The organism is uncultured Planococcus sp. (assembly GCF_947501725.1).
Lineage (GTDB): Bacteria > Bacillota > Bacilli > Bacillales_A > Planococcaceae > Planococcus > Planococcus donghaensis_C.
Window position 1 is genome coordinate 1 of the sequence record NZ_CANMXD010000015.1, and the last position, 56,899, is coordinate 56,899.

Below are 56,899 nucleotides of genomic sequence, written 5' to 3' on the forward strand. Positions count from 1 at the left end.
ATGGTAGTTGGGGGTCTCCCCCTGTGAGAGTAAGACGTCGCTGGGCAGTTGAAAGAAGTCGTTACCGATTCCGGTAATGGCTTTTTTGTTTGGAGAAAAATAGAGACATAAACAATATAAGTTTAGGTGAAAATAAGGATTGAATATATATTGGAATGGGAAAAGCAAGAATGAGGTGAAAATTATGAAGCCAGGTATATATAAAGTAGAAGCTATTGATAAAAGAACAGTATTACTGAAGGCAGTAGGAGAAAGTGAAGAACAGTATACGTTTCCTTTAGTTGACTTTACCCACAATGTCTCTGTAGGGGATGTAGTGGAAATTTGGCAAGAGGGAATTAAGTGGAAAACTAAATATATAGAAGAAAAAACAGAGTCACTATCCAGCCATGCAAAGGATTTTGTGAAAAGAATATTAGATCAAGAATAAGGTTGAAAAGTCTTTTAGCATCTTAGCTTAAAGGCTTTTTTAATTGATCCATGCTTTCGATACGTACTATTTGATATCTGCAAAAACCTTGGTGTATAATTAAGTCAAATATAGTCAAAGTCAACTTTGGCATATTATGTATCGAAGAGGTGAAGGCGATGCGGAATATTTCAGACGTAATTGAAGGTTATTTGAAGCAGGTTATCGAATTAAGCGAGAGAGACCATATTGAAATTAAGCGCAGTGAAGTAGCAGAAAAATTTCAATGTGTTCCATCTCAAATAAATTATGTCATTAATACTCGATTTACTGTTGACCGTGGATATTTGGTAGAGAGTAAACGCGGGGGTGGCGGGTATATTCGTATCAAAAGAATTAGGCTGCATCAAAAATCAGATGTCATCGCAGAAGTCATTCAACGTTTGGAACATGGTGCCACTCAAGTAATGGCGGAAGATATCGTTTTCAGACTATTGGATGAAGAGATTATCTCTAGGCGAGAAGCAAAGCTGATTCTAAGTGCTGTTGATCGCACCACACTGCTTTTGCCTCTTCCGACCCGTGATGAAGTCCGAGCTCGCATTCTTATAGCGATGCTTTTTACAATCAAATATCAATCGAACACATAAAGGGGTGAAAAGATGATTTGCGATCAGTGCGGAGAACGTTCTGCATCAGTAATAGTTAAACAACAGCAACAAGGACAGATAATAGAGCTTCATTTATGCCATATCTGTGCTGCTGAAAACCATAGCATTAATATTGCTTTTGAACAGGATCCACTGGCTATTCATCAGCTATTATCAAATTGGTTCCCTAATTCGCAGGCATCCATTAACCCAGTTAGAAAGGAAATAGCTACATGCCCTTCCTGTGGTTTCTCTTTCGCTAAATTTTTACAGTTAGGAAAGTTCGGATGCGCTTCTTGCTACGATGCGTTTTCACCACAGCTCAATGAAATATTCAAACGTTTCCATAATGGGAATACAGAACACACCGGTAAAATACCTGCTTCCTATGGTACTACCTTAAAAATAAAAAAAGAAATTGAAGAACTTCGTAAACAAATGCAGGTATCAATTCAAGGAGAACACTTTGAAGAAGCTGCAAGATTAAGAGATGAAGTAAAAGTATTGAGTTCTAAGCTCGAGGGAGGTGCTCCAGATGGCAGTTGAACGGTTTCTCCAACCTCGAGCAAGCAGCTGGATGGCAAACGACGGAGAGAATGTCGACATAGCGATGAGTACAAGAATCCGGCTGGCGAGAAATTTGAATGATTTTAAGTTCCCATATTCTTTTACAGAAGACGAAGCGCTTAAAGTCGATAAAGAGATTTCATCTGTATTACTGGATAAAGGCAATGAATTGAACTATACTTTCAGCCATATCAGTATAGAAGAACTTGCTAAATTGCAAAAGGAAGTACTGGTGGAAAAGCATCTAATCAGTCCTTATCTCGCCAATAGCCAACATTCCAGTTCTGTTTTATTGTCTGAGAACGAAGAGCTGAGTATTATGGTAAATGAAGAGGATCATTTGCGGATTCAAAGTCTGCAATCAGGGTTTCATCTTCAAAACGCCTATAAGCTAGCCAACGAGTTAGACTCGCTATTAGAAAAGAATTTGTCGTATGCATTTCATGAAAAATACGGCTACTTAACCAGTTGTCCCACTAATGTAGGTACCGGGATGAGAGCATCGGTCATGCTCCATTTGCCTGCTTTGACGATGTCACATCAAATTCAGCGGATTATACCTGCAATTTCAAGGCTCGGTATGGTGTTTCGCGGTATCTATGGCGAGGGCAGCGAGGCATTGGGGAATGTTTATCAAATATCAAATCAATTGACGCTTGGTAAATCCGAGTACGAAATTCTTCAAGACCTAGAGAATATGACGGAACAGATTATCCAGCAGGAACGCAAGGCGCGGGAGGCAATTGTTCTGAATTCGCCGTTGGTGTTGGAAGATCGTGTCTACCGTTCTCTTGGTACTCTTACCCATTCGAGACTGCTGACGACGGAAGAAGCTGCTACTTGTTTGTCAGATGTTCGATTGGGTATTGATTTAAAGATGATCCAAGATGTAGACATGTCGATTTTGAATGAATTGATGATTTTTATGCAGCCGGCATTCCTGCAGCAATATGCAGACAAGCCGCTGCAGCCGAAAGAACGCGATTTTGCCCGGGCGAAGCTGTTCCGGGAGCGATTGAATAAAGAAGGTATAAATTGTGAAGGAGAGGATCTTGCATGATGTTTAATCGATTTACACAACGCGCACAAAAAGTTCTTCAGTTAGCTCAAGAAGAGGCCATTCGTATGAAACATGAGTCAATCGGAACAGAGCATATTCTTCTTGGTTTAATTCGCGAAGGTGGCGGTATTGCCGCTAAAGCTCTGGAAGCGATTGAAGTGAATACACAATTAATCGAAGAAGGCGTTAAGGAGCTTGTCGGAGTCGGCGAAAAAGATGTTGGCCCGATTGTCCATTACACGCCGAGAGCGAAAAAAGTGATTGAGTTGTCAGTTGATGAGTCCCGTAAATTGGGCCATTCTTATATTGGTACAGAGCATCTGCTGCTGGCGTTGATCCGTGAAGGTGAAGGCGTTGCAGCGCGTGTGTTAGGAAATGCAGGCGTCAGCTTGAATAAGGCGCGCCAGCAGGTATTGCAGCTTCTGGGCAACAATGAGCAGGCATCTACAGGCACAAGCCCGAATGCTTCGGCAAATACGCCGACATTGGATGGTTTGGCACGTGATTTGACACAAGTAGCACGTGAAGGCGGATTGGATCCGGTCATCGGCCGTAGTGATGAAATTACGCGTGTTATTGAAGTATTGAGCCGCAGAACAAAAAACAATCCCGTCTTGATCGGGGAACCTGGTGTGGGTAAAACAGCGATTGCTGAAGGATTGGCTCAACAAATCGTCAACAATGAAATTCCTGAAACACTGCGCGACAAACGCGTCATGGTACTGGATATGGGTACAGTGGTTGCTGGAACTAAATACCGCGGTGAGTTCGAAGATCGCTTGAAAAAAGTGATGGACGAAATTCGCCAAGCGGGCAATGTTATCTTATTCATTGATGAGCTTCATACATTAATTGGGGCAGGTGGAGCAGAAGGTGCGATCGATGCATCCAATATCCTGAAACCGTCGTTGTCTCGCGGTGAGCTTCAATGTATCGGTGCTACAACTTTGGATGAGTACCGCAAGTATATTGAAAAAGACGCGGCACTTGAACGCCGTTTCCAACCGATTCAAGTGGACGAGCCTACTGTGGACGAGTCGATTCAGATTATCCGTGGACTGCGTGATCGCTATGAAGCGCATCACCGCGTGAAAATCACGGATGAAGCAATTGAAGCGGCAGCTAAAATGTCGGACCGCTATATTTCGGACCGTTTCCTTCCGGATAAAGCGATTGACTTGATTGATGAGGCCGGCTCTAAAGTAAGACTTCGTTCGTACACGACTCCACCGGATTTGAAAGAGTTGGAAGAGCGCCTGGAAGCTGCGCGCTCAGAGAAGAATGAAGCAGTACAAAGCCAGGAATTTGAAAAAGCAGCGTCGCTTCGGGATGCAGAACAGAAGCTGCAGAACCAATTAGACAAAACGAAGAAAGAATGGAAAGAAAAACAAGGAAAAGAAGAGTCTGAAGTGACAGTGGAAGATATCGCGAAAGTCGTTTCCATGTGGACCGGCATTCCGGTTTCGAAACTGGCTCAAACAGAATCCGATAAATTGTTGAACTTGGAGTCCATTCTCCATAACCGTGTCATCGGCCAGAATGAGGCTGTCACATCCATTTCAAAAGCCATTCGTCGTGCACGTGCAGGATTGAAAGATCCAAAACGCCCAATCGGATCATTCATTTTCCTTGGTCCAACTGGTGTTGGTAAAACTGAGTTGGCTCGAGCGCTGGCTGAATCCATGTTCGGGGATGAAGAAGCGATGATCCGTATCGATATGTCCGAGTATATGGAAAGACATTCGACTTCACGTCTGGTCGGATCACCACCAGGATATGTCGGCTATGAAGAAGGCGGACAGCTGACAGAGAAAGTTCGCAGAAAACCATACTCAGTTGTGCTGCTTGATGAAATTGAAAAAGCCCACCCTGACGTATTCAATATTCTTCTGCAGGTTCTTGAAGACGGGCGATTAACGGATTCAAAAGGCCGCAGAGTCGATTTCCGCAACACTGTCATCATCATGACTTCAAACGTGGGTGCAGAAGAGTTGAAATACAATAAATATGTTGGTTTCAATTTAGATGATGCAAAATCGGATTATAAAGACATGAAGGGCAAAATGCTTGCTGAATTGAAAAAAGCATTCCGTCCAGAATTCTTGAACCGTGTAGATGACATGATCGTCTTCCATTCTCTTGAAAAAGAGAACTTAAGAGAGATTGTGAACTTGATGACGAAACAATTGGTTGATCGCTTGAAAGAGCAGGATATTGATTTGGAGTTGACTGATGCAGCGCTTGAAAAAGTGGCTAAAGAGGGATATGACCCAGAATACGGGGCACGCCCACTTCGTCGTTCTCTTCAAAAAAATGTTGAAGACCGTTTGTCAGAAGAGCTGTTAAAAGGTACAGCATTATCTGGCCAACGTATTATCTTCGATGTAAAGGACGATGACTTCATTGTTCGCACAAAAGAGACAGAAGAAGCGAAAGAAGCGGTAGTGGAAAAACAATAAGAACATTCCGCTCGCCGGGGTTGCTCTCCGGCGAGCGGTTTTTCTATTTAAGGAGAGGTACACTTGGCTAAGAAGAAGACAAAGTTTATTTGTCAGTCGTGTGGCTATGAATCGGCTAGATGGATGGGGAAATGTCCAGGTTGTGCAGCGTGGAATACAATGACTGAAGAAGTCGAAATGGCTGCTCCTAAAGGAACACGCGGTGCTTTTCAGCATAGTGCATCAGTTCCTCAAAAAGCGACGCCGATCAATGCGATTGAAACACAGGATGAACCACGCGTAGAAACAGAACTGAGTGAATTGAACCGGGTGCTTGGCGGCGGTATTGTGCCGGGGTCACTGGTTCTGATCGGAGGGGACCCAGGAATCGGGAAATCCACTTTGCTTTTGCAAGTTTCTGCAATGCTTGCAAATAGTGGGAACCGGGTATTATATATTTCCGGGGAAGAATCCATCCGCCAGACCAAGTTGCGGGCGGAACGTCTGGATGCTTCATCTTCAGAGCTGTTCATCTATGCAGAAACGAATCTTGAGTTGATTCATCACACGATTGAGGATGTAGCACCTGATTTTGTGATTGTCGATTCGATTCAGACGGTTCATCATCCTGAAGTGACTTCTGCACCCGGCAGTGTGACACAAGTCAGGGAAAGTACGGCAGAACTGATGCGGATTGCGAAAACAAAAAATATTGCGATCTTCCTCGTAGGGCATGTTACGAAAGAAGGCCAAATTGCGGGACCTCGTATTTTGGAGCATATGGTGGATACGGTGCTGTATTTCGAAGGCGAACGCCATCACACTTACCGGATTTTACGCAGCGTTAAAAACCGTTTCGGCTCAACCAATGAAATTGCAATTTTTGAGATGCTTCAAGGTGGACTAAAAGAAGTGTTGAATCCGTCCGAACTCTTCCTGCAGGAACGGTCAAGCGGTTCAGCGGGCTCGACTGTTGTAGCGTCAATGGAAGGGACGCGTCCAATCCTGGTTGAAATCCAGGCTTTGGTGACACCATCAAGTTTCAACTATCCAAAGCGCATGGCAACAGGCATCGATGTCAATCGGGTGTCGCTGCTGATGGCAGTGTTGGAAAAACGAGTGGGCATGCTGTTGCAGGCGCAGGACGCCTATATTAAAGTTGCGGGCGGGGTTAAGCTCGACGAACCTGCAATCGATTTGGCAGTGCTTGCAAGCATTGTCTCCAGTTTCCGGGACAAGGCGCCGAATGTCTATGACTGCATCATCGGAGAAGTGGGATTGACCGGGGAAGTCAGACGCGTATCGCGTATCGAGCAGCGTGTTCAGGAAGCAGCGAAGCTTGGATTCAAACGGGCTATTGTTCCCGCATCGAATTTGGGTGGCTGGGATTATCCGGAAGGGATTCGCGTAGTCGGTGTAGAAAGTGTTAATGATGCATTAAAAGAAATTTTCCCACAGTAAGGAGGCGATATGCCTCCTTTTCTTTCTAAATAAGGGTCATTAAAGCGTTATAGATTTAAAATGTGTATAATTATAAAAAGGAGGTGGAGCGCGTGTTAAGACCTATTATTCAAATTATGTTTTTGCTTATTGGTGCGACAGTCGGAATTTTATTATTGCCATCTGCATTTGAACTTATTCCCCTTCTCGACAATCCATGGATCAGTAATCCTTACGTAGCAGCAATTGTTGGTGCTCTTGTCTTTTTCCTGTTATCTTTATTATTTGTAGATTCGTTGATCAACTTCATGAAGTGGATGGAAGAGAAATTGCTTCATGCACCAACGCCCGATTTGTTGTTTGGTACAGTGGGAATGATCATTGGTCTTGTAGTGGCGTTCCTGATTGGATTTGCTTTAAGTACGGTTGATATTCCATTGGTAGCGACAATAGCTCCCTTGGTACTTTCAGTAATGCTTGGCTATTTGGGGTTCCAGGTAGGATTCCAAAAACGCGAAGAGATGTTGACCATGTTGACACCTTCCAAATTCACACCGGTGAAAAAGCTGGAAGTTGAAGAACCAGTTGAAAAAGTTTCTTATAAATTACTTGATACCAGTGTCATTATTGATGGGCGGATTGCCGATATCTCGGCAACAGGTTTTATGGAAGGCACATTCGTGGTGCCGCAATTTGTTTTGTCTGAGCTACAGCATATTGCGGATTCTTCAGATACACTGAAACGGACACGCGGCAGGCGGGGCTTGGATATTCTAAAGCGTCTTCAAAGTGAACGGGTGGATGCCATTATGATCACCGAAGAAAATTTTGATGAAGTCAGCGAGGTCGATTTGAAATTGATGCGTGCTGCGAAAAAAATGGGCGGTCAAGTTGTGACTAATGATTTTAACTTAAATAAGGTATGTGAACTTCATAATGTTCCAGTATTGAATATTAATGACTTAGCGAATGCAGTGAAACCAGTTGTAATCCCAGGAGAAGACATGCATGTAGTGGTCATCAAAGACGGCAAAGAACAAAATCAGGGTGTGGCCTATTTGGATGATGGGACAATGATTGTGATTGAAGACGGCAAAGGGTTTATCGGCCAGGCGATCAATGTCACTGTTACCAGTGTTTTGCAGACTTCTGCAGGCCGGATGATTTTCGCGAAGCCGCGCGACGGCAAACAAATTGCAACAAATTGATAAAGGATGTTATCCAATGAATTATACAGTCGTCTTGCCTGCTGCCGGCAGCGGGAAACGGATGAAAGCAGATAAAAACAAATTATTGCTCGAACTTTTCGGCAAGCCTATTTTTCTCTATACCCTGGAAGTTTTTCAAAAGGACCCGAACTGTGAAGCTATTTGGCTGGCAGTGAAAGAGCAGGAGCGGCAATTGATCGAAGAATATGTAAAACGTTATAACATCACAAAAGTACAAGGTTACGCTGCAGGGGGAACGGAGCGGCAGGATAGTGTCAGAGCCTGTCTTGAAGCGATTCCACCTTGTGGCGTTGTTTTGGTTCATGATGCAGCACGGCCTTTCATCGATAGGGAAGTCATTGCACGTCTTGTGGAAACAGCCAATGCTTCTGGAGCTGCGATTGCTGGTGTGCCAGTCAAAGATACCATTAAAAAAGCGGAAAACGGAGTCATTTCAGAGACTGTAGACCGCAATCAGTTGTGGACGATCCAGACGCCGCAGGCTTTTCGCTATTCATTGATTTTGAAGGCAGCGCAGTCAGCCCGCAATGATGGATTTATGGGAACAGATGAAGCGATGCTCGTTGAGCGCTTAAATTATCCCGTGGCTATCGTTGAAAGTACATACGAAAATATAAAAATGACGACACCGGATGACTTGATCTATGGAAAAGCTATTCTGGAAAGTCGATTACAGGAGGAACAAAAATGATTCGAATCGGACAAGGTTATGACGTACACCAGTTGGCAGAAGGACGCCCTTTTATATTGGGGGGAGTTGAGATTGAGCATGATAGAGGGCTTCTTGGCCACTCGGATGCGGATGTTTTGCTGCACACAATTACGGATGCGGCACTTGGCGCAATCGGTGGAGGCGATATCGGCAAGCATTTTCCTGATACGGATCCGGAGTTTAAAGACGCCGATTCCCGCAAGTTATTGACGCATATTTGGGAATATGTCAAAGAGCAGGGCTATGAGCTTGGCAATGTTGATTGCACGGTAATTGCTCAAAAGCCGAAACTGGCCCCTTATATTGAACAGATGCGTGAATCGATTGCAGGCCTATTGGAAGCAGATATTTCACAGGTCAATGTTAAAGCGACAACTTCAGAGCATCTTGGATTTACTGGACGTGAAGAAGGGATTGCTGCATTAGCGGTGATCCTATTGAATAAGCGCCCAGTTTCGCTTGATGTCCCAGAGTGATAGAATAACAAAAGGATACGATAATTTAGGAGGAACTCACATGACACAAGAAGTACGCGTACGTTATGCACCAAGCCCGACAGGTCATCTACACATCGGCGGCGCCCGTACAGCATTATTCAATTACTTATATGCACGACACCATAACGGCAAGTTCATCGTTCGCATCGAAGATACGGACACAGCACGTAATATCGAAACAGGGATCATGTCACAGCTGGATAACTTGAAATGGCTGGGCATCGAGCATGATGAATCGATTGATATTGGTGGGGAGTACGGTCCTTATCGCCAAATGGAGCGTTTGGATACGTATAGAGAGCATTCGGATAAGATGCTCGAAAAAGGTCTTGCCTATAAATGCTTCTGTACACCTGAAGAACTTGAAACAGAACGCGATGCCCAAAAAGCATCGGGCATCGCTGCGCCTCAATACAGCGGCACTTGCCGCAATTTGACTGCTGAAGAAGTTGCTGAAAAAGAAGCGGCAGGCAAGTCGTTTACAATTCGGGCGAAAGTTCCTGCTGCTGTTACGTATGAATTCAATGATTTAGTGCGTGGTCCGATTTCATTCGAATCCAAAGACGTCGGCGATTGGGTGATGGTCAAAACCAATGGTATTCCAACATACAATTTCGCTGTTGTCATTGATGATCATTTGATGAAGATCTCTCATGTGTTCCGCGGAGAAGAGCATTTATCGAATACACCGAGACAGATGATGATCTATGATGCGTTCGGCTGGGATTATCCGGGTTATGGTCACATGACGTTGATCATCAACGAAGACCGCAAAAAACTATCGAAACGTGACGAGTCGATTATCCAGTTTATTTCACAGTACAAAGACCTGGGCTATATTCCAGAAGCTTTGTTTAATTTCTTTGCGCTTCTTGGCTGGTCTCCAGAAGGCGAAGAAGAGATTTTCTCGAAAGAGGAATTGATCCGTATTTTTGATGTGGAACGTCTGTCTAAATCGCCATCAATGTTCGATAAACAAAAATTGATGTGGATGAATAACCAGTACATTAAGCAATTGCCGCTTGAAGAAGTGGTGAAATTATCGCTTCCTCATTTGCAAAAAGCAGGCAGATTACCGGAAGAAATGACACCGGAACAAGCGGAATGGGCGAACAAGCTGGTTGCGTTATACCACGACCAACTGAGCTATGGTGCAGAAATCACCGAGCTTTCCGAACAGTTTTTCACGGAGGAATTGTCCTACGGGGAAGCTGAAAAAGAAATTTTAGCAGCTGAGCAAGTGCCTGAAGTGATGACGGCATTCAAAGAGCAATTGGCTTCACTGGAAAACTTCGAACCGGCTGAAATCAAAGCGGCTATCAAGGCAGTCCAGAAATCGACCGGCCATAAAGGCAAAAACCTGTTCATGCCGATCCGTGTGGTCATCACCGGACAAATGCACGGACCTGAGTTGCCGGACTCCATTTCTCTATTAGGGAAAGACAAAGCCATTGCCCGCGTTTCCCAATATGCAAGTGCGTAGCATTGACTTATTGCGCTAACGGTGTAAAATGAATTTACCATTAATAAAACGTTGACGGGAAGAAGTACATGCAGCAAGCTCTCTAGAGAAGATCCCCACCGGCTGAAAGGGATCTGGGCCGCTGCTGCATCGAAATGCCTCTCCGAGTGCTGAGTCGAATCAAGTAGACCAGACGTCTTGCCTGCGTTACGGGCCTTCGAGAGAAAAGGATGGACTATCCTTTTAATCAGAGTGGAACCGCGCAACTATGCGTCTCTGTCATTTACATGACAGGGACGCTTTTTATTTTGGAATAGAAAGGGAGCGATAGAAATGTTCAAATTATTGAAAGACGATGTTGATGTTATTTTCGAACAGGATCCGGCAGCAAGAAATTATTTAGAAGTCATCCTGACCTATTCCGGTCTGCATGCCATCTGGGCACATCGGTTGGCGCATTTTTTCTTTAAGAACAAACTGTTTTTCATCGCCCGCATCATTTCTCAGATCAGCCGCTTTTTCACAGGAATTGAAATTCATCCGGGCGCAGTCATTGGGCGTCGCTTCTTTATTGACCATGGAATGGGTGTTGTCATCGGAGAGACGTGTGAAATTGGCGACAACGTGACGTTGTACCAAGGTGTAACACTAGGCGGTACTGGGAAAGAACGGGGCAAACGCCACCCGACATTGGAAGACAATGTACTGGTTGCGACCGGCGCCAAAGTTTTGGGTTCCATCGTAATCGGGGCCAACTCGAAAGTCGGAGCGGGGTCGGTTGTGTTGAAGAACGTACCGATGAATTCAACGGTAGTCGGGATTCCAGGTAAAGTGGTGATTCAAAATGGCGTGAAGGTCAAGCCGGATTTGAACCATCAGAATATGCCAGATCCCGTTATGGATAAATGCGATGGCATGGAAATGAAGATTGCCAGATTGCAGCAAGAGGTTGAACAATTAAAAAAAGCTAGGCAGGAAGAAGGGCAACGTTTATGAGTATCCAAATTTTTAATTCATTGTCACGGCAAAAAGAAGAGTTTATTCCTTTGGAAGAAGGAAAAGTGAAAATGTATGTCTGCGGGCCGACTGTTTATAACTACATCCATATCGGCAATGCGCGTCCTGTCATCGTCTATGATACAGTGCGCCGCCATTTGGAATACCGTGGCTATGATGTGAAATATGTATCGAACTTTACAGATGTCGACGATAAATTGATCAAAGCGGCCAATGAGTTGGGCCAGGAAGTTCCGGAAATTGCGGAGCGTTTCATCGCGGCCTATTTTGAAGATACGAAAGCACTGGGCTGCGCAGAAGCGGACGTCCATCCGCGCGTAACTGATCATATGGTGCAGATCATTGAGTTTATTGAAGCGCTGATTGAAAAAGGCTATGCTTATGAGTCGCAGGGGGATGTCTATTACCGGACTCGTAAATTTGAAGGATATGGCAAGCTGTCCCACCAGTCTGTCGATGAATTGAAGATCGGCGCACGCATTGAAACTGGAGACAAAAAAGAAGATGAGTTGGATTTCGTGCTTTGGAAAACAGCGAAGCCGAAAGAGATTTCATGGGACAGCCCATGGGGCAAGGGACGTCCAGGCTGGCATATTGAATGTTCGGTCATGGCACGTGAGCATTTGGGTGATACGATCGACATCCATGCAGGCGGACAGGATCTGACTTTCCCGCATCATGAAAACGAAATTGCCCAATCCGAAGCATTAACCGGTAAACCTTTTGCGCGTTATTGGATGCATAATGGGTATATTAATATTGATAATGAAAAAATGTCGAAGTCGCTGAATAATTTTGTGCTGGTGAACGATATATTGAAGGAGATGGATCCACAGGTACTGCGTTTCTTTATGCTGTCAGTCCATTACCGCCATCCGATCAATTACTCGCAGCAATTGGTGGAAGATGCCATTGCCGGATTAGAACGGCTGCGTACGGCTTATGCCAACTTGAAACATCGCTTAAGCACTTCGGCAGATCTGGGTGACCACTCCGATATTTGGATCAATAAAATCGAAGCCATTAAAACTACATTCATTGAAACCATGGATGATGACTTCAATACGGCGAATGCCATTTCAAGCCTGTTCGACTTGTCGCGTTTGTCGAATATGTATTTGTTGGAAAAACAAACAGCGACGACGGTTTTGGAGACTTTCATTGCGGTGTTCGATGAATTGGCTGGGGTATTAGGTGTACCGTTCAGCCAGGAAGAAGAATTGCTGGATGAAGAAGTCGAGGCATTGATGGCAGAACGCATTGAAGCGCGCAAAAACCGTGATTTTGCCCGCGCTGATGAAATCCGTGATTTATTTAAAGAAAAAAATATCATTCTGGAAGATACGGCACAAGGTACACGCTGGAAAAGAGGGTAATACAGTTGAATGTTTTACGAAAAAATGACGTAGACCAATTGAACGCATTGGCTCTTGCCTACATGGGAGATGCTGTTTATGAGCAGGCGATCCGCGAGCATTTGCTGCGTTCGGGACGCGCCAAACCGAATATCCTGCACCGTCAGTCAACCACTTTCGTTTCTGCTAAAGCGCAGGCGGTCGTTCTGAAGCGATTAACAGAAGAAGGGTTTCTGACGGAAGCGGAACTCGCGATCATGAGGCGGGGGCGCAATGCCAAGTCCGGGTCTGTTCCGAAAAACACCGATGTGCAGACCTATAACTTCAGTACCGCATTTGAAGCGGTACTTGGCTGGCTATATTTAAAAGAAGAGCAAGCGCGTGTGGACGAAATCATTTCCTATGCGATTGAGATTGTCGAAGAGCTGGGAGGCGTATTGAAATGACGGAAGAAGAGTTGGCACCGGAAATCATTGGCGGAAAGAATCCTGTATTGGAGGCATTGCGGGCGGACCGGGACATCAATAAAATCTGGATTGCTGAAGGAGTCCAGAAAAAAGGCATTACAGAATTGCTGCAATTGGCAAAGGATAAAGGCGTCATCGTCCAATCCGTACCGAAGAAAAAAATCGATGGGCTGACGGATACCAATCACCAAGGCATTGCAGCGGCTGTAGCCGCCTACAACTATGCAAGTTTAGATGACTTGTTCGCGGCTGCAGCGGCAAAAAATGAAGACCCTTTTTTCCTGATTTTGGATGAACTTGAAGATCCGCATAATTTGGGCTCCATTATGAGGACGGCCGATGCAATCGGTGTCCATGGGTTGATTATTCCGAAGCGGCGAGCTGTTGGATTGACGGGTGTTGTGGCGAAGGCCTCAACAGGCGCGATTGAGCATGTGCCGGTTGTGCGCATCAATAATTTATCGCAGACGGTGGACGAATTGAAGAAACGGGGTCTTTGGATCGCAGGTACAGACGCCAAAGAGTCGGTTGATTACCGGAAGATGGATGCTGCACTTCCGCTTGCTGTCATCATTGGCAGCGAGGGCAAAGGGATGAGTCGGATTTTGCGTGACAAATGCGATTTCCTATACCAATTGCCGATGGTCGGCCATGTCACGTCACTGAACGCTTCAGTCGCAGCAAGCTTATTGATGTACGAAGTATATAGAAAGCGCAATCCACTGGGTTAATGCCATGAATATTCTGCTGGTTGATGGATACAATATCATTGGTGACTGGATGGAGCTGCAGGAACTGAAAAAAGATAAGTTGGCGAATGCCAGAGATCGCCTCATAGAGCGGATGGCTGAATACCGCAGCTATAAGGGGTGGCGCGTCATCATCATTTTCGATGCCCATCTCGTTCCGGGGATCGAAGCCAAGAATCTGCACCACGATGTTGAAGTCATTTTCACAAAAGAAAGCGAAACGGCAGATGAGCGGATTGAAAAACTGGTGGCGATTTTAAATAATCGCCGAGACCAGATTTATGTAGCCACTTCGGATTTAACGGAGCAATGGGTTATTTTCGGCAAAGGAGCATTGCGAATTTCAGCGCGCGAACTCGAAATTGAAATGATTGAAATACAGGAGAACATCACTAAAAAAGTAAAAGAAATCCAGGAGCAGCGCGGGATTTCCAAGATTCCGCTGTCCAGCGAAGTAGCGGAAATTTTCGAAAAATGGCGAAGAGACTTGAAATGAACGGTTGACGCTCATTTTTTTCTTCCTGTATACTGAAGATATCGAGGCTCACGCAATCGGAGGGATCACCCGTGGAAAATCATGATCAAGTTCAGCCCCAACGATTCACCGACATGACAGATGAGGAACTTGTCAGTTTAGTCCACAGTGGAAACACGGAAGCATTGGATTTTTTGATTACAAAGTTCCGGCCTTTTGTACGAATGAAAGCGCGTTCGTATTTCCTGATCGGCGCTGATAAGGAAGATATTATCCAGGAAGGCATGATCGGGCTGTACAAGGCGATCCGCGATTTCCGGAGCGATAAATTATCTTCATTTCGTGCGTTTGCAGAACTGTGCATCATTCGTCAGATCATCACCGCCATCAAAACGGCTACGCGCCAAAAGCATATTCCGTTGAATTCCTATGTATCTCTGGACAAGCCGATTTATGACGAAGAGTCTGACCGGACCCTGATGGATGTCCTGACCGGAAACGGAGTGGACGATCCCGAAGACCTGATCATCCATAATGAGGAATTTCAGTATATGGAAGAAAAGATGGGCGAAGTACTAAGTGAACTTGAGCGTGAGGTGCTGACCCTCTACCTAGATGGCCAATCCTATCAGGAAATTTCAGAAAAGCTCGAACGCCATGTGAAATCGATTGACAATGCGCTGCAGCGGGTTAAGCGGAAACTGGAGCGCCACTTGCAAATCAATGAAATGCCGAGCTCCTGACGCGCGGTTGACAGGGCTGTTTGAAGGTGATAACCTTGAAAAAGCTGTAAACTTGAATAAGGTGATAACATGGCTGAAAAAATTGTTCTAAGCTGCTCGAAATGTGCATCCCGCAATTATACGGTTCCCGCGAAAGCGGAATCCAGCACACGTTTGGAACTCAAAAAATTCTGTGCTCATTGCAATGGGCATACCGTGCATAAACAAACGATATGAATTTTAACTGAATGCCGGACGATATAGAGTGATTTTGAAATTCGGAGGTTTTTTAAACAATGGGTAACATTGGCAGTTTCTTTAAGAATGTCGTTTCGGAAATGCGGAAAGTCAGCTGGCCGAAACGAAAAGAACTAACTCGTTATACGATCGTTGTTCTTTCTACTTGTATTTTCATGGCTCTCTTCTTCGCGGTAATTGACGCAGGCATCTCGGAAGTATTCCGTTGGTTCTTAGCACTGTAAGCAATTCGACAAGAATAACGCATAAAAAATAGCCCGTCATTCTATGAGAACGGGTTTTTTCATTTGGTAAAAAAGGAGGGATGGACGTTTAGTCCGCACGATTATGGAGAAAAATTGGTATGTAGTCCACACGTATTCCGGATATGAGAACAAAGTGAAGGCAAACCTGGAAAAGCGTGTAGAAACAATGGGTATGGAAGATCTTATTTTCCGCGTCATCATTCCTGAAGAACAGGAAACGGATTTTAAAGATGGCAAAAAACGTACAGTCATGCGCAAAACCTTCCCGGGTTATGTATTGGTCGAACTGATCATGACAGACGAATCCTGGTATGTGGTCAGAAACACACCAGGAGTTACAGGATTTATCGGTTCATCAGGCGGTGGAGCAAAACCGACGCCTTTATTGGATGAAGAAGTCGATTTCATCTTGAAACAGATGGGAATGACAGAACGTAAGGTGGATATTGACTTTGCAGTTGCCGATACAGTTGAAGTGATGGAAGGGCCATTCGCCAACTTCCAGGGTAAAGTGGAAGAAATCGATGATACAAAAGGCAAAGTTAAAGTGTCGATTGATATCTTCGGCCGCGAAACCAAAATGGAACTGGATTTCGAGCAAGTTCAAAAAGTATAAATGCCCCTTGCTATTCCGAATTATTAATGGTATTATTTCATAGGTCAGACTGTCATAGGACAATCTGTACAATTTAGCTAATTCTATCAACATCGTTGACAGACAGATATTGAGTGGGAGGGGAAACCCTATTACCACATCACGGACTTAAGGAGGTGTGTTTCGTGGCTAAAAAAGTTGTTAAAGTTGTAAAGTTGCAGATCCCTGCAGCAAAAGCTAATCCAGCGCCACCAGTTGGTCCAGCATTGGGTCAAGCAGGTGTTAACATCATGGGCTTCTGTAAGGAGTTCAACGCGCGTACGGCAGATCAAGCAGGACTGATCATTCCAGTTGAGATTTCAGTATTTGAAGATCGTTCATTTACATTCATTACGAAAACTCCACCCGCAGCTGTTCTATTAAAAGTAGCAGCCGGTATTGAATCAGGTTCAGGCGAACCGAACCGCAATAAAGTAGCGACTGTGAAACGCGACAAAGTTCGCGAAATCGCAGAAACTAAAATGCCAGATCTAAATGCTGCTTCAGTAGAAGCTGCAATGTTGATGGTTGAAGGTACTGCTCGCAGTATGGGCATTACAATCGAAGACTAATTCTAGCAGTTGTTTTTGGATGGGTTGCGCAGTTCATCATGAGCCGCGCAGCCTTTAATCGTGGGAGGTTCATTCCGTTATACCACAACAAGGAGGACGTTTAAAATGGCTAAAACAGGCAAAAAGCTGCAAGAAGCAGCAAAATTGATCGACCGTTCAAAACAATACGAAGCTAAAGAAGCGATCGAACTTGCGAAAAAAGCAAGCACAGTGAACTTTGACGCTACAGTAGAAGTGGCTTTCCGTCTAGGAATCGACACGCGTAAGAACGACCAGCAAATCCGTGGGGCAGTAGTACTTCCAAACGGAACTGGTAAAACTCAAAGCGTATTGGTTTTCGCTAAAGGCGAAAAACTGAAAGAAGCTGAAGCAGCTGGCGCAGATTTCGTTGGCGATGCTGAATATATCGAAAAAATCCAAAAAGGATGGTTTGACTTCGACGTGATCGTTGCAACTCCTGACATGATGGGTGAAGTTGGTAAACTTGGACGTGTTTTAGGGCCAAAAGGCTTAATGCCAAACCCGAAAACAGGCACAGTTACATTTGATGTAACAAAAGCTGTTCAGGAAATCAAAGCTGGTAAAGTGGAATACCGTGCAGATAAAACGGGTATCATCCATGCGCCAATCGGGAAAGTTTCTTTTGATGACAGCAAACTTGCTGAAAACTTGGAAGCAATCTATGACGTAGTACAAAAAGCGAAGCCAGCTTCTGCTAAAGGTACTTACATCAAATCGTTAAACGTTACTACTACAATGGGGCCTGCTGTTAAAGTAGATCCAACTAAAGTGGTTGCTAAATAAGATATTGACATCGTATTTTCACTCTGCTATACTAGCGGAGTTGTGAAATACCCATTTGTACCGCAGACAGCAGGGGCGCAAGACGCTTAATTTATCCCTGCCGAGGACATGATGAATTCAGATAACATCTTTTTGATGCTGATTTTATGCCTCTGTGTCTGTAATGGACCAGAGGCTTTTCTTATGGACGGTATAAATGAAAAATCTATAGGAGGTGCCAAAATGAGCAAAGCAGTTGAAACGAAAAAAGTTGTCGTGCAAACAATCGCTGATAAGTTCAGCGCTGCAGCTTCAGTTGTAGTTGTTGATTACCGTGGATTGAACGTTGCGCAATTAACAGAACTTCGTAAACAGCTTCGTGAAGCAGGCGTTGAGTTTAAAGTTTACAAAAACTCAATGACTCGCCGTGCGACAGAAATGCACGGACTTGAAGCGATCAACGAACACTTTACAGGACCAAACGCAATTGCATTTTCTAACGAAGATGTAGTAGCACCAGCGAGAATCATCAATACTTTCGCTAAAACGAACGACGCTCTAGAAATTAAAGCGGGTGTCATTGAAGGTGCGGTTGCATCTGCTGAAGATGTGAAAGCATTGGCAGAACTTCCATCACGCGATGGCTTGCTTTCTATGCTACTCAGCGTACTACAAGCTCCAATCCGCAACTTTGCAGCTACTACAAAAGCAGTTGCAGACCAGAAAGAAGAACAAGGCGCTTAATAAGTTAGCCGGCTAAGCACGACAAAAAATATTACCTATCAATAGGAGGAAACTATAATGACACAAGAACAAATCTTAGACGCAATCAAAGAAATGACAGTTCTTCAACTTAACGACCTAGTAAAAGCAATCGAAGAAGAGTTCGGCGTAACTGCTGCTGCTCCAGTTGCTGCTGCTGCTGGCGGCGCTGCTGCTGAAGAAGAGCAAACAGAATTCGACGTAGTTCTTACTTCTGCTGGCGATTCAAAAATCAAAGTAATCAAAGCAGTACGTGAAGTAACTGGTCTTGGTCTTAAAGAAGCGAAAGCTCTTGTAGACGAAGCTCCTAAAGCAATCAAAGAAGGCGCTACTAAAGAAGAAGCTGAAGAAATCAAAGGCAAACTTGAAGAAGTTGGCGCATCTGTAGAAGTTAAGTAATTTAATGATTTTATCAAAATGAAAGGAAAGCTCGTCAGTGTATAACCGACGGGCTTTTCTTCTTTTTAAATTCATTTGCATAGCGGGCAGTGGCCTGTAATAAGGTGAACGCAAGGAGGGCTTTACATGTCTCAACATTATTATTCTAAAAATCCCCAAACAAAAAGCAATCCTCGAGAATGGACAGACGTGTTGCGTGGTGAAAAATTCCGTTTCCAGACTGACACTGGTGTCTTCAGTAAAAGTGAAGTTGATTTTGGTTCGCGACTATTGATCGAAACATTCGAAGAAGCTGAGGTAGGTGGACCGATGCTGGATGTCGGCTGCGGTTATGGCCCGATTGGAATGGCGGTCGCGAAAGCATTTCCTCAAAAACAAGTTCATATGGTGGATGTTAATGCACGCGCCATCGAACTGGCAAAAAAAAATGTTGAAAAAAATGATATTTCTAATGTCGAGATTTATGAAAGCGATGGTTTAAGTGCTGTTGAAATTGATGGTTTCTCTGCAATTTTAACAAACCCGCCGATTCGGGCAGGAAAAGAAACCATTTTTCGTTTTTATGAAGAAGCTGCTGAAAAGTTAGCGGATGGTGGATCGTTGTGGGTGGTTATCCAGAAAAAGCAGGGTGCTCCTTCTACGCAGGTGAAACTGGAAGAGCTTTTCGGTGAAGTAAAAGTGGTCGATAAGAAGAAAGGCTACTTTATTTTTGAGGCCAGAAAAGTTTGACTTGACAAAACGGCTGTGTTATTATAATGAAATGCAAAATTTATTATTTTGAGGTCGTTTGCCCTTTTTCGGGCTTGGCATGACGACAGAGCTAATCACGTGTAAACCGAAAATGGGCTGCTCTTTAGTCTCGTTTTCTTTTTGTCTTTTCGATATCATACACTATTTTGTAGAAATCGCAAAGACCTATAATCGTTTTATTGAGGGGTGAATAAGTTGGTAGGTCAACTAGTTCAGTACGGTCAACATCGTCAACGCAGAAGTTTTTCGAGAATCAGTGAAGTGCTGGATCTTCCGAACTTGATTGAAATTCAATCATCATCTTACGAATGGTTCCTTGAAGAAGGACTTCGCGAAATGTTCCGGGATATCTCGCCGATTGAAGATTTCACAGGAAATCTGTCACTCGAGTTTGTTGATTACAGTCTCGCGGAACCGAAGTATCCAGTCGATGAATCGAAAGAGCGCGACGTTACTTATGCAGCGCCTTTGCGCGTCAAAGTACGTCTGCACAACAAAGAAACAGATGAAGTGAAAGAACAGGATGTCTTTATGGGAGATTTCCCATTAATGACAGAAACGGGTACTTTCGTCATCAACGGCGCAGAACGCGTCATCGTTTCCCAATTGGTTCGTTCGCCAAGTGTTTATTTTCATGACAAGACAGATAAAAATGGTAAAAAAGGTTTCGGGGCAACTGTTATTCCAAACCGTGGCGCCTGGTTGGAATATGAAACAGATGCGAAGGATGTCGTGTACGTCAGAATTGACCGCACACGTAAACTGCCAGTAACAGTTCTTTTGAGAGCGCTTGGTTTCGGATCTGACCAGGAAATCATCGATTTACTTGGAGATAACGAATTCCTTCAAAATACGCTTGAAAAAGATAACACAGAAAGCACGGAAAAAGCGCTTCTTGAAATCTACGAACGCTTACGCCCTGGTGAGCCGCCAACAGTTGAAAGTGCGAAGAGCTTATTGTACTCACGCTTTTTCGACCCAAAACGCTATGACCTAGCAAATGTCGGCCGTTATAAAATGAACAAGAAGCTTCATATTAAAAATCGTCTCTTCAATCAGACCATCGCTGAAACATTGGCGGATCCTGAAACAGGCGAAATTTTAGTGGAAGCTGGCACATTGATTGATCGTCGTGTACTTGATCGCTTGATTCCAAACTTGGAAAATGGAGTTGGTTTCCATACTGTTTCCCAAGTAGGTGGTGTCTTGGAAGGTGAAGTCACCTTGCAGTCGATTAAAATCTACGCGCCAAACAACGAGGACCAAAAAGAAATCACTGTCATCGGTAATGCTTATATAGAAGATAAGATCAAGCATGTAACACCGGCTGATATTATTTCTTCTATCAGTTACTTCTTTAACCTTCTTTATGGTGTCGGAAACACGGATGACATCGATCATCTTGGTAACCGCCGTCTCCGTTCAGTGGGTGAATTGCTGCAGAACCAGTTCCGTATCGGATTATCCCGTATGGAGCGCGTGGTACGTGAGCGTATGTCGATCAATGATACACAAGCAATCGTTCCTCAGCAATTGATCAATATCCGTCCGGTTATTGCATCGATTAAAGAGTTCTTCGGCAGCTCTCAGCTTTCGCAGTTTATGGATCAAACCAATCCATTAGCTGAATTGACGCATAAACGCCGTCTATCGGCGCTTGGACCCGGTGGTTTAACGCGTGAACGCGCAGGCTTTGAAGTGCGTGACGTTCACTACTCCCACTATGGCCGTATGTGTCCGATTGAAACGCCTGAGGGACCGAACATTGGCTTGATCAACACTCTTTCAACATTTGCGAAAGTGAATAAGTTCGGTTTCATTGAAACTCCTTATCGCCGTGTAGATGCTGAAACCGGAGTGGTCACAGAACACATTGACTACTTGACTGCTGATGAAGAAGATAATTATGTAGTGGCCCAGGCCAATTCGAAGTTGAATGACGATGGTTCATTTGTTGAAGAAGGCGTTGTTGCACGTTTCCGCGGCGAGAACACCGTTTACAAACGCGGCAGCATCGACTACATGGATGTTTCTCCGAAGCAGGTTGTTTCAGTAGCGACAGCTTGTATCCCGTTCCTTGAAAATGATGACTCCAACCGAGCATTAATGGGAGCGAACATGCAGCGTCAAGCAGTTCCATTATTGAACCCGGAAGCTCCTTTTGTAGGAACCGGAATGGAGCACTTGGCAGCACGTGATTCTGGGGCAGCTGTAGTAGCGAAAAATGATGGTATTGTAGAATATGTGGAAGCTAAGGAAATTTCTGTCCGCCGTATCGAAGTTGTCGATGGCAATGAAGTCCGTGGCGACCTTGACACTTACAGACTGCAGAAATTCGTCCGTTCCAACCAAGGAACAAGCTATAACCAACGCCCGATCGTTAAAGTTGGAGACCGTATTTCCAAACGCGATATTCTTGCTGACGGACCTTCAATGGAACGTGGAGAGATGGCATTAGGAAGAAACGTACTGGTAGCCTTCATGACATGGGATGGTTTTAACTACGAAGATGCGATCATCATGAGTGAGCGTTTAGTAAAAGACGATGTTTACACATCTGTCCATATCGAAGAGTATGAATCCGATTCGCGTGATACGAAATTGGGACCTGAAGAAATTACGCGCGATATCCCGAACGTAGGGGAAGACGCATTGCGTAACTTGGATGACCGCGGAATTATCCGTGTCGGAGCTGAAGTGAAAGATGGAGATATTCTGGTTGGTAAAGTAACTCCTAAAGGCGTTACTGAATTGACTGCTGAAGAACGTCTTCTTCATGCGATCTTTGGGGAAAAAGCACGTGAAGTGCGCGATACTTCATTGCGGGTGCCTCACGGCGCTGGCGGTATTGTACTGGATGTTAAAATCTTCAACCGTGAAGATGGAGACGAATTGCCACCGGGTGTTAACCAGCTGGTTCGTGCATATATCGTTCAAAAACGTAAAATCTCTGTTGGCGATAAAATGGCTGGACGTCACGGAAACAAAGGTGTTATCTCAAGAATTCTTCCTGAAGAAGATATGCCATTCATGCCAGACGGCACACCGGTCGACATCATGTTGAACCCACTAGGTGTACCATCTCGTATGAATATCGGTCAGGTACTTGAATTACATCTTGGAATGGCTTCCCGTTCACTTGGAATTCATATGGCTTCATCCGTATTTGATGGAGCGAATGAAGAAGATGTGCTGGAAACAATGGAAGAGTCAGGTATGCCACGCGATGGCAAAACGATTCTTTATGATGGCCGTTCTGGCGAATCCTTCGATAACCGTGTGTCTGTAGGTATCATGTACATGATTAAACTTGCCCACATGGTCGATGATAAATTGCACGCCCGCTCAACTGGACCTTACTCACTGGTTACACAACAGCCATTGGGTGGTAAAGCGCAATTCGGCGGACAGCGTTTTGGTGAAATGGAAGTATGGGCACTTGAAGCATATGGTGCCGCGCATACATTACAGGAAATCTTAACGGTTAAGTCGGATGATGTCGTAGGCCGTGTTAAAACTTATGAAGCAATTGTTAAAGGCGAAAGTGTGCCGGAACCAAGCGTACCGGAATCATTTAAAGTTTTGATCAAAGAGCTTCAAAGTTTAGGCATGGACGTTAAGATGTTGACGATTGATGATGAAGAAATTGAGTTGCGCGATTTGGATGAAGAAGAAGATCTTCAGCCTGCGGATTCATTGAACATCCTGCCGATTGCAGATACAGAAGCACCGGTTGGAACTATTGATTAATACCTATTGGATTCGAACGGCTTTAACCGGCCGTTCTCCATTTATTCACTTAGCCATTACCGAGGAAGAGCCGTACAGAAACTCGAGACAAAAGGGAGGTAGGCTCCTTGATAGATGTTAATAATTTTGAGTATATGAAAATCGGATTAGCGTCACCCGATAAAATTCGCTCATGGTCTTATGGAGAAGTCAAAAAGCCAGAAACAATCAATTACCGTACACTGAAACCTGAAAAAGATGGTTTGTTCTGTGAACGTATTTTCGGTCCTACAAAAGACTGGGAATGCCATTGTGGTAAATACAAGCGTGTTCGTTATAAAGGCGTCGTCTGCGATCGCTGTGGCGTTGAAGTCACACGTTCAAAAGTTCGTCGTGAGCGCATGGGCCACATTGAACTAGCAGCTCCTGTATCACATATCTGGTATTTTAAAGGGATTCCGAGCCGTATGGGACTTATCTTAGATATGTCTCCGCGTTCACTTGAAGAAGTTATTTATTTTGCTTCTTATGTAGTCATTGATCCTGCGGATACACCGCTTGAGAAGAAACAACTTCTTTCTGAAAAAGAATACCGCGCTTACCGTGATAAGTTTGGGAAAAAATTCCAAGCTGCTATGGGAGCAGAAGCAATCAAGCGTCTATTGCAGGAAATCGACCTTGAACGCGAAACGGATTCTTTAAAAGAAGAATTGAAAACAGCTCAAGGCCAACGCCGCACCCGTGCGATCAAACGCCTTGAAGTGGTTGAGTCATTCCGTAACTCAGGTAATAATCCTGATTGGATGATTCTTGATGTTCTACCTGTTATTCCACCCGAACTTCGCCCGATGGTTCAATTAGACGGGGGCCGCTTTGCGACTTCTGATTTAAATGATCTCTATCGCCGCGTAATCAACCGGAATAACCGCTTGAAGCGTCTTTTAGACCTTGGAGCACCAAGTATCATTGTTCAAAACGAGAAACGCATGCTTCAGGAAGCTGTTGATGCATTGATCGATAACGGCCGTCGCGGTCGTCCGGTCACAGGACCTGGTAACCGTCCATTGAAATCTCTTTCTCATATGTTGAAAGGGAAGCAAGGGCGTTTCCGTCAGAACCTTCTTGGTAAACGAGTGGATTATTCGGGCCGTTCGGTTATCGTAGTTGGACCTAACCTGAAAATGTATCAATGTGGTTTGCCAAAAGGTATGGCAATTGAATTGTTTAAACCTTTCGTTATGAAAGAATTGGTTGAACGTGGATTGGCCCATAACATCAAGAGTGCAAAACGCAAAATCGAACGTCTTCATTCTGAAGTTTGGGATGTATTGGAAGATGTCATCAAGGAGCATCCGGTTCTATTGAACCGAGCACCGACTCTTCACAGATTGGGTATCCAGGCGTTTGAACCAACATTAGTTGAAGGTAAAGCAATCCGTCTTCATCCGCTTGTATGTACTGCATACAATGCCGATTTCGATGGTGACCAAATGGCTGTTCACGTACCTCTATCATCCGAAGCGCAAGCAGAAGCAAGATTGTTGATGCTTGCAGCTCAAAACATTTTGAATCCAAAAGACGGAAAACCTGTTGTAACACCATCTCAGGATATGGTTCTAGGAAACTATTACTTAACACTTGAGCGTAAAGGTGCTACAGGAGAAGGCGCAACTTTCTCAGGACCTGAAGAAGTGATGATCGCTTATCAAACAGGCCATGTGCACTTGCATACACGTATTGCAATCCAAGCTGGAGCCGTCAACAACCCGACATTCACAGAAGAACAGAACAAAATGCTTTTATTGACAACTGTCGGTAAAATTATTTTCAATGAAATTCTGCCGAAGTCATTCCCATATATCAACGAACCGACTGATTACAATCTGCAGGTGGAAACACCATCGAAATATTTCGTCGCGACAACGACGGATATTCGTAAGCATATTGAAGAAGCGGAACTTGTGACACCGTTCAAGAAGAAAATTCTTGGTGAAATCATCGCAGAAGTATTCAAGCGTTTCCATATTACGGAAACTTCTAAAATGCTTGACCGCATGAAGAGCCTTGGATTTAAATATTCTACACAAGCTGGCATCACTGTTGGTGTGGCGGATATCGTAGTTCTTCCGGATAAGGGAGAAATTCTGGTTGATGCCCAAGAAAATGTAGATAAAGTAATGAAACAATTCCGTCGCGGATTGATTACAGAAGAAGAACGATATGCACGTGTCATTTCGTATTGGAGTAATGCAAAAGACATCATCCAGAGCAAACTGATGGCGTCTCTTGATAACTTGAATCCAATCTTTATGATGAGTGATTCCGGAGCTCGTGGTAACGCATCTAACTTTACGCAGCTCGCGGGTATGCGCGGATTGATGGCCAACCCGGCTGGACGCATTATCGAACTTCCGATTAAATCTTCCTTCCGTGAAGGATTGACAGTACTTGAATATTTCATCTCTACCCACGGTGCGCGTAAAGGTCTTGCCGATACAGCACTTAAAACAGCCGATTCTGGTTATCTGACTCGTCGTCTGGTAGACGTTGCACAAGATGCAATTGTCCGCGAAAATGACTGTGGCACTGACCGAGGCTTGCTGGTAGGAGCGTTGATGGAAGGCACAGAAGTGATTGAAGAACTTGATGAGCGTATCGTTGGCCGTCATGCTAAGAAAACAATCCGCCATCCGGAAACAAAAGAAATAATTGTAGCGAAAGATGAATTGATTACACAAGATTTGACTCGCCTGATTATTGAAGCGGGAATCAAAGAAGTAACGATTCGCTCTGCGTTCACATGTAATACAAAACACGGCGTTTGTAAGAAATGTTACGGCACTAACCTGGCAACTGGAGACGAAGTTGAAGTGGGCGAAGCAGTAGGTATTATTGCAGCTCAATCAATCGGAGAACCAGGAACTCAGCTTACGATGCGTACATTCCATACAGGCGGGGTTGCAGGAGACGATATCACACAAGGTCTTCCGCGTATCCAGGAAATATTCGAATCGCGTAACCCGAAAGGCCAGGCAGTAATTTCTGAAATTACAGGTACAGTTACTGAAATCGATGAAATCCGTGAAGGCCAGAAAGAAGTAACGATTCAAGGTGATGTTGAAACACGTAAATACCTGGCTCCTTATAATGCGCGCATCAAGGTTCAAGTTGATGACGTCATCGTTCGAGGCGAAGTATTGACGGATGGTTCAATCGATCCGAAACAATTGCTTCAAGTAAAAGACGTTCAGGCTGTTCAAGTGTATCTATTGAAAGAAGTTCAGAAAGTATACCGTATGCAAGGGGTAGAAATCGGTGATAAGCACGTAGAAGTTATGGTCCGTCAAATGTTCCGTAAAGTACGTGTTATTGAAGCCGGCGATACTGAATTGCTTCCAGGTTCACTTTTGGATATTCACCAATTCACTGAAGCCAACGTCAAAGCGGTGCTCGAAGGCAACTTGCCGGCTACAAGCCGTCCTGTAATCCTCGGTATCACGAAAGCTTCTCTTGAAACAGAATCATTCCTATCAGCCGCGTCCTTCCAGGAAACGACCCGCGTCTTAACAGATGCAGCGATCAAAGGGAAACGTGATGAGCTTCTGGGATTGAAAGAGAATGTGATCATCGGTAAACTTGTTCCAGCCGGAACAGGAATGCAACGTTACCGCCAAATTAAAATTGCTCAAAGCGAAAAAGCTGCGAAGCAGGAAATCGTCGGAACAGAGTCATAAAATAGATAGATGAGTTCCGGGGAGCTTTTAAAACCTCCCCGGGATTTTTTAAGAATTCAGTTGACAGCATTGTCATAGAATGATAATATGTTGAGGGTTGATGGTTAACGGTCTGACACTTTGGAGGATATGCAAATGTCTAATGAAAAAGTAAAACAGGCAAGTCAAATAATCATCGGTACAAAGCAGACAGTAAAAGCATTAAAAAGCGGTATTGTCCAAGAGATAATAGTGGCAAAAGACGCGGACGATCGAATGACCGAACAGATTATCCAACTAGCCTTAGAAAAAGGTATTCGGATCGAATTTGCAGATTCACGATTGAAGCTTGGCAAAGCATATGGCATTAATGTCGGTGCAGCTGCTGTGGCTATTACTGGATAACAGTTTTTGTGTAAAACACAAAGACTTTGTTTTTTACCCAAAAATGAACCACCTGGATATGTGGTATTAGAACACCTTTTGAGAGGAGGAAAAATCGATGCCTACAATTAACCAATTAGTTAACAAGCCTCGTAAACCAAAGAGCACGAAATCAGATTCACCAGCGTTAAACAAAGGGTATAACAGCTTTAAAAAGTCTCAGACTAACGTGACATCACCACAGAAACGTGGAGTATGTACTCGTGTTGGTACGATGACACCTAAAAAACCAAACTCCGCATTGCGTAAATATGCGCGTGTACGTTTGACGAACCAAATTGAGGTTAATGCTTACATCCCTGGAGAAGGTCACAACCTTCAAGAGCACAGTGTAGTTCTTCTTCGCGGCGGACGCGTAAAAGATTTACCGGGTGTGCGTTACCATATCGTACGTGGAGCACTTGATACAGCTGGAGTTACCGGCCGTATGCAAAGCCGTTCTAAATACGGAACTAAACGTCCTAAAGTAAAAAAATAATAAGTTAAATAAACGAAGAGATTTCGTTGAAAGGAGGAACATACATGCCTCGTAAAGGTCCTGTAGCTAAACGTGACGTGTTGCCAGATCCAATTTATAATTCAAAATTGGTGACACGCTTAATTAATAAAATGATGGTTGATGGAAAAAGAGGTACTTCACAAAAGATCCTATACGGAGCGTTTGAGTTAGTTAAAGAACGCAGCGGTAAAGATCCGATTGAAGTATACGAACAAGCATTGACTAACGTTATGCCAGTTCTTGAAGTACGCGCTCGCCGTGTTGGTGGAGCTAACTACCAAGTACCGGTTGAAGTTCGTCCTGAACGCCGTACAACTTTAGGTCTTCGCTACCTTGTAAACTATTCACGTCTTCGTGGAGAGAAAACAATGGAAGAGCGTTTGGCTAATGAAATTTTAGATGCAGCTAACAACACTGGTTCGGCTGTTAAGAAACGTGAAGATATTCATAAAATGGCGGAAGCAAACAAAGCGTTTGCTCACTATCGCTGGTAATTTCTTTCGAGATGTTTACATCTTAATCCGAAATGGAAGGAGAAAAACAACATGGCTAGAGAGTTCTCCTTAGACAAAACACGTAATATCGGGATCATGGCACACATTGATGCTGGTAAAACGACTACTACGGAGCGTATTTTATATTACACTGGTAGAATCCACAAAATTGGGGAAACGCATGAAGGTGCTTCTCAAATGGACTGGATGGAGCAAGAGCAGGAACGTGGAATCACAATCACGTCTGCTGCTACAACTGCTTCATGGAAAAGCCATCGTGTTAACATCATCGATACTCCAGGGCACGTAGACTTCACTGTAGAAGTTGAACGTTCATTGCGCGTACTTGATGGTGCTGTTACAGTTCTTGATGCTCAATCAGGTGTTGAGCCTCAGACTGAAACAGTTTGGCGCCAAGCTACAACATACGGAGTTCCACGTATCGTATTCATCAATAAAATGGATAAAATCGGTGCTGATTTCCTTTACTCTGTAGGTACTTTACATGATCGCCTACAAGCAAATGCTCACCCGATCCAATTGCCAATCGGCGCAGAAGACGATTTTTCAGCAATTATTGACCTTGTTGAAATGAACGCGCGCTTCTATGCAAACGATTTGGGAACTGAAATCACAGAAGGTGAAATTCCTGAAGAGTATAAAGAGCTTGCTGAAGAGTGGCACACTAAACTAGTGGAAGCTGTTGCTGAGCTTGATGAAGACTTAATGGAAAAATATCTTGGTGGGGAAGAAATCACTGTAGAAGAACTTAAAGCTGGTATCCGTAAAGGAACACTAGATGTTGAGTTTTACCCAGTGGTTTGCGGAACTGCATTTAAAAACAAAGGGGTTCAATTAATGCTTGATGCAGTAATTGATTACCTACCATCTCCACTTGATGTACCACCAATGACTGGTGTTCTTCCGGATTCAGATGAAGAAGTATTGCGTAAGCCTAGCGAAGACGAGCCATTCTCTGCGTTGGCGTTTAAAGTAATGACAGATCCATACGTTGGGAAATTGACTTTCTTCCGTGTGTACTCTGGTTCTCTTAAATCTGGTTCGTATGTTCAGAACTCTTCTAAAGGCAAGCGTGAGCGCGTAGGACGTATCCTTCAAATGCACGCAAACTCCCGTGAAGAAATCGCTGAAGTATATTGCGGAGATATTGCTGCTGCTATCGGCCTTAAAGATACATCGACTGGTGATACTTTAAGTGACGAGAAACAACAAGTAATTCTTGAACGCATGGTATTCCCAGAACCTGTAATTTCACTTTCTGTGGAGCCTAAGTCAAAAGCGGATCAAGATAAAATGGGTCAAGCCCTTGCAAAACTGCAAGAAGAAGATCCAACTTTCCGTGCGCATACTGACCAGGAAACTGGCCAAACGATCATCGCAGGTATGGGTGAGCTTCACCTTGATATCCTAGTTGACCGTATGCGCCGTGAATTCAACGTAGAAGCTAACGTGGGTGCACCTCAGGTATCTTACCGTGAGACATTCCGTGAGTCTGCTAAAGTTGAAGGTAAATTCGTACGCCAATCTGGTGGACGCGGACAATTCGGACACGTTTGGATTGAGTTCTCTCCAAACGAAGAAGGAGCAGGTTTTGAATTTGAAAATGGTATCGTTGGTGGTGTTGTTCCACGTGAATACATCCCAGCAGTTGAAGCGGGTCTGCGCGACTCTCTAGACAACGGTGTTATTGCCGGATATCCTTTGATCGATATCAAAGCACGCTTGTTCGACGGTTCTTACCATGATGTTGACTCGAATGAGATGGCATTTAAAGTTGCTGCTTCGATGGCACTTAAAAATGCAATTTCTAAAGTTAGACCGGTTCTTCTTGAGCCAATTATGCGTGTTGAGGTTGTTATCCCTGAGGAATACCTTGGAGATATCATGGGTGACATTACGTCACGCCGAGGCCGTGTAGAAGGTATGGACGCTCGTGGAAACGCGCAAGTAGTTCGTGCTATGGTACCTCTTGCAGAAATGTTCGGTTATGCAACTTCATTGCGTTCAAACACGCAAGGCCGTGGTGTATTCTCAATGCACTTCGATCACTATGAAGAAGTACCGAAATCAATTTCTGAAGAAATCATCAAAAAAAATAAAGGTCAATAATTGAATTTTGATCTTTAATAAAGTATAAATAGTTTGTATGCTCGGAATAATAGGGCCCTATTATTTCGGCACTTCAAGCGAACATTCACTTACATTTTGAGGAGGATTTTTCTAATGGGAAAAGCTAAATTTGATCGTTCTAAAACGCACGCGAATATTGGTACAATTGGTCACGTCGACCACGGTAAAACAACTTTGACTGCAGCAATCGCTACAGTTCTAGCTAAAAAATCAGGCGGGGAAGCTCGTTCTTACGCTCAAATCGACAACGCTCCTGAAGAAAAAGAGCGCGGTATCACAATCAATACTTCACACGTTGAGTATGAAACTGAAACACGCCACTATGCACACGTAGATTGCCCTGGACACGCCGATTATGTTAAAAACATGATTACTGGTGCTGCTCAAATGGACGGCGGGATCCTAGTAGTATCTGCTGCTGACGGCCCAATGCCACAAACTCGTGAGCACATTCTTCTTTCACGTCAAGTTGGTGTTCCTTACCTAGTAGTATTCATGAACAAATGCGATATGGTAGATGATGAAGAACTTCTTGAACTAGTTGAAATGGAAGTCCGCGATCTTCTTTCTGAATATGACTTCCCTGGTGATGACATTCCTGTCATCAAAGGTTCTGCTCTTAAAGCTCTTGAAGGAGAAGCAGAATGGGAAGATAAAATCGTTGAATTGATGAACGCGGTTGATGAGTATATCCCTACTCCACCACGTGATACTGACAAGCCATTCATGATGCCTGTTGAGGATGTATTCTCAATCACTGGCCGTGGTACTGTTGCTACTGGACGCGTTGAACGCGGACAAATCAAAATCGGTGATAACGTTGATATCATTGGTCTTACTGAAGAGCCAAAATCTACTACTGTAACTGGTGTAGAAATGTTCCGTAAATTGCTTGACTATGCTGAAGCTGGCGACAACATTGGTGCACTTCTTCGCGGGGTTTCTCGTGATGACGTACAACGTGGACAAGTATTGGCTAAACCAGGCACAATTACTCCACACACTGAGTTCAAAGCTGAAGTTTACGTTCTTTCAAAAGAAGAGGGTGGACGTCACACTCCATTCTTCACAAACTACCGTCCACAGTTCTACTTCCGTACAACTGATGTAACTGGCGTTTGTAACCTTCCTGAAGGTGTAGAAATGGTTATGCCTGGAGACAACATCGAAATGATCGTTTCTCTAATCTCTCCTATCGCACTTGAAGAAGGAACTAAGTTCTCTATCCGTGAGGGTGGACGTACTGTAGGCGCTGGCGTTGTTGCTACAATCACTAAGTAATAACTGCTGAGTGTTGATTAAAGACCTTGTCTCATTAAACTGAGACAAGGTCTTTTTTTGCTTTAATACGAAGTATTAAGAGAAATTTCAGCTAAATTAAAGGGTTGTTCATAAAATATTCAAACTTTTTAAAAAATCTATTAAACTCAGTAATAGCAACAATGAAAACGGATACATAGTTTACGAATATTCAAAATTAATAAAAATATAGCATGAAGTTGATTGACACGCCTTCAAATAGGCGATATGATAGCAACAATTTACAAGACGCAAACTGAATTCGATATATTGCATATTATAAAACTTTCGAGAAAGAAGTGGACATCATGAGCGAACAATTAATTTATTTAAATGGTGAATTCGTTAAAAAGGAAGACGCTAAAATTTCAGTTTATGATCACGGTTTTTTATACGGTGATGGTGTATTTGAAGGAATCCGTTCTTACAACGGTAATGTCTTTCGGCTGGAAGAACATTTAGAGCGGCTTTACGATTCAGCAAAATCCGTGATGCTCGAGATTCCACATACTTTTGAAGAAATGACTAAAATAGTCGTTCAAACATTAAGAGAAAACAAATTTAAAGATGCTTATATTCGTCTTATCGTTTCGCGAGGTGTCGGAAATCTTGGATTAGATCCTTATAGCTGTTCCCATCCGAGTGTGATTGTAATCGCTGAACCTTTATCGCTGTTTCCGAAATCGATGTATGAAACAGGGATTGAAATTGTCTCGGTTGCTACACGCAGAAGCCGTTCAGATGTATTAAGCCCTAAAGTTAAATCACTGAATTACATGAATAATATTTTAGTTAAACTTGAAGCCCACTTAGCGGGTGTTTCTGAAGCGCTTATGCTGAATGACCAAGGTTATGTAGCTGAAGGGTCAGCGGACAACATCTTCATTGTCCGTAAAAATAAGTTATTGACACCTCCAGGCTATGTAGGAGCACTTGAAGGAATTACACGCAATGCAATTATGGATGTAGCTGCTGAAAAAGGCTACGACATCCAAGAAGGCGTTTTTACAAGACATGATGTGTATGTAGCGGATGAAGTTTTCCTTACCGGAACTGCTGCTGAAGTAATTGCGGTAGTTAAAGTGGACGGTCGAGTGATCGGCGAAGGAAAGCCAGGTCCAGTTACGAATGACTTGCTAGAATCATTCAGAGAGTTAGTTCAGAATGATGGCGTAAAGGTGTATAGCGATCATTTAAATGCAGTATAAAAAAATAGAAGTTCAACTCAATGACGAGGTTAAAGTAGATGGAAACTGTATTCACAGAGAGCCGGTACAGGTGGAAGCCGGTAATACAACCATTTGCGACATCCCCTCTGAGTGGATTGCTGAAAAGCTTCGGCTGTTTAGGTAGTCCCGGTGGTTTGCAAGTTAGAAATCATCGTTATCAGCGGATAAGCAAGACTTATCCATGAGGCTGCGGTTGCGCAGTGAAATAGGGTGGTACCATGAAACTTTTTCATCCCTATGCGAAGAACATGTTTCTTTGTGTAGGGATGGAAAAGTTTTTTTGTTTTATTCCACCGGAGACTTAGAAAAGGAGGCGGAAGGATTGGGAGTAAACGTACAGGTTAGAGAAGAAGTTAAACAGAAGCTGACAGGTAATGGTGCAGACGTACTGATTCAATCTTTAAAAGGTCAAGGTGTAGAAATCATTTTTGGATATCCAGGAGGCGCGGTGCTGCCAATTTACGATGCCTTGCACAAAAATCCAATACGCCATGTATTGGCTAGACACGAACAAGGTGCAATCCATGCCGCTGAAGGCTATGCAAGAGTATCCGGGAAAGTCGGAGTTGTTCTTGCTACATCAGGTCCTGGAGCTACGAATTTAGTGACCGGCATAGCGGATGCCATGCTGGATTCCTTGCCACTGGTCATCTTCACGGGCCAAGTTGCAACTTCCGTAATTGGAACAGATGCTTTCCAGGAAGCGGATATCATCGGCATTACACAACCGATTACAAAGCATAATTACCAAGTGAAAAAAGTGGCGGATCTTCCGAGAATCATTAAAGAAGCCTTCTATATTGCTTCCACAGGTCGTCCTGGTCCGGTTCTGGTCGATATCCCTAAAAATATTGCAACCGAATTGTTCATGTCCAATAAAGAAGAAGAGGCCGTGTATCTACCCGGTTATCAACCGACAACAAACCCGAATTACCTGCAAATCCAAAAAGCTGCACAATTATTATCACAGGCGAAAAAGCCATTGATCTTAGCTGGGGCTGGTATACTCGCTGCAAAAGCGACAGAAGAGCTGAAAACTTTTTCTGAAAGGCACCAAATTCCAATCACTAACACATTACTCGGTTTGGGCAGTATCGCTGGCGAACACGAACTATTCCTAGGAATGGCCGGCATGCACGGAACTTATACAGCGAATACAGCGATTTGTGATTGTGATGTGTTATTGAACGTAGGCGCCCGGTTCGATGATCGGTTGACGGGGAATCTCGCAAGCTTTGCTCCAAACGCACAAGTCATCCATATCGATATCGACCCTGCAGAAATCGGCAAAAATGTTCCAACAGCGATCCCGATTGTAGCGGATGCTAAAGAAGCGTTGTCTCAATTGCTCAATCAAACGTTTGAAAGCCCGGATACCGCTGAATGGTTAGCGAAGCTATCCGGTGACAAAGTGGAATATCCACTTCAGTATCATTTGAAAGGTCGGGAGGGTATTCTCCCTCAGCAAGCGGTTGAGTTGATACACCGCTTGACCGGAGGCAATGCAGTCGTAACTACGGATGTAGGCCAGCACCAAATGTGGGCGGCTCAATACTACCGCTTCAATAACCCGCATAATTGGGTGACATCGGGTGGCCTTGGCACAATGGGCTTTGGTTTCCCGGCAGCCATCGGGGCACAATTAGCAAAACCGGATAAGCAGGTTATCTCTATTGTAGGAGATGCAGGATTCCAAATGACTTTACAGGAACTGTCGTTGCTTCAAGAGCTGCGGCTTCCAGTGAAGGTTGTTATCTTGAACAACCAAAGCCTCGGTATGGTCAGGCAGTGGCAGGAAACATTCTACGAAGGGCGTTATTCCCAGTCGTTGATTCCTGTACAACCTGATTTTGTGAAGCTGGCTGCAGCTTACGATATCAAAGGGTATAAAGTGGAAACGATGGAAGAAGCAGAAGCGGTTTTCGCAGAAGCATTTAATTCAAACGAGCCAGCCTTGATCGATTGCCGCGTGGTGCAGTTGGAATGTGTTTATCCGATGGTTGCGCCTGGCAAAGGCTTGGATGAAATGATCGGAGTGAAAGGCGAATGAGACGAGTCATTACAACAACAGTGATCAACCAAAGCGGGGTGTTGAACCGTGTTACTGGGTTGCTGATGAAACGGCAGTTCAACATCGAAAGCATTTCGGTCGGCCACACAGAGCAACCTGGTATATCGAAAATGACTTTTGTGGTGAATGTAGAAGATAAAGGCAAATTGGAGCAGTTATTGAAGCAGCTGCAAAAACAAATTGATGTGCTCAAAGTGAATGACATTACCGATAAGGCGATGGTGATGAGAGAACTGGCACTGGTCAAAGTGGTCGTTCCTCCAGCAGTCCGAAATGAGGTTCTCAGTATTGTTGAGCCGTTTCGGGCAACGGTGGTCGATATGAGCAAAAACGTAACAACATTCCAAGTAACAGGCGATCCAGAAAAAATTGAAGCGTTTATTGATCTGATGAGACCATATGGTGTGAAAGAGCTGACCCGAACCGGGGTATCCGCTTTTGTCAGAGAAACACAAAAAGCACAAACACCGCAATTGAACATCCTATAAAAAACCTAAACCCAAACTCGAGGAGGAAATTAAAATGGCAAAAATGTATTATAACCAAGATGTAAACGAACAGGTACTTAAAGGAAAGACAATCGCGGTGATCGGATATGGTTCTCAAGGCCATGCACATGCTCAAAACTTAAAAGAATCCGGTTTTGATGTAGTAGTTGGAGTTCGTCCAGGTAAATCATTCGATCAGGCTAAAAATGACGGCATGAAAGTCGTTACCGTAAAAGAAGCAGCAGAAGCGGCAGACGTCATCATGATCTTAGTACCGGATGAAAAACAGACACAAATCTACAACGCAGAAATCAAACCAGCATTAACAGCCGGTAAATCACTTGTTTTCGCACACGGCTTCAATGTTCACTTTAATCAGATTGTTGCACCTGAAGACGTGGACGTATTCCTGGTAGCGCCGAAAGGCCCGGGACATCTTGTGCGCCGTACTTACGAAGCGGGTGCTGGAGTTCCTGGATTGATCGCAATCCATCAAAATGTTACAGGACAAGCTCAGGAAGTGGCGCTTGCTTATGCAAAAGGAATCGGAGCTACACGCGCAGGCGTTTTGGAAACGACATTCAAAGAAGAAACGGAAACAGATCTATTCGGAGAACAAGCCGTCCTTTGCGGCGGTGTGACTTCTCTTGTAAAAGCTGGGTTTGAGACGCTTGTTGAAGCCGGATACCAACCGGAAGTTGCATACTTCGAATGTATGCATGAATTGAAATTGATCGTTGATCTTATGTATGAAGGCGGCTTGTCAGGAATGCGCTACTCAATTTCCGATACAGCTCAATGGGGAGATTTTGTTTCAGGACCACGTATTGTTGATGCAGATACAAAAGCCCGCATGAAAGATGTACTTACGGATATTCAAACAGGGAAATTCGCAAAAGGCTGGTTGCTTGAAAACCAATTGAACCGTCCGGAATTCACTGCAATCGAAAAAGCGGAAGAATCTCATCAAATTGAACAAGTTGGACGTGAATTGCGTGCGATGATGCCATTCGTCAATGAAGGCAAAAAAGTTAAACAAAAAGAGGTGGTTGCCAATGTCACAAATTGATATTTTCGATACGACATTACGAGACGGAGAACAGTCGGCCGGGATCAACTTGAACACAGCAGAGAAAATCGAAATCGCCCGCCAGCTTGAACGTCTGGGAGTGACGATTATCGAATCAGGGTTTCCTGCTTCATCTCCAGGAGACTTTGACGCTGTGCAGCGAATCGCAGGCACCGTGAAGAATTCAATCGTAACGGGTTTGGCCCGTTCGATTGAAAGTGATATTGATCGGACATGGGAAGCATTAAAAGGAGCGGAACAACCGCATATTCATATCTTTTTAGCGACTTCACCCATCCATATGGAAACAAAATTATTCAAAACACCGGAGCAGGTTGTGGAATTGGCAGTAGCATCGGTAAAATATGCGCGTAAGTTCTTCCCGTTGGTCCAATGGTCAGCGGAAGATGCTTCCCGTTCGGATCCGGAATTCCTGGCTCATATTATCCGCAAAGTCATTGAAGCCGGCGCCACAACGATCAACCTTCCAGACACGGTTGGTTATGCAACTCCTCATGAGTACGGTGCCATGTTCAAATACATGACTGAAAATGTAGCGGGAATTGAAAAAGTGAAGCTGTCAGCCCATTGCCATAATGATTTGGGCATGGCGACAGCCAATACCTTGGCGGCTATTGAAAATGGGGCTACTCAAATTGAGGGAACCATCAATGGCATCGGTGAACGTGCCGGAAACGTCGCACTTGAAGAAATTGCGGTCGCTTTGCATATCCGCAAACAGATCTTTAATATCGAAACGGGCATCAATCTTCATGAAATCAAACGCACAAGCCAACTGGTCAGCCAGTTGACAGGCAGTTTGATTCAGCCGAACAAAGCGGTCGTCGGTAAAAATGCGTTTGCCCATGAATCCGGTATCCATCAGGATGGCATGCTGAAGAACCCGTTGACTTATGAAATCATTACACCGGAATTGATCGGTGATGCAGCGACTGAGTTGGTACTTGGTAAACATTCGGGACGACACGCCTTTAAAGATCGGGCCGTCAAGATGGGCTTTGATTTATCTGATGAGAAGTTAAATAAAGCATTTGTTGAATTTAAGAAGTTAGCCGATAGCAAGAAGGAAATTCTGGAAGATGATCTTTACGTACTGCTGACCGATCAACAAATCCATGACACTGAAACACCGGTTTATAAACTGGAGAGTGTACAGGTGCAATATGGTACAGCAAACATTCCGACAGCCACTGCTTCTGCTTATCATCCGAATGGGGAATTGATCAACGAAGCAGCTACTGGAGCCGGCTCGGTTGAAGCGATCTTCAACACGCTGGAACGGATTGTCGAAGGAAAAGTCCATATTCTTGATTACCGTGTGACGTCCATCGGTAAAGGGCGCGATGCCTTAGGTGAAGCGGTTATCAATATGAGTTATAACGGCGAGACAGTCACTGGCCGCGATGTTGCACAGGATGTCCTGGAAGCAACAGCAAAAGCATATTTAAATGCAGTCAATCGTCAAATCGTCCAAGTCGGGAAAAAAGTCAGGATGTCTGCAGTGTAAAAAGAACAGATTGAAAGAGGAGGAATTTAAAATGAAAAAAACAATAGCGGTATTGCCAGGAGACGGAATTGGACCAGAAGTAACAGATGCAGCGGTAAAGGTGCTGCAATCCATTGCAATGCGTTATGGACATACTTTTCATTTAAAGCATGCGGCAATCGGTGGCACAGCGGTTGATCAATTTGAAAACCCACTGCCTCAGCAAACCATTGAGGTTTGTGAAGCGAGCGACGCGATTCTCCTCGGTGCGGTCGGAGGAACGAAATGGGACAGTAATCCCGCTCATCTGCGTCCTGAAAAAGGGCTTTTGAACATCCGGAAGCATTTTGATTTGTTCGCCAATATCCGCCCGGTCAAAGCGATACCTTCGTTGCTGGCTTCGTCTCCTTTAAAAGAAGAAGTGGCGAAAGAAGTGGATATGGTCATCGTCCGCGAATTGACGAGTGGCTTGTATTTCGGGGAACCGAAACGCCGCTCCGAGAAATCGGCAGTGGATACATTGGTTTATACGAGACAGGAAATCGAACGCATTGTTAATCAGGCGTTTGAAATCGCCCGCACACGCAAAGGCAAAGTGACTTCGGTCGATAAAGCTAATGTACTGGAAACCAGCAAACTATGGCGCGAAGTCGTGGAAGAACGCCGTAAAGCGTATCCGGATATCGAAGTGGAGCATATGTTGGTCGATTCGGCAGCGATGAAACTGATTACGGATCCACGGGCTTTCGATGTCATGGTAACAGAGAATATGTTCGGTGATATTTTAAGCGATGAGGCTTCGGTCATCACAGGTTCACTCGGAATGCTGCCATCTGCAAGCATCCGTTCAGACGGCTTTGGCCTTTACGAACCGGTACATGGTTCAGCACCGGATATCGCAGGACAAAACAAAGCGAATCCATCTGCTGCCATCTTGTCAGCTGCTATGATGTTGAAGCATTCATTCGGCCTTCATACGGAAGCTGCTGCGATTGAAAAAGCAGTAATGAGCGTTCTGGAAGATGGCTATTGCACGGGAGATTTGGCTGGGCATGGAAAACGTGTAGTTTCAACCGATCGATTTGTAACGAAAGTTGTAGAAGAACTGGAAAGAGAATTTGTATCAGAACACATCATGTATTCTTATGTGTAAGTGAAAGGAGCGGTTCGCATGGCAAAAACAATCATAGAAAAAATTTGGGAACAACATATCGTCTTCGAAGAGCAAGGAAAGCCGGACCTGCTATATATCGATCTTCATTTATTGCATGAGGTGACATCTCCGCAAGCGTTTGAAGGGCTTCGGCTGAACGGACGGAAAGTCCGCCGTCCGGATCTTTGCTTCGCTACAATGGACCATAACGTTCCTACGCGAAACCGGGAAACCATTACAGATCCCATTTCGCGGAAACAGATCAAAACTTTGCAGGATAATTGCGACGAGTTCGGTGTTCCGCTTGCGGGAATCAACCATCCAGACCAAGGAATCGTCCACGTGATCGGACCAGAACTAGGTTTGACGCAACCCGGCAAGACCATCGTCTGTGGGGATAGCCATACCTCAACGCACGGTGCCTTCGGTGCTTTGGCATTTGGTATCGGCACCAGCGAAGTGGAGCACGTCTTGTCCACCCAAACGCTATGGCAATCAAAACCGAAAACCATGGAAGTTCGGATTGACGGAAAATTGGGCTTTGGTGTTTCTTCTAAAGACGTCATCCTGGCTATTATTTCGAAATTCGGCATCGACATGGGAACTGGCTACATCATGGAGTATACAGGTGAAGCCATCCGTGGGTTGTCGATGGAAGAACGCATGACTATCTGCAATATGTCGATTGAAGCAGGCGCACGGGCTGGATTGATCAGTCCTGATGAAAAGACGGTGGAATACTTGAGAGGGCGCAGAAACGTGCCTGAAGGTGACGCGTTTGAAAAAGAAGCTGCGCGTTGGCTGGCTCTTGCAACAGATGAAGGCGCACAGTATGATGCGTCTGTGACGATTCATGCAGATGAGATTTCTCCATTCGTTACATGGGGAACCAATCCTTCAATGGGATCAGGCATTGCGGAAAGCGTTCCATCTGAAGCGGACTATGATAAACAGTCGGATAAAGATGCGTTGAAGCAAGCTTTGGCTTATATGCACCTGGAAGAAGGGACACCACTTTCTTCGATTGATATCCAGCATGTCTTTATCGGCTCTTGTACGAATGCCCGTCTTGGTGACTTGCGTGCAGCCAGTGAAATTGTCAAAGGCAGAAAAGTGCATCCATCCGTAACAGCAATTGTTGTTCCTGGATCTGAAACAGTCAAACGTGCAGCAGAACAGGAAGGCTTGGATCAGGTATTTCTTGAAGCCGGCTTTGAATGGCGTGAGACAGGATGCAGCATGTGCCTGGCGATGAATGAAGACTCGGTGCCTGCGGGCGAACGTTGTGCGTCCACATCCAACCGGAATTTTGAAGGACGCCAGGGAGCGGGATCGATGACGCATCTGGTAAGCCCTGTAATGGCAGCAGCCGCTGCGATTGAAGGCCATCTGACAGATGTCCGCAATTACATGAAAGAGTCCGTACCATCAGCATGACAGTCGGAAATGAGGAGGCCCATCGATGAAACCGATCAATAAAATTTCAAGTGTCCTAACGCCACTTGAACGTAAAAACGTAGATACTGACCAAATCATTTCAAAAGAGTTTCTAAAACGTATTGAACGAACAGGATTCGGCAAATATCTATTCTATCATTGGCGCTTTCATGCCGATGGTACACCGATAGAAGAATTTGTTTTGAACGATCCTCGATTCGACGGCTCCGAGATTCTGGTCGCACAAGAAAATTTCGGCTGCGGTTCTTCTCGTGAACATGCCCCGTGGGCGATTTTGGATTACGGATTCCGCGTAGTCATCGCTCCCAGTTATGCAGACATCTTCTATAACAACTGCGTGAAAAATGGCATCTTGCCGATTCGTTTAAAAGATGAGGAAGTCAATGCCTTGATTGATAAGGGGCAGCGCGAGGAATTCAAATTGGAAATCAATTTGGAGGACCAGACTGTCAACAGCCAGGACGGCATACGCTATGAATTTGATATCGATCCATACTGGAAGGAAATGCTGTTGAAGGGCTGGGACGAAATTGCCTTGACGTTCCAGTACGATGCCTATATTGCAGCCTATGAGGAAAAACAGCGGCAGGCTTAATGTTTAATATGTCTGAACAGCTTGTTTATCATGAGGAGACCCTTTACCTAACCGTGAAGGGTCTTTACTTTTGGACTTTTTTGTATTTAAAAGATTCATCAATCCGTTGTTGACAAGCAATTCGTGTTTTGTTAATTTAAAGTGTGTACTTTAACGCTTTAGCAAACTAAAGGAGAGTTTACTTATGAATGCAGTTGTTGTCGCTGTCTTAGTCATGCTCGTATTGAGCTTATTGCGCGTGAACGTCGTCTTCGCTTTACTGATCGGCGCACTTGCAGGTGGGCTGAGCGGTGGATTATCATTTATGGATACATTAACATCATTTACAGACGGTTTAGGTGCGGGCGCGACGATTGCGCTCAGCTATGCCATGCTCGGTGGATTTGCCGTAGCGATTTCACGTACCGGCATACCGGAGCTGCTTGTGTCAGGCGTCCTGAAGCTGGTCAATAAAGACGGAGAGGCGACGCGGGAGAATTTGGCGAAAGCTCTCATCATCATTGCGCTATTGGCAATGGCTATCTTCTCGCAAAACCTGATTCCGATCCATATCGCTTTTATTCCTTTACTGGTTCCACCGATTTTGCACATTCTAAATGAATTGCGGATCGACCGACGCTTGATCGCTGCGGTCTTGACGTTCGGTTTAACGGCGCCTTATATTTTATTGCCGTATGGTTTCGGGCTGATTTTCCATGAGATCGTCTTTACTCAAATGGAACTGGCCGGCCTAACAATTGATATGGCTGACATTCCAAAAGCGATGGCCATTCCGGTCGCGGGCCTGTTAGTGGGATTGATCATCGCGGTGTTCATTTCTTACCGCAAGCCGAGGGATTACCATAAAACATCCTCTACTATAGAAGGAACTCTGAAAAAGACCGCTTCGACCAAAGATGTTCTGGTGACGATTGTCGCATTGATCGCTGCACTAGTTGCACAGATCCAGACAGATTCGATGATCATTGGTGCACTTGCAGGAATTCTTGTGCTTTATGTCTTCGGTGCAATGAAATGGCGGGAAGCTGACGATGTCTTGACAGAAGGCATGCGCATGATGGCGTTCATCGGCTTTGTCATGATTACAGCGAACGGCTTTGCGTCAGTCATACAGGCGACAGGAGCCATAGAGCCGCTCGTTGAAAGTGTATCTGACCTATTTGCCGGCAATAAAGGCATTGCAGCTCTAGCCATGCTTATCGTCGGTCTTTTCGTAACGATGGGCATCGGTTCATCGTTCGCAACGATTCCGATCATTGCTGCGATTTTCGTGCCGCTCAGTCTGGAGTTCGAATTTTCGACTATGGCGATCATCGCATTGATCGGTACGGCAGGAGCATTGGGTGATGCAGGGTCGCCGGCGTCCGATTCGACATTGGGGCCGACTGCCGGACTGAACGTCGACGGACAGCACAATCACATTTGGGATACGTGCGTTCCGACCTTCCTTCATTACAATATCCCATTGGTGATTTTCGGCTGGGCAGCCGTGATGTTGCTTGGATAAGCTCGAAATGTTCGGACTATTATCGTCTGACTTGATGTTCTAATAAATCCTGTTATAATAAAAAAAGCGAATAAGAAAGAATTTCGTGGAAGTACTTGCGGAATTCTTTTTTCTTTTGTATAATGGTGAATGTTGGTCTTTGACTGCGATGAAGCGAGAGGTTACCGATACACCCGGCCGCTTTGCCATGGCGAGTGATTGGAAAATTTTCGTGGAGAATGTCTATCAAAAATAGGCGAAAAGGAGGGAAAATAATGGCAAAACAAAAAATTCGTATCCGTTTAAAAGCATATGATCACAGAATTCTTGATCAGTCTGCCGAGAAAATTGTAGAAACCGCTAAACGTTCAGGTGCAAGCGTATCGGGTCCGATACCGTTGCCGACTGAAAGATCGGTCTACACAATCTTACGTGCTGTCCATAAGTACAAAGATGCTCGTGAGCAGTTTGAAATGCGTACACACAAACGTCTAATCGATATCGTTAACCCGACACCACAAACTGTCGATGCGTTGATGAAACTTGATTTACCGTCAGGCGTTGACATTGAAATTAAACTTTAATCGGTAAACGAAATAGAAAAACATAAATAACCACAGGAGGTGTGACAACATGACCAAAGGAATCTTAGGTAGAAAAATCGGTATGACGCAAGTTTTTGCTGAGAACGGTGATTTAATCCCTGTAACTGTTATTGAAGCTGCTCCAAACGTAGTACTTCAAAAGAAGACAGTAGAGGTTGACGGCTACGAAGCAATCCAATTAGGTTTTGAAGACAAGCGCGAAAAGCTTTCAAACAAACCTTCTAAAGGACACGTAGCAAAAGCGAACACTGCTCCTAAGCGCTTCATTCGCGAACTTCGCAATGTAAACTTAGCTGATTACGAGATTGGTCAAGAAGTCAAAGTAGATGTATTCGCAGAAGGCGATGTAGTAGATGTCACAGGAACAACAAAAGGTAAAGGTTTCCAAGGTGTTATTAAACGCCACGGACAATCTCGCGGACCAATGTCTCACGGTTCACGTTACCACCGTCGTCCTGGTTCAATGGGTCCGGTTGCTCCTAACCGCGTATTCAAACAGAAGAAATTACCTGGTCAAATGGGTGGCACGACAATTACGATTCAAAACCTTTCCATCGTGAAAGTTGATCTTGAACGTAACCTGCTTCTTATTAAAGGTAATGTTCCTGGTTCTCGCAAAGCATTGATCCGTGTTAAAACGGCAATTAAAGCGAACTAATAATTTTTAGAGAAAGGAGGAAACAAGAATGCCTAAAGTAGCTTTATTAAATCAAACAGGTTCACAAGTGGGCGACATCGAATTGAACGACTATATCTTCGGTATCGAGCCAAATGAATCAGTGTTATTTGACGCAGTAGTGTCTCAACGCGCTTCACTTCGTCAAGGTAACCATAAAGTAAAAAACCGTTCTGAAGTAGCTGGTGGTGGTAAAAAGCCATGGCGTCAAAAAGGAACTGGACGTGCTCGTCAAGGGTCGATCCGTTCACCACAATGGCGCGGAGGCGGTATCGTATTCGGTCCAACTCCACGTAGCTATAGCTACAAACTTCCTAAGAAAGTCCGTCGTTTAGCTCTACGTTCTGCACTTTCATCTGCAGTAATCGGAGAAAACCTGATGGTACTTGAAGGATTGACATTTGATGCACCGAAAACAAAAGCTTTCAACCAGTTGATCCAAGATCTTTCAATTGGCAAAAAAGCATTGTTCGTAACTGCTGACCTTGATGAGAACGTTGCAAAATCTGCACGTAACCTTCACGGAATGACAGTAGTAGCAGCAGATGGCATTAACGTTTTAGACTTGCTTGGACATGACAAGATTGTCATGACAAAAGCAGCGATTGAGAAAATTGAGGAGGTGCTTAGTTAATGGAAGCACGTGATGTAATAAAACGTCCGGTCATTACTGAGCAATCATCTGAAGTAATGGCAGAGAAAAAGTACACTTTTGAAGTGGACACTCGCGCAAATAAAACCCAAGTTAAACAAGCCGTACAGGAGATCTTTGGCGTGAAAGTTGAGAAAGTCAACATCATGAACTACAAAGGCAAATTCAAGCGTATGGGCAAACATGCAGGATACACGAACAAACGCCGTAAAGCGATTGTTAAATTGACTGCTGAATCTAAAGACATCGAGCTATTCGAAATTTAATTTCCATAAGTTCTTAAAGAACTATTAAAGAAGGAGGGAAACAACGTGGGCATAAGAAAATATAAACCTACCACTAACGGTCGTCGTAACATGACGAGTTCAGATTTCGCTGAAATCACAACGAACAAACCTGAAAAATCGCTTTTACGACCTGTAAAGCGCAAGGGCGGCCGTAATAACCAAGGTAAAATAACTGTACGCCATCACGGTGGTGGACATAAACGCCAATACCGTGTTATCGATTTCAAACGTAACAAAGATGGCATTCCAGGACGCGTTGCTACAATCGAGTACGATCCAAACCGTTCTGCAAACATCGCTTTGATTCACTACGCTGATGGTGAGAAACGTTACATCCTCGCTCCTAAAGGAGTTGAAGTTGGAACTCAACTTATGTCAGGTATTGAAGCAGATATCAAGGCAGGTAACGCTTTGCCGTTGTCAAACATCCCAATGGGTTCTACAATCCATAACATCGAATTGAAGCCAGGCGGCGGCGGACAACTAGTTCGTTCTGCAGGAACTTCAGCTCAGGTATTGGGTAAAGAAGGAAAATACGTAACAGTTCGTTTGCAATCAGGCGAAGTTCGCATGATTCTTGCTACTTGCCGCGCTACTATCGGTGCAGTAGGAAATGAGCAACACGAATTGATCAACATTGGTAAAGCAGGACGTAATCGCTGGAAGGGCAATCGCCCAACAGTCCGCGGATCTGTAATGAACCCTAACGATCACCCACACGGTGGTGGTGAAGGACGCTCGCCAATCGGACGTAAATCACCAATGTCTCCTTGGGGCAAACCTACTCTTGGATACAAGACACGTAAGAAAACGAACAAGTCAGATAAATTTATCGTGCGTCGTCGTAAAAAATAATTTGATTCCGCTACGGTTCGTTGAAAGAACCGTGGTGCAATCACGAAGGGAGGATCCCACATGGGCCGCAGCTTGAAAAAAGGACCTTTTGTTGATGATCATCTTATGAAAAAAGTTGAAGCACAAAAGGATTCTGAGAAAAAACAAGTGATCAAAACTTGGTCTCGCCGTTCTACAATTTTCCCGACATTCATCGGACAAACAATCGCAGTATACGATGGTCGTAAACACATCCCTGTATATGTGACTGAAGATATGGTGGGCCATAAACTAGGCGAATTCGCACCAACACGCAAATACGCTAGCCATGGTGCAGACGATAAGAAAACAAGACGTTAATTGAGAGGAGGATTTCCCTATGCAAGCAAAAGCTGTCGCTAGAACAGTACGTATTGCTCCTCGTAAAGTCCGTTTAGTTGTAGATTTAATTCGAGGCAAGCAAATTGGCGAAGCTGTTGCGATTTTGAACCACACTCCGAAAGCAGCATCTATTGTTGTTGAGAAGTTATTGAAATCTGCAGCTGCTAACGCTGAACACAACTACGAAATGGACCTGAATGACTTGATCATCAGCGAAGTATTCGTTGACGAAGGACCAACACTTAAACGTTTCCGTCCACGTGCAATGGGACGCGCAAGCGCAATTAATAAACGCACAAGCCACATCACACTAGTGGTATCTGACCAGAAGGAGGGGTAATTCGTGGGACAAAAAATACATCCAATTGGGATGCGTATCGGAATCATTCGTGATTGGGAATCTAAATGGTACGCTGAGAAAGATTATGCGACGCTTCTTCACGAAGATATTAAAATCCGTGAATATGTTGAAGCACGTTTGAAAGAAGCTTCAGTTTCTAAAATCGAAATTGAACGCGCTGCAAACCGTGTCAACGTAACTATTCACACCGCGAAACCAGGTATGGTAATCGGTAAAGGTGGATCTGAAGTAGAAGTACTTCGCAAACAGCTTAACTCTATGACTGGCAAGCGTGTACACATCAACATCATTGAAATCAAAAGAGCTGACCTTGATGCAAGATTGGTTGCTGAAAGTGTTGCGCGTCAATTGGAAAACCGAGTATCTTTCCGTCGTGCACAAAAACAAGCGATCCAACGCACTATGCGTTCTGGCGCTAAAGGAATCAAAACTCAAGTATCTGGACGTCTAGGCGGCGCTGACATTGCGCGTGCTGAACACTACAGTGAAGGTACTGTTCCGCTCCATACGCTCCGCGCTGATATCGATTATGCGCATGCTGAAGCAGACACAACATATGGTAAGCTTGGCGTAAAAGTATGGATCTACCGCGGTGAAGTCCTTCCAACTAAGAAGAAATCTGAGGAAGGAGGCAAATAATATGTTATTGCCAAAACGCGTTAAATATCGTAGAGAGCACCGAGGCAAGATGCGCGGCGAAGCTAAAGGCGGTAAAGAAATCGCATTCGGCGAATTTGGTCTCCAAGCACTAGAATCATCTTGGATCACTAACCGTCAAATCGAAGCAGCACGTATTTCCATGACTCGTTACATGAAACGTGGCGGTAAAGTCTGGATTAAAATATTCCCGCATAAACCATATACGAAAAAGCCTCTAGAGGTTCGTATGGGATCTGGTAAAGGTTCACCTGAAGGCTGGGTAGCCGTTGTCAAAACTGGTAAAATCATGTTCGAACTTGGTGGAGTATCTGAAGAAGTGGCACGCGAAGCATTACGCCTTGCATCTCACAAACTTCCAATCAAAACGAAGTTCGTAAAACGCGAAGAAATTGGTGGTGAATCGAATGAAAGCTAATGAAATCCGTGACCTAACCACTGCTGAGATTGAACAAAAAGTGAAATCACTGAAAGAAGAGCTTTTCAACCTTCGCTTCCAATTGGCTACTGGTCAATTAGAAAATACTGCTCGCATCCGCGAAGTACGTAAAGCGATTGCCCGTATGAAAACTGTGATTCACGAAAGAGTACTCAGTGGCAATAACTGATAAATCGAGAGGAGGTTTGCAAGTATGACTGAGCGTAACCAACGCAAAGTATACACAGGCCGTGTTGTGTCTGACAAAATGGACAAAACCGTTACAGTAATGGTTGAAACTCAAAAGAAGCATGCATTCTATGGCAAACGTGTAAAATACTCTAAGAAATATAAAGCTCATGATGAGCTAAACGAAGCGAAAATGGGCGACGTAGTTCGCATCATGGAAACTCGTCCGTTATCAGCTACAAAACGTTTCCGCGTATTGGAAATTGTAGAAAAAGCGGTTATCATTTAATTTAAATAATTTCGGAACCTAAGAAATTCCGGAGGGAGGTTACCTAAGTGATCCAACAGGAAAGTCGTTTAAAAGTTGCAGACAACTCGGGTGCTCGTGAAGTACTAACGATTAAAGTACTTGGTGGTTCTGGTCGCAAGACTGCAAACATCGGAGACGTAATCGTTTGTACCGTGAAAAAAGCAACACCAGGTGGCGTTGTTAAGAAGGGTGAAGTCGTTAAGGCTGTCATCGTTCGCACGAAAAGCGGAGCTCGCCGTAAAGACGGTACTTATATCAAATTTGATGAAAACGCATGTGTCATTATCCGTGACGACAAAGGTCCACGCGGAACTCGTATTTTCGGACCTGTTGCCCGCGAACTTCGCGATAACAGCTTCATGAAAATCGTATCACTTGCTCCTGAAGTTCTTTAATAAATCAATGTGCCATACCAAGGAGGTGCGACAGAATGCATGTTAAAAAAGGCGATACAGTTAAGGTAATCTCAGGCAAAGACAAAGGCAAAACAGGCGTTGTTTTGACTGCTTTACCTAAGAAAGACCGTGTGCTTGTTGAAGGTGTCAACATCATCAAAAAGCATACAAAACCGAACCAGGCAAATCCGCAAGGTGGAATTGTCAGCCAAGAAGCAGCAATTCACGTTTCTAACGTAATGTTACTTGACCCTAAATCCGGCGAACCGACTCGTGTTGGATACAAGGTTGAAGATGGTAAAAAAGTTCGTGTTGCAAAAAAATCCGGCGAAAAATTAGATAAATAAAATTCCTGAATGAAGGGAGGTACACACATGAACCGCCTAAAAGAAAAATATGTCAATGAAATCACTCCTGCTCTAGTGAGCAAGTTTGAATATAAATCGGTAATGCAGGCACCTGAAGTAAACAAAATCGTCATCAACATGGGTGTAGGCGAAGCTGTTCAAAACACGAAGTCACTTGACTCCGCGGTTGAAGAACTACAAACAATTACTGGCCAAAAGCCAATCATCACTAAAGCTAAGAAATCTATCGCTGGCTTCCGTCTACGTGAAGGTATGCCAATCGGATGTAAAGTTACACTACGCGGAGAGCGTATGTACGACTTCCTGGATAAATTGATTGCTATCTCACTTCCACGTGTTCGTGACTTCCGTGGCGTATCGAACAAATCGTTCGACGGACGCGGTAACTACACACTTGGCGTGAAAGAACAATTGATCTTCCCTGAAATCGACTATGATAAAGTTAACAAAGTACGCGGTATGGACATCGTAATTGTAACAACTGCGAACTCTGATGAAGAAGCTCGTGAGTTATTAACACAATTCGGAATGCCGTTCCAAAAGTAAACGTGAGGGAGGCGTAAACGTGGCTAAAAAATCTATGATCGCAAAACAAAAACGCACGCCAAAGTTTAAAGTACAAGAGTACACACGCTGTGAACGATGCGGACGTCCGCATTCAGTATTACGCAAATTTAAACTTTGCCGTATTTGTTTCCGTGAACTTGCATATGTGGGACAAATTCCTGGCGTCAAAAAAGCCAGCTGGTAATCCCCTAATTTGGGAAGGAGGTAAAAGTAATGACAATGACAGATCCGATTGCAGATATGCTGACACGCATTCGTAACGCAAACATGGTTCGTCACGAGAAATTAGAGCTTCCGGCTTCTAATGTGAAAAAAGACATCGCTGAAATCCTTAAGCGTGAAGGTTTCGTTCGTGACGTAGAATATGTTGAAGATGATAAACAAGGCATGATCCGGATTTTCCTTAAATACGGAGCTAACAACGAACGCGTTATTACTGGATTGAAACGTATTTCAAAACCAGGACTACGTGTTTACGCTAAAACTAACGAGGTGCCACGTGTACTAAACGGTCTTGGAATCGCTTTAGTCTCAACATCACAAGGTTTGGTAACTGATAAAGAAGCCCGCGCGAAACAAATCGGCGGAGAAATCATAGCATACGTTTGGTAACAAGCAACAAACGAATGGAGGTGCAACAGAATGTCACGTGTAGGTAAAAAACCAATCGAGGTTCCTGCTAACGTTACCGTTACTCTTGGAGACAAGAACACCGTAACTGTTAAAGGACCTAAAGGCGAGTTGACTCGCGTATTTAACAAAGATATTACAATCGCACAAGAAGAAAACGTGCTAACATTGACACGTCCTTCAGATTCTAAAGATCACCGCACTAACCACGGTACGTCTCGTGCTTTGCTTGCGAACATGGTCACTGGAGTTTCAGAAGGATTCCAACGTTCACTTGAACTAGTTGGTGTTGGTTACCGTGCTCAATTGCAAGGACAGAAATTGGTACTTAACGTAGGTTACTCTCACCCGGTTGAATTCACACCGGAAGATGGCGTAACAGTTGAAGTTCCAGCTAACACTAAAGTCATTGTTAAAGGCATCGATAAAGAACGCGTTGGAGCTCTTGCTTCAAATATCCGCCAAGTACGTCCACCAGAGCCATATAAAGGCAAAGGTATTCGTTACGAAGGGGAAGTAGTTCGCCGCAAAGAAGGTAAAACAGGTAAATAATGCTGCTTAGGCAGGCTGAAAGGAGTGACCTCAGTGATTACGAAACTCGATAAAAACGCATCTCGTAAAAAACGTCATGCACGTGTACGTTCTAAAATTACGGGTACAGCACAACGCCCGCGTTTGAACGTATTCCGTTCGAATAAATACATCTACGCTCAATTGATCGACGATATGAATGGCGTTACACTTGCAAGTGCATCATCTATGGAGAAGGATTTCTCAGTAGAATCAACTGGCAACGTGGAAGCTGCAGCTAAAGTCGGCGAAACAATCGCAAAACGCGCTACTGAAAACGGCTTGAAATCGGTTGTTTTTGACCGCGGTGGTTATTTATATCATGGACGCGTAAAAGCATTAGCAGAAGCTGCACGTGAAAATGGTTTAGAATTCTAAAAAAAGGAGGGACACATTTCATGAGTCGTATTGATTCAAACAAACTTGAACTTGAAGAACGCGTAGTTACAATCAATCGCGTAGCTAAAGTTGTAAAAGGTGGACGTCGTTTCCGTTTCTCCGCATTAGTTGTTGTAGGCGACAGAAATGGTAATGTTGGTTTTGGTACTGGTAAAGCTCAAGAAGTTCCAGATGCTATCCGCAAAGCCATTGAAGATGCGAAGAAAAACCTTATTGAAGTACCAATGGTTAAAGGTACTACTCCACACTTAGTAATCGGTCGTTTTGGCGCAGGCCAAATTCTTATCAAACCTGCTTCTCCAGGTACTGGTGTAATTGCTGGCGGACCTGTTCGTGCGGTACTTGAATTGGCTGGGGTACAGGATATTCTATCTAAATCTCTAGGTTCAAGCACACCAATCAACATGGTACGTGCAACTATTAACGGTTTAACTCAATTGAAGAGTGCCGAAGAAGTCGCAAAACTTCGCGGTAAATCAGTTGCAGAACTGTTAGGATAAGGAGGGAAAATCACATGGCAACTAAATTGGAAATTACCCTCACAAAATCTGTGATCGGTTCTAAACCGACACAACGTAAAACTGTTCAGTCTTTGGGATTGCGCAAAATGCATCAAACAGTTGAGCACCAAGACAATGCAGCCGTTCGCGGTATGCTTGATAAAGTCGCTCACTTAGTAACTATCAAAGAAATTTAATTACGGATTTCTATAGAAGGAGGTGCCAACCAAATGAAACTTCATGAATTAAAACCGGCAGAAGGTTCACGCAGCTCAAGAAAGCGTATCGGACGCGGTATCGGTTCAGGTACTGGTAAAACAGCAGGTAAAGGTCATAAAGGTCAAAACGCACGTTCAGGCGGCGGTGTTCGTCCTGGATTCGAAGGTGGTCAAAACCCTTTGTTCCGTCGTTTGCCTAAACGTGGATTTACCAACATCAACCGCAAAGATTATGCAGTAGTGAACGTGGAAGTGCTTAACCGTTTCGACGAAGGCACAGAAGTAACACCTGCATTGTTGATTGAAACAGGTGTTGTGAGCAATGAACGTTCTGGAATCAAAATTCTGGGCAATGGTAGCCTAGAAAAGAAATTGACAGTAAAAGCTCACAAATTCTCTGGATCAGCTAAAGAAGCGATTGAAGCTGCCGGCGGACAAACCGAGGTGGTTTAATGTTTCAGACAATCTCTAATTTTATGCGCGTGACTGATATTCGAAATAAAATATTCTTTACATTACTGATGCTCATCATTTTCCGTATTGGAACTTTTGTTCCAGTACCGAATGTTGACGCTTCGGTTTTGCAAGCTACTGACCAGATGGGTCTGGTTGGATTCTTAAATACTTTCGGTGGAGGTGCCCTTGCTAACTTTTCGATTTTAGCGATGGGAATTATGCCATACATTACAGCATCAATCATTGTGCAATTATTGCAGATGGATGTTGTACCGAAATTTGCAGAGTGGGCGAAACAAGGTGAAGTCGGAAGACGGAAACTTGCTCAATTCACTCGCTATTTCACAATCGTTCTTGCCTTTATTCAAGCAATCGGTATGTCTTATGGATTTAACCAAATGTACGGCGGTTCTTTAATTCAGAATGACACGATTTCAACTTATGTTGTCATCGCTATTGTATTGACTGCGGGTACGGCATTTCTACTGTGGCTTGGTGAGCAGATTACGGCAAAAGGTGTGGGGAACGGTATTTCGATTATCATCTTCGCAGGGATTGTCGCTGCAGTACCAGGTGCTGTCAACCAATTATATGCACAGCAGATCCAAGGAGCTGGAGATCAGCTGCCGATCAATATTGCCATTATGGCATTGCTTGCTTTAGCTGTTGTTGCCATTACAGTTTTGGTCATTTACGTTCAACAAGCGTTGCGTAAAATACCGATTCAGTATGCGAAGCGAGTTGCTGGCCGTGGCCAGACGACAAGCGGGCAGCAAACACACTTACCTTTGAAAGTGAACGCGGCCGGAGTTATCCCGGTAATCTTTGCAGTAGCGTTTATCATAACGCCGCAAACTATTGCTTCTTTCTTTGGTGCCAACGCGTTTACAGAAGCGATTCAGAATACGTTCGATTATACGCGCCCTGTCGGCATGATCATTTATGTCGCTTTGATCGTAGCATTCACGTACTTCTACGCATTTATTCAGGTTAATCCTGAGAACGTGTCGGATAACCTGAAAAAGCAAGGTGCATATATTCCGGGAATCCGTCCGGGTAAAAATACACAGGATTATTTAACAAGCGTGTTATACCGATTGACATTCGTTGGTGCCATTTTCCTTGCAGTCATTGCCATTCTTCCGATTTTCTTCATCAACATTGCGAATTTACCGCAATCGGCGCAAATCGGCGGAACAAGTCTTCTGATTGTTGTTGGGGTAGCACTTGAAACGATGAAGCAGTTGGAATCTCAGCTTGTAAAACGTCATTATAAAGGCTTTATGAAATAATCAGTAGGATTTAAAAGGGGCGTGAAAGCGTCTCTTATCCAATTGTCTGAGGGGGAAAACGTATGAATATCGTATTAATGGGTCTACCGGGTGCCGGAAAAGGTACTCAAGCAGACGAAATTGTTAAGAAGTACGACATCCCTCATATTTCTACAGGTGATATGTTTCGAGCTGCTATTAAAGGTGGAACGGAACTGGGCTTGAAAGCAAAATCATTCATGGATCAAGGTGCTCTAGTGCCTGATGAAGTGACAATCGGCATTGTCCGGGAACGATTAAGCGAAAAGGACTGTGAAGAAGGCTTCTTATTAGATGGCTTTCCACGTACGGTTCCTCAAGCTGAAGCGTTGGAATCTCTTTTGGCCGATCTTGATAAGCGAATCGAGCATGTCGTAAATATCCAAGTTGAACAAGACGAACTAATTGCACGTTTAACAGGCCGATGGATCTGTAAAGTTTGTGGAACTGCTTACCATACTGTGTTTAACCCGCCGGCAACAGCTGGTGTGTGCGACAAAGATGGTGGAGAACTCTACCAGCGTGAAGATGATAAGCCTGAAACCGTCACTAAACGTTTAGAAGTAAATATGCAACAAACACAGCCGCTTCTTGATTTCTATGAAAGCAAGAACGTGCTGCAAAATATAGATGGACAGCAGGACATTCAAAAAGTATTTGCTGACATTGATGCTCTTCTAAAGGGCGACCGAGGCTAATCCCCGGCGCCGGGCGCAGTTAGTTGCCTCCATGTGGCTTTAAGGGGCACCGGAGATATGAATTTTCGAGAGCTGCAAAAGCAAACAAGGCTCAGGATATGAAAGTTGATGCAAAATGCGCTTTAGTGCAATTGAGCATTGAAACGAGTATAATGGGTTTCGTGGAAGCATCTGTGTAACGGGTTTGGAACTCATCCAAAGCAGTCCGGGCAGTCGAGGATACATGAGACAGACTGGCTTTGCCGGATTAACCCCGGCCCGCATATCTGCGGGACTCGGAGAATGTCTTTCGAATGTCACTCATGCATTTCTTGTGAATGAATGTACTACTACTATTCAATCAGCAAATACTGTTTGAAGATGAGAACCTGATTTGTATACAGAAGGGAGACTGGGTCGATGGCGAAAGACGATGTAATTGAAATCGAAGGAACTGTCGTTGAGACTTTGCCTAACGCGATGTTTAAAGTGGAATTGGAAAACGGCCATACGATTCTTGCGCACGTATCAGGCAAGATTCGCATGCATTTCATCCGCATTCTGCCAGGAGATAAAGTGACAGTGGAACTTTCTCCTTATGATTTAACACGCGGTCGTATCACATACCGTTTTAAATAATCTTTTGCACTCCGGACTATAAGGAGGTTGGGTTAGATGAAAGTGAGACCATCTGTAAAACCGATCTGTGAAAAATGTAAAGTTATTCGCAGAAACGGTAAAGTAATGGTAATCTGTGAAAATCCGAAACACAAACAAAGACAAGGCTAATTTTGAAGGAGGTGCATCGCACACATGGCACGTATTGCTGGTGTTGACATTCCGCGCGACAAACGCGTTGTTATTTCATTAACATACATTTTCGGTGTTGGTAAAACAACTGCACAGAAAGTTCTTTCTGCTGCTGGTATCTCTGAAGAGACACGCGTTCGTGATCTTACAGAAGACGAGTTGAACAATATCCGTGAACAATTAGATCAATACAAAATCGAAGGTGACCTTCGCCGTGAAGTTTCAATGAACATCAAACGCTTGATGGAAATTGCTAGCTTCCGAGGAATCCGTCATCGTCGTGGACTACCTGTCCGCGGTCAAAATACGAAGAACAATGCGCGTACGCGTAAAGGTCCTCGTAAAACTGTAGCTAACAAGAAAAAATAATCAGTAAAGGAGGTTTCTTCTTAACATGGCACGTAAACAACAAACTCGTAAGCGTCGTGTGAAAAAGAATATCGAATCTGGTATTGCTCACATCCGCTCAACATTCAATAACACAATCGTTACTATCACTGATATGCAGGGTAACGCTGTTTCATGGTCAAGTGCAGGAGCTCTAGGATTTAGAGGTTCACGTAAATCTACTCCTTTCGCTGCGCAAATGGCTGCTGAAACTGCTGCTAAAACATCAATCGAGCACGGTCTTAAAACTCTAGAAGTTACAGTTAAAGGTCCTGGTTCAGGTCGTGAAGCTGCTATCCGTGCGCTTCAAGCTGCTGGACTAGAAGTTACAGCTATCAAAGATGTAACTCCAGTTCCTCATAACGGTTGCCGTCCGCCAAAACGCCGTCGCGTATAATCGTTAATCTGAATAGGATTTTTGAACATCACGACTTACTGGATGGGTTCTGAATCGTAGCGAAAGTCTGTGACTATCGAATTCTTTGATGAAGCGAAAAAAAACCGACGTTTTGAAGGAGGGTAAAATGAATGCTCGAAATAGAAAAACCAAAGATTGAAACGGTTGAGATCGACAGCAATTCCAAGTTTGGAAAATTTGTTGTTGAACCTCTTGAGCGTGGATATGGAACCACTTTAGGAAACTCCTTACGTCGAATCTTACTTTCATCTTTACCTGGCGCAGCTGTTACTTCAATTCAAATTGATGGCGTTCTGCACGAATTCTCCACTGTCGAAGGTGTTGAAGAAGATGTAGCTACCATTATTTTGAATATCAAGAAGCTGGCTTTGAAAATTTACTCTGACGAAGAAAAAGTCATTGAAATTGATGTAAAAGGTGATGGAACGGTTACGGCTGCAGATATCACGCACGACAGTGACGTGGAAATTCTGAATCCGGATCTATATATTGCAACAATCGCTAAAAATGGCCACCTACGTATGCGCATGTATGCGAACAGAGGCCGTGGATATGCTCGTGCAGATCAGAACAAACGTGAAGATCTTCCGATCGGCGTTATCCCGATTGACTCTATTTACACTCCAGTTTCACGCGTTAATTTCCAAGTGGAAAACACTCGTGTGGGTCAACTGGCTCATTTCGATAAATTATCTCTTGATGTATGGACAGATGGCAGCATTGGTCCAAAAGAGGCAATTGCGCTTGGCGCAAAGATTTTTACTGAGCATTTAAATATCTTCGTGGG

Annotated in this window: 68 protein-coding genes and 2 other annotated features (1 of these 70 cut by a window edge); all 68 genes read left to right on the forward strand. The window is 44.2% G+C overall.

Features of this window, described 5'->3' with window-relative positions:
- Positions 1-184: 184 nt before the first annotated feature.
- Positions 185-430: a hypothetical protein gene (locus Q0785_RS18245; protein ID WP_298833418.1), complete on the forward strand. Its 246-nt coding sequence runs from the start codon at positions 185-187 to the stop codon at positions 428-430.
- Between the two features lie 158 nt (positions 431-588).
- On the forward strand, positions 589-1,059 hold the full coding sequence (locus Q0785_RS18250) for a CtsR family transcriptional regulator (RefSeq protein ID WP_298833421.1): 471 nt from the start codon (positions 589-591) through the stop codon (positions 1,057-1,059).
- A 12-nt stretch (positions 1,060-1,071) separates the two neighbouring features.
- Positions 1,072-1,605, forward strand: coding sequence for a UvrB/UvrC motif-containing protein (locus Q0785_RS18255; protein ID WP_298833424.1), 534 nt, complete (start codon positions 1,072-1,074; stop codon positions 1,603-1,605).
- Positions 1,595-2,686, forward strand: coding sequence for a protein arginine kinase (locus Q0785_RS18260; RefSeq protein ID WP_298833427.1), 1,092 nt, complete (start codon positions 1,595-1,597; stop codon positions 2,684-2,686). Before Q0785_RS18255 ends, Q0785_RS18260 begins: the two co-directional genes overlap by 11 nt.
- Positions 2,683-5,145, forward strand: a complete 2,463-nt coding sequence (locus Q0785_RS18265) for an ATP-dependent Clp protease ATP-binding subunit (RefSeq protein WP_223643118.1) — start codon at positions 2,683-2,685, stop codon at positions 5,143-5,145. Before Q0785_RS18260 ends, Q0785_RS18265 begins: the two co-directional genes overlap by 4 nt.
- Before the next feature lie 63 nt (positions 5,146-5,208).
- Positions 5,209-6,585, forward strand: coding sequence for a DNA repair protein RadA (gene radA, locus Q0785_RS18270; RefSeq protein WP_223643121.1), 1,377 nt, complete (start codon positions 5,209-5,211; stop codon positions 6,583-6,585).
- A 92-nt stretch (positions 6,586-6,677) separates the two neighbouring features.
- The gene (locus tag Q0785_RS18275) at positions 6,678-7,772 is read left to right on the forward strand and encodes a PIN/TRAM domain-containing protein (RefSeq protein WP_223643123.1); all 1,095 of its coding nucleotides are present in this window, start codon (positions 6,678-6,680) and stop codon (positions 7,770-7,772) included.
- Positions 7,773-7,788: 16 nt separating this feature from the next.
- Entirely contained in the window at positions 7,789-8,484 is a 696-nt protein-coding gene (ispD, locus tag Q0785_RS18280) for a 2-C-methyl-D-erythritol 4-phosphate cytidylyltransferase (protein ID WP_298833432.1), read from the forward strand.
- Positions 8,481-8,981: a 2-C-methyl-D-erythritol 2,4-cyclodiphosphate synthase gene (gene ispF / locus Q0785_RS18285; protein WP_223643127.1), complete on the forward strand. Its 501-nt coding sequence runs from the start codon at positions 8,481-8,483 to the stop codon at positions 8,979-8,981. The genes ispD and ispF overlap by 4 nt, the downstream gene beginning before the upstream one ends.
- Before the next feature lie 40 nt (positions 8,982-9,021).
- Entirely contained in the window at positions 9,022-10,485 is a 1,464-nt protein-coding gene (gene gltX, locus Q0785_RS18290; RefSeq protein WP_298833437.1) for a glutamate--tRNA ligase, read from the forward strand.
- A 42-nt stretch (positions 10,486-10,527) separates the two neighbouring features.
- Positions 10,528-10,745 (forward strand) — a binding site (T-box leader).
- Between the two features lie 52 nt (positions 10,746-10,797).
- A complete protein-coding gene (epsC, locus tag Q0785_RS18295; protein WP_298833440.1) occupies positions 10,798-11,460 on the forward strand; it encodes a serine O-acetyltransferase EpsC in 663 nt (220 codons plus the stop codon).
- Complete coding sequence (cysS, locus tag Q0785_RS18300; RefSeq protein WP_298833442.1) at positions 11,457-12,857, forward strand: cysteine--tRNA ligase; 1,401 nt, start codon at positions 11,457-11,459, stop codon at positions 12,855-12,857. Before epsC ends, cysS begins: the two co-directional genes overlap by 4 nt.
- 5 nt (positions 12,858-12,862) lie before the next feature.
- On the forward strand, positions 12,863-13,282 hold the full coding sequence (locus Q0785_RS18305; protein WP_223643136.1) for a Mini-ribonuclease 3: 420 nt from the start codon (positions 12,863-12,865) through the stop codon (positions 13,280-13,282).
- Positions 13,279-14,034: a 23S rRNA (guanosine(2251)-2'-O)-methyltransferase RlmB gene (gene rlmB / locus Q0785_RS18310; RefSeq protein ID WP_298833447.1), complete on the forward strand. Its 756-nt coding sequence runs from the start codon at positions 13,279-13,281 to the stop codon at positions 14,032-14,034. The genes Q0785_RS18305 and rlmB overlap by 4 nt, the downstream gene beginning before the upstream one ends.
- A 4-nt stretch (positions 14,035-14,038) precedes the next feature.
- Positions 14,039-14,548, forward strand: coding sequence for an NYN domain-containing protein (locus tag Q0785_RS18315; protein WP_298833450.1), 510 nt, complete (start codon positions 14,039-14,041; stop codon positions 14,546-14,548).
- A 71-nt stretch (positions 14,549-14,619) separates the two neighbouring features.
- On the forward strand, positions 14,620-15,270 hold the full coding sequence (gene sigH / locus Q0785_RS18320; RefSeq protein ID WP_298833453.1) for an RNA polymerase sporulation sigma factor SigH: 651 nt from the start codon (positions 14,620-14,622) through the stop codon (positions 15,268-15,270).
- 69 nt (positions 15,271-15,339) lie between these two features.
- Entirely contained in the window at positions 15,340-15,486 is a 147-nt protein-coding gene (gene rpmG, locus Q0785_RS18325) for a 50S ribosomal protein L33 (protein WP_298833456.1), read from the forward strand.
- A gap of 59 nt (positions 15,487-15,545) precedes the next feature.
- Positions 15,546-15,731: a preprotein translocase subunit SecE gene (gene secE / locus Q0785_RS18330; protein ID WP_223643146.1), complete on the forward strand. Its 186-nt coding sequence runs from the start codon at positions 15,546-15,548 to the stop codon at positions 15,729-15,731.
- A 103-nt stretch (positions 15,732-15,834) separates the two neighbouring features.
- On the forward strand, positions 15,835-16,368 hold the full coding sequence (nusG, locus tag Q0785_RS18335) for a transcription termination/antitermination protein NusG (protein ID WP_142830501.1): 534 nt from the start codon (positions 15,835-15,837) through the stop codon (positions 16,366-16,368).
- A 164-nt stretch (positions 16,369-16,532) separates the two neighbouring features.
- Positions 16,533-16,958: a 50S ribosomal protein L11 gene (gene rplK, locus Q0785_RS18340; protein WP_006828906.1), complete on the forward strand. Its 426-nt coding sequence runs from the start codon at positions 16,533-16,535 to the stop codon at positions 16,956-16,958.
- A 105-nt stretch (positions 16,959-17,063) separates the two neighbouring features.
- Positions 17,064-17,762: a 50S ribosomal protein L1 gene (gene rplA, locus Q0785_RS18345; protein ID WP_223643148.1), complete on the forward strand. Its 699-nt coding sequence runs from the start codon at positions 17,064-17,066 to the stop codon at positions 17,760-17,762.
- 42 nt (positions 17,763-17,804) lie between these two features.
- Positions 17,805-17,953: a sequence feature (ribosomal protein L10 leader region), on the forward strand.
- Positions 17,954-17,984: 31 nt separating this feature from the next.
- Positions 17,985-18,485 (forward strand): 50S ribosomal protein L10, encoded by a 501-nt coding sequence (gene rplJ, locus Q0785_RS18350; protein ID WP_223643150.1) that lies wholly within the window; start codon positions 17,985-17,987, stop codon positions 18,483-18,485.
- Between the two features lie 57 nt (positions 18,486-18,542).
- A complete protein-coding gene (gene rplL, locus Q0785_RS18355; protein ID WP_142830507.1) occupies positions 18,543-18,902 on the forward strand; it encodes a 50S ribosomal protein L7/L12 in 360 nt (119 codons plus the stop codon).
- Positions 18,903-19,028: 126 nt separating this feature from the next.
- Positions 19,029-19,631 carry a class I SAM-dependent methyltransferase gene (locus Q0785_RS18360; protein ID WP_298833513.1) on the forward strand — a complete coding sequence of 201 codons (603 nt, stop codon included), beginning with the start codon at positions 19,029-19,031 and terminating at the stop codon, positions 19,629-19,631.
- Positions 19,632-19,847: 216 nt separating this feature from the next.
- The gene (gene rpoB / locus Q0785_RS18365) at positions 19,848-23,402 is read left to right on the forward strand and encodes a DNA-directed RNA polymerase subunit beta (RefSeq protein WP_298833515.1); all 3,555 of its coding nucleotides are present in this window, start codon (positions 19,848-19,850) and stop codon (positions 23,400-23,402) included.
- Positions 23,403-23,509: 107 nt separating this feature from the next.
- The gene (gene rpoC, locus Q0785_RS18370; RefSeq protein WP_298833516.1) at positions 23,510-27,115 is read left to right on the forward strand and encodes a DNA-directed RNA polymerase subunit beta'; all 3,606 of its coding nucleotides are present in this window, start codon (positions 23,510-23,512) and stop codon (positions 27,113-27,115) included.
- 135 nt (positions 27,116-27,250) lie between these two features.
- Entirely contained in the window at positions 27,251-27,499 is a 249-nt protein-coding gene (locus tag Q0785_RS18375; RefSeq protein WP_223643160.1) for a ribosomal L7Ae/L30e/S12e/Gadd45 family protein, read from the forward strand.
- A gap of 97 nt (positions 27,500-27,596) precedes the next feature.
- The gene (gene rpsL / locus Q0785_RS18380; RefSeq protein ID WP_298833520.1) at positions 27,597-28,016 is read left to right on the forward strand and encodes a 30S ribosomal protein S12; all 420 of its coding nucleotides are present in this window, start codon (positions 27,597-27,599) and stop codon (positions 28,014-28,016) included.
- Between the two features lie 44 nt (positions 28,017-28,060).
- Entirely contained in the window at positions 28,061-28,531 is a 471-nt protein-coding gene (rpsG, locus tag Q0785_RS18385) for a 30S ribosomal protein S7 (RefSeq protein ID WP_223643162.1), read from the forward strand.
- 51 nt (positions 28,532-28,582) lie between these two features.
- Positions 28,583-30,661 carry an elongation factor G gene (gene fusA / locus Q0785_RS18390; protein ID WP_298833522.1) on the forward strand — a complete coding sequence of 693 codons (2,079 nt, stop codon included), beginning with the start codon at positions 28,583-28,585 and terminating at the stop codon, positions 30,659-30,661.
- 114 nt (positions 30,662-30,775) lie between these two features.
- Positions 30,776-31,963 carry an elongation factor Tu gene (gene tuf, locus Q0785_RS18395; protein ID WP_146559433.1) on the forward strand — a complete coding sequence of 396 codons (1,188 nt, stop codon included), beginning with the start codon at positions 30,776-30,778 and terminating at the stop codon, positions 31,961-31,963.
- A gap of 326 nt (positions 31,964-32,289) precedes the next feature.
- Positions 32,290-33,189, forward strand: a complete 900-nt coding sequence (ilvE, locus tag Q0785_RS18400; RefSeq protein ID WP_298833526.1) for a branched-chain-amino-acid transaminase — start codon at positions 32,290-32,292, stop codon at positions 33,187-33,189.
- A gap of 343 nt (positions 33,190-33,532) precedes the next feature.
- Entirely contained in the window at positions 33,533-35,260 is a 1,728-nt protein-coding gene (ilvB, locus tag Q0785_RS18405; RefSeq protein ID WP_298833528.1) for a biosynthetic-type acetolactate synthase large subunit, read from the forward strand.
- Positions 35,257-35,769: an acetolactate synthase small subunit gene (ilvN, locus tag Q0785_RS18410; protein ID WP_223643171.1), complete on the forward strand. Its 513-nt coding sequence runs from the start codon at positions 35,257-35,259 to the stop codon at positions 35,767-35,769. Before ilvB ends, ilvN begins: the two co-directional genes overlap by 4 nt.
- Before the next feature lie 34 nt (positions 35,770-35,803).
- Positions 35,804-36,838 (forward strand): ketol-acid reductoisomerase, encoded by a 1,035-nt coding sequence (gene ilvC, locus Q0785_RS18415; protein WP_298833532.1) that lies wholly within the window; start codon positions 35,804-35,806, stop codon positions 36,836-36,838.
- Positions 36,825-38,366, forward strand: a complete 1,542-nt coding sequence (locus Q0785_RS18420; RefSeq protein ID WP_298833535.1) for a 2-isopropylmalate synthase — start codon at positions 36,825-36,827, stop codon at positions 38,364-38,366. The genes ilvC and Q0785_RS18420 overlap by 14 nt, the downstream gene beginning before the upstream one ends.
- Before the next feature lie 31 nt (positions 38,367-38,397).
- Complete coding sequence (gene leuB, locus Q0785_RS18425; RefSeq protein WP_298833538.1) at positions 38,398-39,498, forward strand: 3-isopropylmalate dehydrogenase; 1,101 nt, start codon at positions 38,398-38,400, stop codon at positions 39,496-39,498.
- Positions 39,499-39,516: 18 nt separating this feature from the next.
- Positions 39,517-40,935: a 3-isopropylmalate dehydratase large subunit gene (gene leuC / locus Q0785_RS18430; RefSeq protein ID WP_298833541.1), complete on the forward strand. Its 1,419-nt coding sequence runs from the start codon at positions 39,517-39,519 to the stop codon at positions 40,933-40,935.
- A 25-nt stretch (positions 40,936-40,960) separates the two neighbouring features.
- A complete protein-coding gene (gene leuD / locus Q0785_RS18435; protein ID WP_298833546.1) occupies positions 40,961-41,551 on the forward strand; it encodes a 3-isopropylmalate dehydratase small subunit in 591 nt (196 codons plus the stop codon).
- A 184-nt stretch (positions 41,552-41,735) separates the two neighbouring features.
- Positions 41,736-43,058, forward strand: a complete 1,323-nt coding sequence (locus tag Q0785_RS18440) for a Na+/H+ antiporter NhaC family protein (protein WP_298833549.1) — start codon at positions 41,736-41,738, stop codon at positions 43,056-43,058.
- 254 nt (positions 43,059-43,312) lie between these two features.
- Entirely contained in the window at positions 43,313-43,621 is a 309-nt protein-coding gene (rpsJ, locus tag Q0785_RS18445; protein ID WP_006828927.1) for a 30S ribosomal protein S10, read from the forward strand.
- A gap of 49 nt (positions 43,622-43,670) precedes the next feature.
- Positions 43,671-44,300, forward strand: coding sequence for a 50S ribosomal protein L3 (gene rplC / locus Q0785_RS18450; RefSeq protein WP_223643185.1), 630 nt, complete (start codon positions 43,671-43,673; stop codon positions 44,298-44,300).
- 28 nt (positions 44,301-44,328) lie between these two features.
- A complete protein-coding gene (rplD, locus tag Q0785_RS18455; RefSeq protein ID WP_223643187.1) occupies positions 44,329-44,952 on the forward strand; it encodes a 50S ribosomal protein L4 in 624 nt (207 codons plus the stop codon).
- A complete protein-coding gene (gene rplW / locus Q0785_RS18460; RefSeq protein ID WP_006828930.1) occupies positions 44,952-45,236 on the forward strand; it encodes a 50S ribosomal protein L23 in 285 nt (94 codons plus the stop codon). Before rplD ends, rplW begins: the two co-directional genes overlap by 1 nt.
- A gap of 45 nt (positions 45,237-45,281) precedes the next feature.
- The gene (gene rplB, locus Q0785_RS18465) at positions 45,282-46,112 is read left to right on the forward strand and encodes a 50S ribosomal protein L2 (RefSeq protein WP_142830547.1); all 831 of its coding nucleotides are present in this window, start codon (positions 45,282-45,284) and stop codon (positions 46,110-46,112) included.
- A 60-nt stretch (positions 46,113-46,172) separates the two neighbouring features.
- Entirely contained in the window at positions 46,173-46,451 is a 279-nt protein-coding gene (gene rpsS, locus Q0785_RS18470; protein WP_006828932.1) for a 30S ribosomal protein S19, read from the forward strand.
- Between the two features lie 19 nt (positions 46,452-46,470).
- Complete coding sequence (gene rplV / locus Q0785_RS18475) at positions 46,471-46,812, forward strand: 50S ribosomal protein L22 (RefSeq protein ID WP_223643189.1); 342 nt, start codon at positions 46,471-46,473, stop codon at positions 46,810-46,812.
- A gap of 3 nt (positions 46,813-46,815) precedes the next feature.
- A complete protein-coding gene (rpsC, locus tag Q0785_RS18480) occupies positions 46,816-47,472 on the forward strand; it encodes a 30S ribosomal protein S3 (protein ID WP_006828934.1) in 657 nt (218 codons plus the stop codon).
- A gap of 1 nt (position 47,473) precedes the next feature.
- Positions 47,474-47,908, forward strand: a complete 435-nt coding sequence (gene rplP, locus Q0785_RS18485) for a 50S ribosomal protein L16 (RefSeq protein ID WP_223643191.1) — start codon at positions 47,474-47,476, stop codon at positions 47,906-47,908.
- Positions 47,898-48,098 carry a 50S ribosomal protein L29 gene (gene rpmC, locus Q0785_RS18490; RefSeq protein WP_006828936.1) on the forward strand — a complete coding sequence of 67 codons (201 nt, stop codon included), beginning with the start codon at positions 47,898-47,900 and terminating at the stop codon, positions 48,096-48,098. The genes rplP and rpmC overlap by 11 nt, the downstream gene beginning before the upstream one ends.
- Positions 48,099-48,122: 24 nt before the next feature.
- Positions 48,123-48,386, forward strand: coding sequence for a 30S ribosomal protein S17 (gene rpsQ / locus Q0785_RS18495; protein ID WP_008432511.1), 264 nt, complete (start codon positions 48,123-48,125; stop codon positions 48,384-48,386).
- 47 nt (positions 48,387-48,433) lie between these two features.
- Positions 48,434-48,802 carry a 50S ribosomal protein L14 gene (gene rplN / locus Q0785_RS18500; RefSeq protein ID WP_006828938.1) on the forward strand — a complete coding sequence of 123 codons (369 nt, stop codon included), beginning with the start codon at positions 48,434-48,436 and terminating at the stop codon, positions 48,800-48,802.
- 35 nt (positions 48,803-48,837) lie between these two features.
- Entirely contained in the window at positions 48,838-49,149 is a 312-nt protein-coding gene (gene rplX, locus Q0785_RS18505; RefSeq protein ID WP_058386721.1) for a 50S ribosomal protein L24, read from the forward strand.
- Between the two features lie 27 nt (positions 49,150-49,176).
- Positions 49,177-49,716, forward strand: coding sequence for a 50S ribosomal protein L5 (rplE, locus tag Q0785_RS18510; RefSeq protein ID WP_223643193.1), 540 nt, complete (start codon positions 49,177-49,179; stop codon positions 49,714-49,716).
- Between the two features lie 19 nt (positions 49,717-49,735).
- On the forward strand, positions 49,736-49,921 hold the full coding sequence (gene rpsN, locus Q0785_RS18515) for a 30S ribosomal protein S14 (RefSeq protein ID WP_006828941.1): 186 nt from the start codon (positions 49,736-49,738) through the stop codon (positions 49,919-49,921).
- A gap of 29 nt (positions 49,922-49,950) precedes the next feature.
- Entirely contained in the window at positions 49,951-50,349 is a 399-nt protein-coding gene (rpsH, locus tag Q0785_RS18520) for a 30S ribosomal protein S8 (RefSeq protein WP_006828942.1), read from the forward strand.
- Between the two features lie 30 nt (positions 50,350-50,379).
- Positions 50,380-50,919, forward strand: a complete 540-nt coding sequence (gene rplF / locus Q0785_RS18525; protein ID WP_223643195.1) for a 50S ribosomal protein L6 — start codon at positions 50,380-50,382, stop codon at positions 50,917-50,919.
- A gap of 33 nt (positions 50,920-50,952) precedes the next feature.
- Positions 50,953-51,315, forward strand: coding sequence for a 50S ribosomal protein L18 (gene rplR, locus Q0785_RS18530; RefSeq protein WP_191716883.1), 363 nt, complete (start codon positions 50,953-50,955; stop codon positions 51,313-51,315).
- 20 nt (positions 51,316-51,335) lie between these two features.
- Positions 51,336-51,836: a 30S ribosomal protein S5 gene (gene rpsE, locus Q0785_RS18535; protein WP_223643197.1), complete on the forward strand. Its 501-nt coding sequence runs from the start codon at positions 51,336-51,338 to the stop codon at positions 51,834-51,836.
- Positions 51,837-51,850: 14 nt separating this feature from the next.
- Positions 51,851-52,033 (forward strand): 50S ribosomal protein L30, encoded by a 183-nt coding sequence (rpmD, locus tag Q0785_RS18540; RefSeq protein ID WP_223643199.1) that lies wholly within the window; start codon positions 51,851-51,853, stop codon positions 52,031-52,033.
- Positions 52,034-52,066: 33 nt separating this feature from the next.
- Complete coding sequence (gene rplO, locus Q0785_RS18545; protein WP_008432523.1) at positions 52,067-52,507, forward strand: 50S ribosomal protein L15; 441 nt, start codon at positions 52,067-52,069, stop codon at positions 52,505-52,507.
- Positions 52,507-53,802 (forward strand): preprotein translocase subunit SecY, encoded by a 1,296-nt coding sequence (gene secY / locus Q0785_RS18550; RefSeq protein WP_223643201.1) that lies wholly within the window; start codon positions 52,507-52,509, stop codon positions 53,800-53,802. Before rplO ends, secY begins: the two co-directional genes overlap by 1 nt.
- 62 nt (positions 53,803-53,864) lie before the next feature.
- Positions 53,865-54,518 carry an adenylate kinase gene (locus Q0785_RS18555; protein ID WP_142830565.1) on the forward strand — a complete coding sequence of 218 codons (654 nt, stop codon included), beginning with the start codon at positions 53,865-53,867 and terminating at the stop codon, positions 54,516-54,518.
- A 399-nt stretch (positions 54,519-54,917) separates the two neighbouring features.
- A complete protein-coding gene (infA, locus tag Q0785_RS18560; protein WP_006828950.1) occupies positions 54,918-55,136 on the forward strand; it encodes a translation initiation factor IF-1 in 219 nt (72 codons plus the stop codon).
- Positions 55,137-55,172: 36 nt separating this feature from the next.
- Complete coding sequence (gene rpmJ, locus Q0785_RS18565; protein ID WP_006828951.1) at positions 55,173-55,286, forward strand: 50S ribosomal protein L36; 114 nt, start codon at positions 55,173-55,175, stop codon at positions 55,284-55,286.
- Between the two features lie 24 nt (positions 55,287-55,310).
- Positions 55,311-55,676 carry a 30S ribosomal protein S13 gene (gene rpsM / locus Q0785_RS18570; protein ID WP_006828952.1) on the forward strand — a complete coding sequence of 122 codons (366 nt, stop codon included), beginning with the start codon at positions 55,311-55,313 and terminating at the stop codon, positions 55,674-55,676.
- A 25-nt stretch (positions 55,677-55,701) separates the two neighbouring features.
- On the forward strand, positions 55,702-56,091 hold the full coding sequence (gene rpsK / locus Q0785_RS18575) for a 30S ribosomal protein S11 (protein ID WP_006828953.1): 390 nt from the start codon (positions 55,702-55,704) through the stop codon (positions 56,089-56,091).
- Positions 56,092-56,222: 131 nt separating this feature from the next.
- A protein-coding gene (locus Q0785_RS18580) for a DNA-directed RNA polymerase subunit alpha (RefSeq protein ID WP_146559466.1) crosses the window boundary here: on the forward strand, positions 56,223-56,899 show its 5' portion. 268 nt of this gene lie beyond the right edge of the window; the window shows 677 of its 945 coding nt (coding positions 1-677); its start codon is at positions 56,223-56,225; its stop codon lies off the right edge, out of view.

Excerpts from the sequence above, each read along its gene's own strand:
- Q0785_RS18245 (WP_298833418.1), top strand. The coding sequence starts at position 185 with ATGAAGCCAGGTATATATAAAGTAGAAGCTATTGATAAAAGAACAGTA.
- Q0785_RS18250 (WP_298833421.1), top strand. The coding sequence starts at position 589 with ATGCGGAATATTTCAGACGTAATTGAAGGTTATTTGAAGCAGGTTATC.
- Q0785_RS18255 (WP_298833424.1), top strand. The coding sequence starts at position 1,072 with ATGATTTGCGATCAGTGCGGAGAACGTTCTGCATCAGTAATAGTTAAA.
- Q0785_RS18260 (WP_298833427.1), top strand. The coding sequence starts at position 1,595 with ATGGCAGTTGAACGGTTTCTCCAACCTCGAGCAAGCAGCTGGATGGCA.
- Q0785_RS18265 (WP_223643118.1), top strand. The coding sequence starts at position 2,683 with ATGATGTTTAATCGATTTACACAACGCGCACAAAAAGTTCTTCAGTTA.
- ispD (WP_298833432.1), top strand. The coding sequence starts at position 7,789 with ATGAATTATACAGTCGTCTTGCCTGCTGCCGGCAGCGGGAAACGGATG.
- ispF (WP_223643127.1), top strand. The coding sequence starts at position 8,481 with ATGATTCGAATCGGACAAGGTTATGACGTACACCAGTTGGCAGAAGGA.
- gltX (WP_298833437.1), top strand. The coding sequence starts at position 9,022 with ATGACACAAGAAGTACGCGTACGTTATGCACCAAGCCCGACAGGTCAT.
- epsC (WP_298833440.1), top strand. The coding sequence starts at position 10,798 with ATGTTCAAATTATTGAAAGACGATGTTGATGTTATTTTCGAACAGGAT.
- cysS (WP_298833442.1), top strand. The coding sequence starts at position 11,457 with ATGAGTATCCAAATTTTTAATTCATTGTCACGGCAAAAAGAAGAGTTT.
- rlmB (WP_298833447.1), top strand. The coding sequence starts at position 13,279 with ATGACGGAAGAAGAGTTGGCACCGGAAATCATTGGCGGAAAGAATCCT.
- Q0785_RS18315 (WP_298833450.1), top strand. The coding sequence starts at position 14,039 with ATGAATATTCTGCTGGTTGATGGATACAATATCATTGGTGACTGGATG.
- rpmG (WP_298833456.1), top strand. The coding sequence starts at position 15,340 with ATGGCTGAAAAAATTGTTCTAAGCTGCTCGAAATGTGCATCCCGCAAT.
- secE (WP_223643146.1), top strand. The coding sequence starts at position 15,546 with ATGGGTAACATTGGCAGTTTCTTTAAGAATGTCGTTTCGGAAATGCGG.
- nusG (WP_142830501.1), top strand. The coding sequence starts at position 15,835 with ATGGAGAAAAATTGGTATGTAGTCCACACGTATTCCGGATATGAGAAC.
- rplA (WP_223643148.1), top strand. The coding sequence starts at position 17,064 with ATGGCTAAAACAGGCAAAAAGCTGCAAGAAGCAGCAAAATTGATCGAC.
- rplJ (WP_223643150.1), top strand. The coding sequence starts at position 17,985 with ATGAGCAAAGCAGTTGAAACGAAAAAAGTTGTCGTGCAAACAATCGCT.
- rplL (WP_142830507.1), top strand. The coding sequence starts at position 18,543 with ATGACACAAGAACAAATCTTAGACGCAATCAAAGAAATGACAGTTCTT.
- Q0785_RS18360 (WP_298833513.1), top strand. The coding sequence starts at position 19,029 with ATGTCTCAACATTATTATTCTAAAAATCCCCAAACAAAAAGCAATCCT.
- Q0785_RS18375 (WP_223643160.1), top strand. The coding sequence starts at position 27,251 with ATGTCTAATGAAAAAGTAAAACAGGCAAGTCAAATAATCATCGGTACA.
- rpsL (WP_298833520.1), top strand. The coding sequence starts at position 27,597 with ATGCCTACAATTAACCAATTAGTTAACAAGCCTCGTAAACCAAAGAGC.
- rpsG (WP_223643162.1), top strand. The coding sequence starts at position 28,061 with ATGCCTCGTAAAGGTCCTGTAGCTAAACGTGACGTGTTGCCAGATCCA.
- fusA (WP_298833522.1), top strand. The coding sequence starts at position 28,583 with ATGGCTAGAGAGTTCTCCTTAGACAAAACACGTAATATCGGGATCATG.
- tuf (WP_146559433.1), top strand. The coding sequence starts at position 30,776 with ATGGGAAAAGCTAAATTTGATCGTTCTAAAACGCACGCGAATATTGGT.
- ilvE (WP_298833526.1), top strand. The coding sequence starts at position 32,290 with ATGAGCGAACAATTAATTTATTTAAATGGTGAATTCGTTAAAAAGGAA.
- ilvN (WP_223643171.1), top strand. The coding sequence starts at position 35,257 with ATGAGACGAGTCATTACAACAACAGTGATCAACCAAAGCGGGGTGTTG.
- ilvC (WP_298833532.1), top strand. The coding sequence starts at position 35,804 with ATGGCAAAAATGTATTATAACCAAGATGTAAACGAACAGGTACTTAAA.
- Q0785_RS18420 (WP_298833535.1), top strand. The coding sequence starts at position 36,825 with ATGTCACAAATTGATATTTTCGATACGACATTACGAGACGGAGAACAG.
- leuB (WP_298833538.1), top strand. The coding sequence starts at position 38,398 with ATGAAAAAAACAATAGCGGTATTGCCAGGAGACGGAATTGGACCAGAA.
- leuC (WP_298833541.1), top strand. The coding sequence starts at position 39,517 with ATGGCAAAAACAATCATAGAAAAAATTTGGGAACAACATATCGTCTTC.
- leuD (WP_298833546.1), top strand. The coding sequence starts at position 40,961 with ATGAAACCGATCAATAAAATTTCAAGTGTCCTAACGCCACTTGAACGT.
- Q0785_RS18440 (WP_298833549.1), top strand. The coding sequence starts at position 41,736 with ATGAATGCAGTTGTTGTCGCTGTCTTAGTCATGCTCGTATTGAGCTTA.
- rpsJ (WP_006828927.1), top strand. The coding sequence starts at position 43,313 with ATGGCAAAACAAAAAATTCGTATCCGTTTAAAAGCATATGATCACAGA.
- rplC (WP_223643185.1), top strand. The coding sequence starts at position 43,671 with ATGACCAAAGGAATCTTAGGTAGAAAAATCGGTATGACGCAAGTTTTT.
- rplD (WP_223643187.1), top strand. The coding sequence starts at position 44,329 with ATGCCTAAAGTAGCTTTATTAAATCAAACAGGTTCACAAGTGGGCGAC.
- rplW (WP_006828930.1), top strand. The coding sequence starts at position 44,952 with ATGGAAGCACGTGATGTAATAAAACGTCCGGTCATTACTGAGCAATCA.
- rpsS (WP_006828932.1), top strand. The coding sequence starts at position 46,173 with ATGGGCCGCAGCTTGAAAAAAGGACCTTTTGTTGATGATCATCTTATG.
- rplV (WP_223643189.1), top strand. The coding sequence starts at position 46,471 with ATGCAAGCAAAAGCTGTCGCTAGAACAGTACGTATTGCTCCTCGTAAA.
- rplP (WP_223643191.1), top strand. The coding sequence starts at position 47,474 with ATGTTATTGCCAAAACGCGTTAAATATCGTAGAGAGCACCGAGGCAAG.
- rpmC (WP_006828936.1), top strand. The coding sequence starts at position 47,898 with ATGAAAGCTAATGAAATCCGTGACCTAACCACTGCTGAGATTGAACAA.
- rpsQ (WP_008432511.1), top strand. The coding sequence starts at position 48,123 with ATGACTGAGCGTAACCAACGCAAAGTATACACAGGCCGTGTTGTGTCT.
- rplX (WP_058386721.1), top strand. The coding sequence starts at position 48,838 with ATGCATGTTAAAAAAGGCGATACAGTTAAGGTAATCTCAGGCAAAGAC.
- rplE (WP_223643193.1), top strand. The coding sequence starts at position 49,177 with ATGAACCGCCTAAAAGAAAAATATGTCAATGAAATCACTCCTGCTCTA.
- rpsH (WP_006828942.1), top strand. The coding sequence starts at position 49,951 with ATGACAATGACAGATCCGATTGCAGATATGCTGACACGCATTCGTAAC.
- rplF (WP_223643195.1), top strand. The coding sequence starts at position 50,380 with ATGTCACGTGTAGGTAAAAAACCAATCGAGGTTCCTGCTAACGTTACC.
- rpsE (WP_223643197.1), top strand. The coding sequence starts at position 51,336 with ATGAGTCGTATTGATTCAAACAAACTTGAACTTGAAGAACGCGTAGTT.
- rpmD (WP_223643199.1), top strand. The coding sequence starts at position 51,851 with ATGGCAACTAAATTGGAAATTACCCTCACAAAATCTGTGATCGGTTCT.
- rplO (WP_008432523.1), top strand. The coding sequence starts at position 52,067 with ATGAAACTTCATGAATTAAAACCGGCAGAAGGTTCACGCAGCTCAAGA.
- secY (WP_223643201.1), top strand. The coding sequence starts at position 52,507 with ATGTTTCAGACAATCTCTAATTTTATGCGCGTGACTGATATTCGAAAT.
- Q0785_RS18555 (WP_142830565.1), top strand. The coding sequence starts at position 53,865 with ATGAATATCGTATTAATGGGTCTACCGGGTGCCGGAAAAGGTACTCAA.
- infA (WP_006828950.1), top strand. The coding sequence starts at position 54,918 with ATGGCGAAAGACGATGTAATTGAAATCGAAGGAACTGTCGTTGAGACT.
- rpmJ (WP_006828951.1), top strand. The coding sequence starts at position 55,173 with ATGAAAGTGAGACCATCTGTAAAACCGATCTGTGAAAAATGTAAAGTT.
- rpsM (WP_006828952.1), top strand. The coding sequence starts at position 55,311 with ATGGCACGTATTGCTGGTGTTGACATTCCGCGCGACAAACGCGTTGTT.
- rpsK (WP_006828953.1), top strand. The coding sequence starts at position 55,702 with ATGGCACGTAAACAACAAACTCGTAAGCGTCGTGTGAAAAAGAATATC.